This window comes from Paramylibacter kogurei, from assembly GCF_002742285.1.
Classification (GTDB): Bacteria; Pseudomonadota; Alphaproteobacteria; order Rhodobacterales; family Rhodobacteraceae; genus Amylibacter; species Amylibacter kogurei.
In genome coordinates this window covers 115,344-172,374 of record NZ_MDGM01000003.1, presented here as the reverse complement: position 1 = coordinate 172,374, position 57,031 = coordinate 115,344, and the positions used below count along the sequence as shown (strand labels likewise).

The 57,031-nt window shown below is 48.0% G+C and carries 58 protein-coding genes and 1 pseudogene (2 of these 59 only partly in view); 30 read left to right on the top strand and 29 right to left on the bottom strand.

Translation table 11 applies throughout. The annotated features are described in order from the left end of the window. From mnmE to hemJ, 3 genes are all read right to left on the bottom strand, one after another. A protein-coding gene (mnmE, locus tag BFP76_RS01480; protein ID WP_099591395.1) for a tRNA uridine-5-carboxymethylaminomethyl(34) synthesis GTPase MnmE crosses the window boundary here: on the bottom strand, window positions 1-258 show its beginning. The gene continues 1,038 nt to the left of window position 1, outside the view; the window shows 258 of its 1,296 coding nt (coding positions 1-258); its start codon is at window positions 256-258; its stop codon lies beyond the left edge, outside the window. A 28-nt stretch (window positions 259-286) separates the two neighbouring features. Continuing rightward, the gene (rho, locus tag BFP76_RS01475; protein WP_099591524.1) at window positions 287-1,558 is read right to left on the bottom strand and encodes a transcription termination factor Rho; all 1,272 of its coding nucleotides are present in this window, start codon (window positions 1,556-1,558) and stop codon (window positions 287-289) included. Between the two features lie 143 nt (window positions 1,559-1,701). Continuing rightward, a complete protein-coding gene (hemJ, locus tag BFP76_RS01470; RefSeq protein WP_099591394.1) occupies window positions 1,702-2,151 on the bottom strand; it encodes a protoporphyrinogen oxidase HemJ in 450 nt (149 codons plus the stop codon). A gap of 470 nt (window positions 2,152-2,621) precedes the next feature. On the opposite strand from hemJ, the gene BFP76_RS01465 reads away from it, so the two are divergent. Genes BFP76_RS01465 through dnaQ form a run of 4 tightly spaced genes read left to right on the top strand, consistent with a single transcriptional unit; the run spans window position 2,622 to window position 5,324 of the window. Beyond that, complete coding sequence (locus BFP76_RS01465) at window positions 2,622-3,221, top strand: Maf family protein (protein ID WP_099591393.1); 600 nt, start codon at window positions 2,622-2,624, stop codon at window positions 3,219-3,221. After that, the gene (locus BFP76_RS01460) at window positions 3,218-4,039 is read left to right on the top strand and encodes a shikimate dehydrogenase (RefSeq protein WP_099591392.1); all 822 of its coding nucleotides are present in this window, start codon (window positions 3,218-3,220) and stop codon (window positions 4,037-4,039) included. The genes BFP76_RS01465 and BFP76_RS01460 overlap by 4 nt, the downstream gene beginning before the upstream one ends. Continuing rightward, window positions 4,036-4,632 carry a dephospho-CoA kinase gene (gene coaE / locus BFP76_RS01455; RefSeq protein ID WP_099591391.1) on the top strand — a complete coding sequence of 199 codons (597 nt, stop codon included), beginning with the start codon at window positions 4,036-4,038 and terminating at the stop codon, window positions 4,630-4,632. Before BFP76_RS01460 ends, coaE begins: the two co-directional genes overlap by 4 nt. After that, window positions 4,632-5,324, top strand: coding sequence for a DNA polymerase III subunit epsilon (gene dnaQ / locus BFP76_RS01450; RefSeq protein WP_099591390.1), 693 nt, complete (start codon window positions 4,632-4,634; stop codon window positions 5,322-5,324). Before coaE ends, dnaQ begins: the two co-directional genes overlap by 1 nt. A 44-nt stretch (window positions 5,325-5,368) precedes the next feature. Here the strand turns inward: dnaQ and secB are convergent, their stop codons facing one another. Then, on the bottom strand, window positions 5,369-5,839 hold the full coding sequence (secB, locus tag BFP76_RS01445; protein ID WP_099591389.1) for a protein-export chaperone SecB: 471 nt from the start codon (window positions 5,837-5,839) through the stop codon (window positions 5,369-5,371). A 60-nt stretch (window positions 5,840-5,899) separates the two neighbouring features. Further along, window positions 5,900-6,382: an FxsA family protein gene (locus BFP76_RS01440; RefSeq protein ID WP_099591388.1), complete on the bottom strand. Its 483-nt coding sequence runs from the start codon at window positions 6,380-6,382 to the stop codon at window positions 5,900-5,902. Window positions 6,383-6,492: 110 nt separating this feature from the next. Between BFP76_RS01440 and BFP76_RS01435 the strand changes: the two genes are divergently transcribed. From BFP76_RS01435 to BFP76_RS01425, 3 genes are read left to right on the top strand one after another with little or no spacing between them, the layout of a single operon-like run. Beyond that, window positions 6,493-7,158 (top strand): Tim44/TimA family putative adaptor protein, encoded by a 666-nt coding sequence (locus BFP76_RS01435; RefSeq protein WP_099591523.1) that lies wholly within the window; start codon window positions 6,493-6,495, stop codon window positions 7,156-7,158. Next, window positions 7,155-8,213: a murein transglycosylase A gene (gene mltA / locus BFP76_RS01430; protein ID WP_099591387.1), complete on the top strand. Its 1,059-nt coding sequence runs from the start codon at window positions 7,155-7,157 to the stop codon at window positions 8,211-8,213. Before BFP76_RS01435 ends, mltA begins: the two co-directional genes overlap by 4 nt. Before the next feature lie 3 nt (window positions 8,214-8,216). Then, window positions 8,217-8,810, top strand: coding sequence for a Smr/MutS family protein (locus tag BFP76_RS01425; RefSeq protein WP_099591386.1), 594 nt, complete (start codon window positions 8,217-8,219; stop codon window positions 8,808-8,810). Here BFP76_RS01425 and BFP76_RS01420 read toward each other — a convergent pair. The 4 genes from BFP76_RS01420 to hslV form a co-directional block, all read right to left on the bottom strand. Next, entirely contained in the window at window positions 8,794-9,957 is a 1,164-nt protein-coding gene (locus tag BFP76_RS01420; protein ID WP_240513953.1) for an MFS transporter, read from the bottom strand. The two genes, BFP76_RS01425 and BFP76_RS01420, sit on opposite strands and share 17 nt — an antisense overlap. Before the next feature lie 51 nt (window positions 9,958-10,008). After that, on the bottom strand, window positions 10,009-10,881 hold the full coding sequence (gene mmsB, locus BFP76_RS01415; RefSeq protein ID WP_099591384.1) for a 3-hydroxyisobutyrate dehydrogenase: 873 nt from the start codon (window positions 10,879-10,881) through the stop codon (window positions 10,009-10,011). Between the two features lie 75 nt (window positions 10,882-10,956). Further along, window positions 10,957-12,264 carry an ATP-dependent protease ATPase subunit HslU gene (gene hslU, locus BFP76_RS01410; RefSeq protein ID WP_099591383.1) on the bottom strand — a complete coding sequence of 436 codons (1,308 nt, stop codon included), beginning with the start codon at window positions 12,262-12,264 and terminating at the stop codon, window positions 10,957-10,959. Then, window positions 12,261-12,821, bottom strand: coding sequence for an ATP-dependent protease subunit HslV (gene hslV / locus BFP76_RS01405; RefSeq protein WP_099591382.1), 561 nt, complete (start codon window positions 12,819-12,821; stop codon window positions 12,261-12,263). The genes hslU and hslV overlap by 4 nt, the downstream gene beginning before the upstream one ends. Window positions 12,822-12,899: 78 nt before the next feature. On the opposite strand from hslV, the gene BFP76_RS01400 reads away from it, so the two are divergent. Further along, window positions 12,900-13,724, top strand: coding sequence for a hypothetical protein (locus BFP76_RS01400; RefSeq protein ID WP_133117364.1), 825 nt, complete (start codon window positions 12,900-12,902; stop codon window positions 13,722-13,724). 9 nt (window positions 13,725-13,733) lie between these two features. Here BFP76_RS01400 and infB read toward each other — a convergent pair whose 3' ends face one another. The 4 genes from infB to rimP are packed head-to-tail and all read right to left on the bottom strand — an operon-like array spanning window position 13,734 to window position 19,054. Next, entirely contained in the window at window positions 13,734-16,211 is a 2,478-nt protein-coding gene (infB, locus tag BFP76_RS01395; protein ID WP_099591380.1) for a translation initiation factor IF-2, read from the bottom strand. Window positions 16,212-16,242: 31 nt separating this feature from the next. Continuing rightward, window positions 16,243-16,854 carry an RNA-binding protein gene (locus BFP76_RS01390; RefSeq protein WP_099591379.1) on the bottom strand — a complete coding sequence of 204 codons (612 nt, stop codon included), beginning with the start codon at window positions 16,852-16,854 and terminating at the stop codon, window positions 16,243-16,245. A gap of 24 nt (window positions 16,855-16,878) precedes the next feature. Further along, window positions 16,879-18,498: a transcription termination factor NusA gene (gene nusA, locus BFP76_RS01385; protein WP_099591378.1), complete on the bottom strand. Its 1,620-nt coding sequence runs from the start codon at window positions 18,496-18,498 to the stop codon at window positions 16,879-16,881. Window positions 18,499-18,502: 4 nt separating this feature from the next. Continuing rightward, on the bottom strand, window positions 18,503-19,054 hold the full coding sequence (gene rimP / locus BFP76_RS01380) for a ribosome maturation factor RimP (RefSeq protein ID WP_099591377.1): 552 nt from the start codon (window positions 19,052-19,054) through the stop codon (window positions 18,503-18,505). Between the two features lie 219 nt (window positions 19,055-19,273). Between rimP and BFP76_RS01375 the strand changes: the two genes are divergently transcribed. The 3 genes from BFP76_RS01375 to BFP76_RS01365 all read left to right on the top strand — a co-directional run bounded on the left by BFP76_RS01375 (window position 19,274) and on the right by BFP76_RS01365 (window position 22,642). After that, window positions 19,274-20,590: an alpha/beta hydrolase gene (locus BFP76_RS01375; protein WP_099591376.1), complete on the top strand. Its 1,317-nt coding sequence runs from the start codon at window positions 19,274-19,276 to the stop codon at window positions 20,588-20,590. 77 nt (window positions 20,591-20,667) lie between these two features. Next, window positions 20,668-21,576, top strand: coding sequence for a LysR family transcriptional regulator (locus BFP76_RS01370; RefSeq protein ID WP_099591375.1), 909 nt, complete (start codon window positions 20,668-20,670; stop codon window positions 21,574-21,576). Window positions 21,577-21,646: 70 nt separating this feature from the next. After that, window positions 21,647-22,642 (top strand): fatty acid desaturase, encoded by a 996-nt coding sequence (locus BFP76_RS01365; RefSeq protein WP_099591374.1) that lies wholly within the window; start codon window positions 21,647-21,649, stop codon window positions 22,640-22,642. On the opposite strand, the gene BFP76_RS01360 is transcribed toward BFP76_RS01365, so the two are convergent. Both BFP76_RS01360 and BFP76_RS01355 read right to left on the bottom strand, forming a co-directional pair. Continuing rightward, window positions 22,639-23,337: a GNAT family N-acetyltransferase gene (locus BFP76_RS01360; RefSeq protein ID WP_099591373.1), complete on the bottom strand. Its 699-nt coding sequence runs from the start codon at window positions 23,335-23,337 to the stop codon at window positions 22,639-22,641. The genes BFP76_RS01365 and BFP76_RS01360 overlap by 4 nt on opposite strands. After that, window positions 23,334-24,065: a competence/damage-inducible protein A gene (locus tag BFP76_RS01355; protein ID WP_099591372.1), complete on the bottom strand. Its 732-nt coding sequence runs from the start codon at window positions 24,063-24,065 to the stop codon at window positions 23,334-23,336. Before BFP76_RS01355 ends, BFP76_RS01360 begins: the two co-directional genes overlap by 4 nt. A gap of 41 nt (window positions 24,066-24,106) precedes the next feature. Here BFP76_RS01355 and sfsA point away from each other — a divergent pair, with 41 nt between their 5' ends. From sfsA to radC, 3 genes are read left to right on the top strand one after another with little or no spacing between them, the layout of a single operon-like run. Further along, a complete protein-coding gene (sfsA, locus tag BFP76_RS01350) occupies window positions 24,107-24,823 on the top strand; it encodes a DNA/RNA nuclease SfsA (protein ID WP_099591522.1) in 717 nt (238 codons plus the stop codon). 2 nt (window positions 24,824-24,825) lie between these two features. Further along, on the top strand, window positions 24,826-25,662 hold the full coding sequence (gene map, locus BFP76_RS01345; protein WP_099591371.1) for a type I methionyl aminopeptidase: 837 nt from the start codon (window positions 24,826-24,828) through the stop codon (window positions 25,660-25,662). Window positions 25,663-25,700: 38 nt separating this feature from the next. After that, the gene (gene radC, locus BFP76_RS01340; protein WP_099591370.1) at window positions 25,701-26,444 is read left to right on the top strand and encodes a RadC family protein; all 744 of its coding nucleotides are present in this window, start codon (window positions 25,701-25,703) and stop codon (window positions 26,442-26,444) included. On the opposite strand, the gene BFP76_RS01335 is transcribed toward radC, so the two are convergent. From BFP76_RS01335 to secA, 3 genes and pseudogenes are all read right to left on the bottom strand, one after another. Next, window positions 26,445-27,920 (bottom strand): substrate-binding domain-containing protein, encoded by a 1,476-nt coding sequence (locus BFP76_RS01335; protein ID WP_165775625.1) that lies wholly within the window; start codon window positions 27,918-27,920, stop codon window positions 26,445-26,447. A 156-nt stretch (window positions 27,921-28,076) separates the two neighbouring features. After that, window positions 28,077-28,217 carry an SEC-C metal-binding domain-containing protein gene (locus BFP76_RS14850; protein WP_476704002.1) on the bottom strand — a complete coding sequence of 47 codons (141 nt, stop codon included), beginning with the start codon at window positions 28,215-28,217 and terminating at the stop codon, window positions 28,077-28,079. 11 nt (window positions 28,218-28,228) lie between these two features. Next, window positions 28,229-30,857, bottom strand: a pseudogene (secA, locus tag BFP76_RS01330) (preprotein translocase subunit SecA); the annotation flags it as partial. A gap of 256 nt (window positions 30,858-31,113) precedes the next feature. Here secA and BFP76_RS01325 point away from each other — a divergent pair. From BFP76_RS01325 to BFP76_RS01315, 3 genes are read left to right on the top strand one after another with little or no spacing between them, the layout of a single operon-like run. Then, window positions 31,114-31,956: a peptidylprolyl isomerase gene (locus BFP76_RS01325; RefSeq protein WP_099591367.1), complete on the top strand. Its 843-nt coding sequence runs from the start codon at window positions 31,114-31,116 to the stop codon at window positions 31,954-31,956. Window positions 31,957-31,968: 12 nt separating this feature from the next. After that, window positions 31,969-33,303: a bifunctional glutamate N-acetyltransferase/amino-acid acetyltransferase ArgJ gene (gene argJ / locus BFP76_RS01320; RefSeq protein WP_099591366.1), complete on the top strand. Its 1,335-nt coding sequence runs from the start codon at window positions 31,969-31,971 to the stop codon at window positions 33,301-33,303. Then, window positions 33,300-33,698, top strand: a complete 399-nt coding sequence (locus BFP76_RS01315; RefSeq protein WP_099591365.1) for a (deoxy)nucleoside triphosphate pyrophosphohydrolase — start codon at window positions 33,300-33,302, stop codon at window positions 33,696-33,698. Before argJ ends, BFP76_RS01315 begins: the two co-directional genes overlap by 4 nt. A 1-nt stretch (window position 33,699) precedes the next feature. On the opposite strand, the gene hemH is transcribed toward BFP76_RS01315, so the two are convergent. After that, window positions 33,700-34,758: a ferrochelatase gene (gene hemH, locus BFP76_RS01310; protein WP_099591521.1), complete on the bottom strand. Its 1,059-nt coding sequence runs from the start codon at window positions 34,756-34,758 to the stop codon at window positions 33,700-33,702. A 43-nt stretch (window positions 34,759-34,801) separates the two neighbouring features. After that, window positions 34,802-35,635: a methyltransferase domain-containing protein gene (locus BFP76_RS01305; RefSeq protein WP_099591364.1), complete on the bottom strand. Its 834-nt coding sequence runs from the start codon at window positions 35,633-35,635 to the stop codon at window positions 34,802-34,804. 52 nt (window positions 35,636-35,687) lie between these two features. Between BFP76_RS01305 and BFP76_RS01300 the strand changes: the two genes are divergently transcribed. The 4 genes from BFP76_RS01300 to BFP76_RS01285 are packed head-to-tail and all read left to right on the top strand — an operon-like array spanning window position 35,688 to window position 37,983. Further along, a complete protein-coding gene (locus tag BFP76_RS01300; protein ID WP_099591363.1) occupies window positions 35,688-36,419 on the top strand; it encodes a ComF family protein in 732 nt (243 codons plus the stop codon). A 37-nt stretch (window positions 36,420-36,456) separates the two neighbouring features. Beyond that, window positions 36,457-36,714 (top strand): glutaredoxin 3, encoded by a 258-nt coding sequence (grxC, locus tag BFP76_RS01295; protein ID WP_099591362.1) that lies wholly within the window; start codon window positions 36,457-36,459, stop codon window positions 36,712-36,714. After that, window positions 36,714-37,550: a carbon-nitrogen hydrolase family protein gene (locus BFP76_RS01290; RefSeq protein WP_099591361.1), complete on the top strand. Its 837-nt coding sequence runs from the start codon at window positions 36,714-36,716 to the stop codon at window positions 37,548-37,550. Before grxC ends, BFP76_RS01290 begins: the two co-directional genes overlap by 1 nt. Continuing rightward, complete coding sequence (locus tag BFP76_RS01285; RefSeq protein ID WP_099591360.1) at window positions 37,543-37,983, top strand: MarR family winged helix-turn-helix transcriptional regulator; 441 nt, start codon at window positions 37,543-37,545, stop codon at window positions 37,981-37,983. The genes BFP76_RS01290 and BFP76_RS01285 overlap by 8 nt, the downstream gene beginning before the upstream one ends. Here the strand turns inward: BFP76_RS01285 and ubiG are convergent. Further along, window positions 37,980-38,723, bottom strand: coding sequence for a bifunctional 2-polyprenyl-6-hydroxyphenol methylase/3-demethylubiquinol 3-O-methyltransferase UbiG (gene ubiG / locus BFP76_RS01280; protein ID WP_099591359.1), 744 nt, complete (start codon window positions 38,721-38,723; stop codon window positions 37,980-37,982). The two genes, BFP76_RS01285 and ubiG, sit on opposite strands and share 4 nt — an antisense overlap. Window positions 38,724-38,780: 57 nt before the next feature. On the opposite strand from ubiG, the gene pip reads away from it, so the two are divergent. Continuing rightward, window positions 38,781-39,746, top strand: coding sequence for a prolyl aminopeptidase (pip, locus tag BFP76_RS01275; RefSeq protein ID WP_099591358.1), 966 nt, complete (start codon window positions 38,781-38,783; stop codon window positions 39,744-39,746). Here pip and BFP76_RS01270 read toward each other — a convergent pair. The 3 genes from BFP76_RS01270 to BFP76_RS01260 all read right to left on the bottom strand — a co-directional run bounded on the left by BFP76_RS01270 (window position 39,743) and on the right by BFP76_RS01260 (window position 43,312). Then, window positions 39,743-41,776, bottom strand: a complete 2,034-nt coding sequence (locus tag BFP76_RS01270) for an NADPH-dependent 2,4-dienoyl-CoA reductase (protein ID WP_099591357.1) — start codon at window positions 41,774-41,776, stop codon at window positions 39,743-39,745. The two genes, pip and BFP76_RS01270, sit on opposite strands and share 4 nt — an antisense overlap. A gap of 64 nt (window positions 41,777-41,840) precedes the next feature. Next, window positions 41,841-42,614 (bottom strand): DUF6478 family protein, encoded by a 774-nt coding sequence (locus tag BFP76_RS01265; RefSeq protein WP_099591356.1) that lies wholly within the window; start codon window positions 42,612-42,614, stop codon window positions 41,841-41,843. Window positions 42,615-42,727: 113 nt separating this feature from the next. Further along, a complete protein-coding gene (locus BFP76_RS01260) occupies window positions 42,728-43,312 on the bottom strand; it encodes a hypothetical protein (RefSeq protein WP_133117363.1) in 585 nt (194 codons plus the stop codon). Window positions 43,313-43,448: 136 nt separating this feature from the next. Between BFP76_RS01260 and BFP76_RS01255 the strand changes: the two genes are divergently transcribed. The 4 genes from BFP76_RS01255 (at window position 43,449) to BFP76_RS01240 (ending at window position 47,044) form a co-directional block, all read left to right on the top strand. Further along, on the top strand, window positions 43,449-44,366 hold the full coding sequence (locus BFP76_RS01255) for a CPBP family intramembrane glutamic endopeptidase (protein ID WP_099591354.1): 918 nt from the start codon (window positions 43,449-43,451) through the stop codon (window positions 44,364-44,366). A 64-nt stretch (window positions 44,367-44,430) separates the two neighbouring features. Then, window positions 44,431-45,357: an acetyl-CoA carboxylase, carboxyltransferase subunit beta gene (gene accD, locus BFP76_RS01250; RefSeq protein WP_099591353.1), complete on the top strand. Its 927-nt coding sequence runs from the start codon at window positions 44,431-44,433 to the stop codon at window positions 45,355-45,357. A gap of 35 nt (window positions 45,358-45,392) precedes the next feature. After that, window positions 45,393-46,628 (top strand): bifunctional folylpolyglutamate synthase/dihydrofolate synthase, encoded by a 1,236-nt coding sequence (locus BFP76_RS01245; protein ID WP_099591520.1) that lies wholly within the window; start codon window positions 45,393-45,395, stop codon window positions 46,626-46,628. 5 nt (window positions 46,629-46,633) lie between these two features. Continuing rightward, window positions 46,634-47,044, top strand: coding sequence for a hypothetical protein (locus BFP76_RS01240; RefSeq protein WP_099591352.1), 411 nt, complete (start codon window positions 46,634-46,636; stop codon window positions 47,042-47,044). 82 nt (window positions 47,045-47,126) lie between these two features. Here BFP76_RS01240 and BFP76_RS01235 read toward each other — a convergent pair whose 3' ends face one another. After that, window positions 47,127-47,342 carry an SMc00767 family acetate metabolism repressor gene (locus BFP76_RS01235; protein WP_099591519.1) on the bottom strand — a complete coding sequence of 72 codons (216 nt, stop codon included), beginning with the start codon at window positions 47,340-47,342 and terminating at the stop codon, window positions 47,127-47,129. Between the two features lie 145 nt (window positions 47,343-47,487). On the opposite strand from BFP76_RS01235, the gene BFP76_RS01230 reads away from it, so the two are divergent. Continuing rightward, on the top strand, window positions 47,488-48,891 hold the full coding sequence (locus tag BFP76_RS01230; RefSeq protein WP_099591351.1) for a helix-turn-helix domain-containing protein: 1,404 nt from the start codon (window positions 47,488-47,490) through the stop codon (window positions 48,889-48,891). Between the two features lie 3 nt (window positions 48,892-48,894). On the opposite strand, the gene BFP76_RS01225 is transcribed toward BFP76_RS01230, so the two are convergent. From BFP76_RS01225 to BFP76_RS01215, 3 genes are all read right to left on the bottom strand, one after another. Beyond that, entirely contained in the window at window positions 48,895-49,374 is a 480-nt protein-coding gene (locus BFP76_RS01225; protein ID WP_099591350.1) for a lytic transglycosylase domain-containing protein, read from the bottom strand. 143 nt (window positions 49,375-49,517) lie between these two features. After that, a complete protein-coding gene (locus BFP76_RS01220) occupies window positions 49,518-51,101 on the bottom strand; it encodes an isocitrate lyase (protein ID WP_099591349.1) in 1,584 nt (527 codons plus the stop codon). Window positions 51,102-51,257: 156 nt separating this feature from the next. Next, window positions 51,258-52,157, bottom strand: coding sequence for a LysR family transcriptional regulator (locus BFP76_RS01215; protein WP_099591518.1), 900 nt, complete (start codon window positions 52,155-52,157; stop codon window positions 51,258-51,260). A 104-nt stretch (window positions 52,158-52,261) separates the two neighbouring features. Here BFP76_RS01215 and BFP76_RS01210 point away from each other — a divergent pair, with 104 nt between their 5' ends. Continuing rightward, window positions 52,262-53,761, top strand: coding sequence for a CoA-acylating methylmalonate-semialdehyde dehydrogenase (locus tag BFP76_RS01210; protein ID WP_099591517.1), 1,500 nt, complete (start codon window positions 52,262-52,264; stop codon window positions 53,759-53,761). 50 nt (window positions 53,762-53,811) lie between these two features. On the opposite strand, the gene galE is transcribed toward BFP76_RS01210, so the two are convergent. After that, on the bottom strand, window positions 53,812-54,828 hold the full coding sequence (gene galE / locus BFP76_RS01205; protein ID WP_099591348.1) for a UDP-glucose 4-epimerase GalE: 1,017 nt from the start codon (window positions 54,826-54,828) through the stop codon (window positions 53,812-53,814). A 197-nt stretch (window positions 54,829-55,025) separates the two neighbouring features. Here galE and nadA point away from each other — a divergent pair, with 197 nt between their 5' ends. Then, window positions 55,026-56,066 carry a quinolinate synthase NadA gene (gene nadA, locus BFP76_RS01200; RefSeq protein WP_099591347.1) on the top strand — a complete coding sequence of 347 codons (1,041 nt, stop codon included), beginning with the start codon at window positions 55,026-55,028 and terminating at the stop codon, window positions 56,064-56,066. Between the two features lie 3 nt (window positions 56,067-56,069). Beyond that, on the top strand, window positions 56,070-57,031 hold the 5' portion of the coding sequence (locus tag BFP76_RS01195; protein ID WP_099591346.1) for an L-aspartate oxidase. The gene runs 589 nt beyond the window's last position; only the first 962 of its 1,551 coding nucleotides appear in the window; its start codon is at window positions 56,070-56,072; its stop codon lies beyond the right edge, outside the window.

Here is a 57,031-nt window from a genome sequence, read left to right as displayed (position 1 = left end):
CACCGCAGTTGATCCATGACAATGGATTTCAACAACCTCTTCACCGGTAAAGCTCGCACCTTTGGCAAAAGTTAAAATCAAAACCTCGTCAATAAGTTCACCACCAGATTTAAATTTGCGCAATGATCGATCGGGGGTTGTCAGCCCTGTGCCAACATATTCTTCGATCAATGCAACGGCGCCACGGCCAGATAGCCGCAGCACGGCCACACCAGCGCGACCCTTGGCGCTGGCGAGTGCAAAAATGACATCTGACATAAGATTAAACCGTTGTTTTAAAACGAAATTATGTATTCATAGAGTCGAAAAATTCGCTGTTGGATTTTGTTTGTTTCAACTTACCAAGCAAGAATTCAATCGCATCTGTTGTGCCCATTGGGTTCAGAATACGACGGAGAACGAAGGTTTTGGCCAGATCGGCAGGATCAACCAACAGGTCCTCTTTCCGTGTACCAGATTTCAGAATATCAATCGCTGGGAACACGCGCTTATCTGCAATCTTACGATCCAGAACGATTTCAGAGTTACCAGTCCCTTTGAATTCCTCAAAGATAACTTCGTCCATGCGCGAACCTGTGTCGATCAATGCGGTGGCGATGATTGTGAGCGAACCGCCTTCTTCGATGTTACGTGCCGCACCAAAGAAACGTTTTGGGCGTTGCAATGCATTGGCGTCCACACCACCGGTCAAAACCTTGCCCGATGATGGCACCACAGTATTAAACGCACGGCCCAAACGGGTGATGGAATCAAGCAAGATCACAACATCGCGTTTATGTTCGACCAAACGCTTTGCCTTTTCGATCACCATTTCGGAAACGGCCACGTGGCGCGTTGCTGGTTCATCAAATGTGGATGATACAACCTCGCCCTTCACAGAACGCTGCATGTCGGTCACTTCTTCTGGCCGCTCGTCGATCAGCAAAACAATCAGATAGCATTCAGGGTGGTTCTTTTCGATGCTTGCGGCGATATTTTGCAAGATAACCGTTTTACCAGTGCGCGGTGGTGCAACAATCAGCGAACGCTGACCTTTACCAATTGGTGATACCAGATCAATCACGCGTGCTGATTTATCCTTGATCGTGGGATCTTCGATTTCCATTTTCAGGCGTTCATCAGGATAAAGCGGTGTCAGGTTGTCAAAGTGAACTTTGTGTTTCACTTCTTCTGGATCGGAGAAATTGATCGACGTTACCTTTGTCATCGCAAAGTAACGTTCGGCATCTTTGGGTGAACTGATCCAACCTTCAACAGTGTCACCTGTACGCAATGAATGGCTACGGATCATTTCAGGGGATACATAAATATCCTCTGGTCCTGCGAGATAGTTCGCCTGTGGTGAACGCAAAAAACCAAACCCGTCTTGCATCACTTCTAAAACACCGTCGCCTGAAACCTCTGCGCCTTCTTCTGACATTTCTTTCAGAATGGCGAACATCATTTCGCCTTTGCGCATCGTGCTTGCGTTTTCAATTTCCAGCTCTTCTGCTTGTTTTAACAGATTTGCCGCAGACAACGCCTTAAGCTCTGACAAATTAATTTTTTCGTTTTCCATAGATTGTATTCCAAACAGATCATCACATGCCATTTCAGCACATGGAAAAATTTCGTTTTTGAGGAACGGTTTATATTTGCGGTGGGAGACACCAAACCGTGTTTCCCAATCCATACGTGAATTCACATGGAAGAGTCAAACCATTAGAATGGGCGCGCGATGACCATAATCACAATTATGATCATGAATACGGTCGGCACCTCGTTTAACATCCGATAGGCTTTGCCAGAATAGGGGCGTTCACCTGCCGCCAACAGTTTTCTTTGTTTGCTCAGAAAACCGTGAAAACCAGACATCAAAATTACCGAAATCAGTTTAACCCAAATCCACCCCTGTCCCCAATCTATGATTCCAGGGGTGACAAGCATCAATATCCCACAAATCCACGTGACCGCCATGGCGGGATTTATAATACGTTTCATCAATAAATATTCCCAGCGCACCAGCGTTTCATCAAAATTGATATGCTTTGGATCTGTTTCAACGTGATAAACAAATAGGCGTGGTAAGTAGAGCATCCCAGCCATCCAGGAAATCACTGCAATGACATGCAATGATTTTATCCAAGGATAAAGTGATGAAAGAATATCCATATTGGGGTTCCAGATTAAAAGGATCGTTTCTTCCTATCTATAATAAATAAGAAAGAAAGAAAGATTGTTGTTTATGTAGATACCTATGAATATCGTGGATCAAACTTTATTCACAGAATTGCTCACATATTTTTTAAACGGCTATAATGTGACTAAATCTTAGTCTCCATTTTGTATAAATATCCAAAAGACCAAATTTTCAACGGTCAAACCACTTAACAATTCTGTGGATAACTTTTGGATAAACTTTCAAAATTTCTTTGCTCACACAAAACATATTCAATCAGTTCAACGTTATTCACTGTGTGTAGAATTATGAATTTTGGGTAACAGTTCGTGAACAGTTTTGAATCAAGCCATTCTATTCCCGTTGTTCAAATTAAACTCTAAATTAATACACGTTTTATCCACAGCGATCTGAGGATAAAACGCCACTTCATCTTGGTGCGTTGCCTGTCTATAACAGCGCCATGAAACATAACGTTATTCTGGCATCTGGCTCTAAAACACGTGCTGATCTTTTGCGATCTGCTGGCGTTGTGTGCGATGTCATTCCTGCAAAAATTGACGAAGCCGCAATAAAGGCATCTTTGTTGGCCGAGGGTGCAAAACCAAATGATATTGTCGATGCGCTCGCAGAGTACAAAGCATTACGTGTGGTTGGAAAAAATCCATCTGGTTTGGTGATTGGATCTGATCAGATATTGGTCTGTGAAAAACAGATTTATGATAAGGCTAACACCATGGATGGCGCACGAGATAAGCTGTTGGCTCTTCGTGGTAAGCCACATCAATTATTATCCGCAGCAGTCATTTTTGAAAATGGGAAACCAGTGTGGCGCACCATTGGTCGTGCACAACTTTTTATGCGCGATTTTTCGGATGAATTTTTGGATGGCTATCTTGAACGCGGTGGAACGGATTTGTTGCAATCGGTGGGATGCTATTTTCTTGAATCAGAGGGGGTACAGCTTTTCTCACGCATTCAAGGGGACTATTTCACCGTGCTTGGTTTCCCATTGTTAGAGGTTGTCGATTTTCTGCGCACGAGAGGAGTGATTGAAACATGATCAAAGCGGGCGTTATTGGTTGGCCGATTTCACAGAGCAAATCGCCAATCATTCATGGGTATTGGTTAAACAAATACGGCATCAAAGGAAGCTATGAAAAAATCGCATTTTCTGTTGATGAATTTGACGATGGCGTGAAAAAATTGCGCGATGATGGGTATGCGGGTGTGAATGTCACCGCCCCACACAAAGAGGCGGCCTTGTCACTGGCGGATCATAGTTCGGATCGTGCGAAAATGATTGGTGCGGCAAATACCTTGGTTTTCAAAGATGGCGAAATTCATGCCGATAACACCGATGGCGAAGGGTTTTTAAATAATGTTATCCAACGTGCACCAGATTGGAATGTGGGTGCCGGGCCAGCATTGGTATTGGGTGCGGGGGGTGCTGCACGCGCTGTTATATCGGCGCTGATTGATGCAGGTGTTCCTGAATTAATTTTGGTGAATCGCACACGTGCACGGGCCGAAAACTTGGCCACACATTTTGGTCGGCGTGTTGTTGTTGCCAATTGGGTGGATGCGGTGCCTGCATCAGGTGCGGTTTCAACAATTGTGAATACCACATCACTTGGCATGTTGGGTTGTGATCCATTGGAATTTTCATGTGAAAACTTAAACCCGTCAATTCTGGTCACCGATATCGTTTATAACCCGCTTGAAACGGATCTATTGAAAAACGCAGCGCAAAAGGGTTGCGCAACGGTTGATGGTTTGGGAATGCTTTTGCACCAAGCCGTTCCCGGTTTTGAGCAATGGTTTGGAACGCGCCCCGTTGTCGATGAAATTTTGCGCGAACGTGTATTGGAAGCATTATGAGCAAACTTTATGTTTTGGGTTTGACAGGTTCCATTGGGATGGGAAAAACCACCACGGCGAATATGTTTCGTGATGCACAAATCGCCGTTTGGGATGCCGATGCCGCGGTACATGAATTATATACTACGCACACCGATACGATTGAAAAAATTGCTGAACTTGCACCCATTGCTGTTGATGGTGATGGGGTAAACCGCGACCGTCTTCGCAATGTGTTACAGGCGGATAAATCGTTATTCGCAAAACTTGAACAAATTGTGCACCCTGCAATTCGCATGCATCGCGATGCGTTTTTGACCAAGTGTCGCGAATTGAGTTTGTCGCTCGCTGTGGTGGACATTCCATTGCTCTTTGAAACCGGTGCGGATGAATGGGTGGATGGCGTATTGGTCGTGTCAACAAGTGCTGACAACCAGCGAGCGCGCGTTCTGAAACGTGGCATGGATGAAAAATCATTTGAAATGATCTTGTTTCGTCAAACGCCAGATGCGGAAAAACGTGCACGTGCGGATTTTGTCATCGAAACGAATTCACTGGAACATGTGCGCACAGAGGTGCATAAATTGATCGAACAACTGACCAAGGAACATTGATGCGCGAAATCGTTTGGGATACGGAAACAACTGGTTTTGATCCGGCCTCTGGCGATCGCTTGGTCGAAATTGGCGCGGTTGAATTGGATAAACATTTGCCCACGGGGCGGGTGTATCACCAATATATCAACCCAGAACGCGATATGCCCGACGGCGCGTTTCAGGTGCACGGGCTTTCAATTGATTTTCTCAAGGATTACCCAACATTCAAAGAAATCGGTCAGGGTTTTTTGGATTTCGTTGGCGATGGAATTTTGATTGCGCATAACGCGACATTTGACATGAAATTCATCAATGCGGAATTGGGCTGGGCAAATTTGCCAACGATCCCAATGTCGCAATCGTTGGATAGCTTGGAATTAGCGCGTAAAAAATATCCAGGTGCCCAAAATTCATTGGATGCATTGTGTCGCCGATTTGGCGTGGATAATTCAGCACGTGAAAAACACGGCGCGTTGCTCGATTCCGAAATTCTGGCAGAAGTGTATCTAGAGCTGATCGGCGGGCGCCAGCCTGATTTTTCGCTGAATGTTGTTGCGGGTACAGATACACAAGTTACCCAATCGGATTGGGTTGCAAGCCCGCGCCAAACACCATTGCCCAGCAAATTAACCGATGCCGAAAATGCGGCACATTCGGAATTCATTGCCAAATTGGGCGACGAAGCAATCTGGAACAAATTTTCCAAATAAAAAGAGCGGCCAAATTGACCGCTCTTAACATCAAGATTTGATGATTAGTTTTTTGGTGCTTCTTCTGCCGCGCGGCGTTGAAGTTCAGCGCGGTAAAGTGCAAGATAATCGATATTGTCAACATTCAACGGAGGGTATCCGCCATCCGCTGTGACATCGCGAACGATGCGGCGCATGAATGGGAACAACATGCGTGGGCATTCGATCATCAAAAACGGATGGAGCTGATCTTCGGGAACGTTTTGGATCACAAACAGGCCCGCATAATCCAATTCCATCAAGAATACGGTTTCTTCATCTGTTTTTGCAGAAACGGTTAGTTTTTGAATAACTTCATATTGATCATCGCCACCTTTGCGCGCATCAAGATTCACCTGAACGCTGATTTCAGGTTGAACAGATTTACCAATGTTTTTCTGTGCTGCGATATTTTCAAAAGACATATCGCGAATGTATTGGTTAACGCATTGCATGGACGGGGCTTGTGGCGCCGCCGCTTCTTCTTTTTTAGCCATCAGATAAGCTCCGTTTTAAAAATTCAGCCTGTGTCTAACAACTATTCAATCAATGGACAATCAGTGTTTCGTCCAACCTGAATTTCCTGGGTCTTTGTCTTCGTCGATCACACTAAAATCACCCTCAACCGTATCATTGGGTTGATTTCGCGGCCGTTGTTCGGGTTGGTTTGAATAGACGTGCACATTGGCCGAGTTTAACATTTTGGCACCACCCCATTTAATGATCGCGGCGCGAACAGGCGGGATCAACAACAAGATGCCAACCGCATCGGTGAAAAACCCAGGTGTTAGCAACACAACGCCCGCCACCAATATTAGCGCACCATTGACCATGGGGTTCACAGGGCTTTCGCCGCGCGCCATGCTGTTTTGTAATTGACCCATCACAGCAAAACCTTGGCTGCGCAATAATACCGTGCCTGCAAATGCCGTTAAAATGACAATCGCAAGGGTCGGCCACAGCCCCAATATCCCACCAACCTGAATAAACAGGGCGATTTCAATGATTGGAACCAGCACAAGAATTAAAAATAGCCACATGGGACACCTCAATTTTACGTCAGTTTAGTGGACTAAGCCCGCCATGTGACTTAGATAGGAGCAAAGGGCGCGATGCAACAGGGTGATTGCGCAAATGTGAAGAGGTTAAAATGGGCTCTGCAAGTACACAACTGATTGTATTGGCGATTATCGCAGTGTTTCTTATTCTGAAACTGCGCAGTGTTTTGGGCACGCGTGATGGGTTTGAACCCAAAAACGATCCAACTGCAAAATCCGCCGCAAGCAATCGCAAAGGGCCAGATTTAACCGTTTTGGATGGTGGAGTTGATGCCGATATCGCTGATCACGTTGATGTAAAATCCATGGCGGGCAAGGCATTGGCCGCAATGAAACGCGCAGAGCCATCGTTTACAGTGGATGAATTTTTAGCAGGTTCGCGCCAAGCCTATGAAATGATCCTGATGGCATTTGAAGGCGACGATTTGGAAACATTGCAAATGTTCTTGTCCGAAGATGCATATGACAGCTTTAAATCCGTGATCGACGCGCGCCAAGAACAAGGTCTGAAGGTTGACGCACAATTCGTTGGTATTCGCCAAATGGAGCTTAAAGACGCAAGCTTTGATGGCGCCACGAAAACGGGTGAAATCACGGTATTCTTTGAATGTGAATTGACATCCGTTGTGAAAAACGAAGCCGATGAAATTATCGAAGGCGATAAAACCGCAATCAAACGCCAGCGCGACGAATGGACATTTGCACGCACCATGGGCAGCGATGATCCCAACTGGGAATTGGTTGAAACGGGCGGATGATTGTTGCACGCCTGATCCTTGGCTTGGCGCTGATTATTGCGCCAGCAAATGTTCACGCGGAAACGCCCGCCAACGGGGCGTCATTGCGAAAGGTTCCGTTTTCTGCGCTGAAAGGGTGGGAAACGGATGATCATGCAGCGGCGCTAAGGGCATTTCAAAAAACCTGTTCCAAGGCACGCACAGCACATTTTTTTGATGCTGATGTTTGGAAACCGATTTGCCATATCGCAAAATCCAACCCTGATGCGAAACAGTTTTTCGAAACCTTGTTTCACCCCGTTCTTGTTGGCGAAGAAACCAGCGCAAAATTCACTGGTTATTACGAACCTGAAATTGCCGGGTCACGAATGCGCGGGGGAAAATACCAATATCCAATCTATCGTATGCCACCTGAAATAAAACAGGGCGAGGTATGGAAAACACGCGCGGAAATACAAACGGGAATATTGGATGGGCGCGGATTGGAAATTGCGTATCTTGATGATCCAGTCGAAGCATTCTTTTTACAAATTCAGGGATCGGGCCGGATCAAGTTTCCAAACGGAACAGGTATTCGTGTTGGATACGCAGGGTTTAACGGACATAAATATAAATCGATTGGCAAAGAATTGGTGCGGCGCGGTACGATGAATCTGCATCAAGTATCCGCACAAAAAATAAAAAACTGGGTGCGGAAAAATCCAGCTGCAGGCAACGAGTTATTGGCGCATAATCCAGGGTTTGTGTTTTTTCGTGAAATCAAATCGCTAAACAAAAATGATGGTCCGATTGGTGCGATGCAGGTGTCAATCACACCGGAACGATCCATCGCCGTTGACCCGATTTATACCCCGCTTGGTGCACCCGTTTGGATTGACAAACGAGGGCGCGATCCGATGCGCCGTTTGATGATTGCCCAAGATGTTGGTTCCGCGATCAAGGGATTGCAACGCGCCGATATATATTACGGCACTGGTAAATCCGCGGGTAAAATTGCGGGGCGCACACGATCATCAGGGCGTATGTTTGTTTTATTACCGCTCGAGGCGGTGCGCCGCATTTTTCCAGAAGGTTGAAAAATGGTGCGGAAAAAAAACAAAGGGCTCAGTAGCGATGACATCGCAATTTGGAAACAGGTTGCAGATGGTGTGAAACCCCTATCACCACGCAAGATTATTCCAAAACCGATAAAAACGACCAAGAATTTGCGCGCAACAACACCAATCACACAGCCGCCAATTCAGCCATTTCATATTGGTGAAAAAGTTGTTGAATCTATCAAAGGGTCGGGCCCAGATTTTCGTGAAGCCCCAGCAAAAACATCCCCGAATATGGATAAACGCAATTTCCAACGCCTGATGAAAGGCAAAATGGAAATCGAGGCAACGCTTGATCTGCATGGTATGACATATGATCAGGCGCAAAAACGTATCACAATGTTCATTCGCCAAAGCCACGTTGCGGGCCTGAGAATGATTTTGGTGATTACGGGTAAGGGGCGCACGCATGGCGTTGATGAATTTAATCGCCCCAAGGGCGGCGTATTGCGCCAAAGCCTGCCAGATTGGTTGCGCAGCCCAGCGCTCAACCATCTTGTGTTACAGGTAACGCCCGCGCAACAACGCCACGGTGGCACAGGTGCTTGGTATGTTTATCTTAGACGGATTCGTTAAATGCGCGTTTGCTGGCTAGATGTGCCAATGCACATGCACCAATTATCATGACCGCATAAAATGGCATTTGTTGGGGCATAGAATATCCGGCATCAATAAAATACCCCGTTACAAACGGCCCAATGGCAGATCCAAAAACGGTGAAGGCCGCGGCGAGCGCTTTGATTGATCCAAGATGACGTGTGCCATAATATTCCGCCCAGACAGCCGCCAAAATTGTGGATTGCCCCCCTTGCATCAAGGCCATCAACAACAATCCGATCAGTGCGAAAATATACCCGTCAAAGTAGCCAAACACAAAAAAAGCCGCCGCCATGGGGAGTTGGTATAATGGTAATAATTTAGCAGCACCCCAGCGATCAACCGCCCAGCCATATACCAACATCACACAAATTGTGCTGATGGTGTAAATCGGGAAAAGTGCTACAAAATTTACATGACCCCAGCCTTTTACCTCTGCCAAATGAACCTGTTGAAAAAATAGCGCTGTGCCAAATGTGGGCGGGGCCATTGCGCTGGGCAGAATCATCCAAAACAACCAGTGTTTCAAAACCTGTGGTCGCGTCCATTGGCGTGCACGCAATCCAACGCTGGATTCATTCGTTTGCGCATCCGATTGTGGTGTGCGTTCTTGTGCCAACAACACCAATAATACGGGGATGAATAGTAATGCAAAAAAACTGGCCAATATCCATAGGTTTTGCCAAGCGGTGATCGCCAACAAAGCCACAAATAAAATGGGTAATGTTGCCTCTGCTGCGGAAAATCCAAGTGTTGCGATGGATAATGCCTTGCCACGGTTTTGGGTGAACCAACGTGACATGGCGACCGCGCTGATGTGGGATAACATGCCTTGTCCACAAAAGCGCAGAGCGAAAATGATGACAGGCAATAACCACACCGCATTGTTAAAGGCCATCGCCAAACAGCTTGCTGAAATTGCGACCAGAAAAAAGACGGCCAATGTTCGCGCCCGGAAAAAGTCGGTTAAACCACCAACCCAGATCATCAAAAATCCACTGGCCATCGTTCCCATTGCATAAATCCCACCCCATTCGCCATTGCTCAGGGTGTAATGCGCCATGATATCTTTGGCGAAGATAGAGATGAAAAAAGTTTGCCCAAAGCAAGAGGCAAAGGTTAACAACGCGCCGGCGGATAACCAGCGCGCGTTAGACTTTATGAACGGTAGAATAATCTAGCCTCGGCCAAGTTTTGAAAACCGTGGCAACATGGCGGAAAAATCCATGCCAAGCCCATCTTCGTTTTCAACAAATTGCGCATATAAATCGGTTGCTGCTTGGCCCAGTGGCGTTGCGGCATCCGCGCTTTCTGCCGCCTGTTGTGACAGACGCAAATCTTTTAACATCAACTCGGCAGCAAACCCTGGTTTGTAATCATTGTCAGCGGGGCTATCTGGGCCAACACCTGGTGCGGGGCAGTAGGCATTCATTGACCATGAATAGCCAGATGATGTGGAAACAACATCAAACATTTTTTGACGATCAAGCCCAAGTTTATCCGCCAAGGCAAATGCTTCGCAGGTTCCGATCATGGTGATGCCAAGGATCATATTGTTGCAAATCTTTGCTGCTTGTCCGGCGCCGCTTTCGCCGCAATGCACGGATTTCTGCCCCATGATTTCCAACAAGGGCGCGGCTGTGGCGAATGCATCCGCGCCACCACCAGCCATAAATGTAAGGGTGCCATTTGTTGCACCACCAATGCCACCTGACACGGGAGCGTCAATCGCACCAAGCCCTGCGGCATTTGCCTGTTCTGCAACGGCACGTGCGGAATCAACATCCACTGTGGAACAATCGACAAATACAGCACCTGTTTTCATTTCAGGAATGATTTGATCCGCAACCGCACGCAAAATTGCACCGTTGGGTAACATCGTGATCACCACATCCGCACCCACCACCGCCGCTTGCGCAGTATCAACAGATGTTACACCGTCAATTTTAACGCCTGCAGTGTCAAAGCCAGATACATCATGCCCAGCCACCGCCAGATTATGCGCCATAGGCCCGCCCATATTGCCAAGCCCGATAAACCCGATTTTCATGTTAACCTCTCCCAATGAATTTTGGGGAAGCTTACGCAATGAATTCAGATTGGCAAGAACGCGTTTGACGCAGCGTTACAAAACATATCGTGAAACATCGGTGGCCTTGGCCAGTTCGCCCAAATGATCTTCGACATATGCCTTATCAACGGTGACGGTTTCGCCTGAACGATCAGGTGCAGAGAAACCCAATTCTTCGAACACGCGTTCGATGATGGTATACAAACGACGCGCACCGATATTTTCAACGGATTGGTTCACATCGGCGGCAATTTTGGCGATCGCGGCAATACCGCTGTCGTCGAATTTCACATCAACGCCTTCGGTTTTCATCAAGGCTTCGTATTGACGTGTAAGCGCGTTGTCGGTTTCGGTTAAGATGCGCACGAAATCTTGTTCGGTTAATGCGCGCAGTTCCACACGAATGGGCAAACGCCCCTGTAGCTCTGGTAACAGATCAGATGGTTTTGCAATGTGAAACGCACCCGATGCGATGAACAGAATATGGTCGGTTTTCACGGGGCCATGTTTGGTGGAAACGGTTGTGCCCTCGATCAAGGGGAGCAGATCGCGCTGCACGCCTTCGCGTGAAACATCCGCACCACGCGCATCTGCACGTGCACAGACCTTGTCGATTTCATCCAAGAATACGATACCGTTTTGTTCAACGGCATCTACTGCCTCTTTGGTGACGGTTTCTTGATCGACCAATTTATCGGCCTCTTCTGTGATCAAGAGCTTGTATGATTCAGCGACAGTCATTTTGCGCCGCTGTGTGCGCCCGCCACCAATTTTACCAAGCATATCACCAAGATTCATCATGCCCATATTGGCGCCCGGTTGCCCTGGAATTTCAAACATCGACATGGGGTTGCTATTATCCGCAAGGTCCAGTTCGATTTCTTTGTCATCCAACATGCCATCGCGCAATTTTTTGCGAAACATATCGCGGGTTTTATCGCCAGAATCTTCGCCACAAATCGCATCCAATACACGTTCTTCGGCATTGCTATGGGCGTTGGCTTTTACCGTTTCACGTTTGTCTTCGCGGATCATGATGATGGCGGCATCAACCAGATCGCGCACGATTTGTTCCACGTCGCGGCCAACATATCCAACTTCTGTAAATTTGGTCGCTTCGACTTTCAGAAATGGTGCCTTGGCCAGTTTTGCCAAACGGCGGCTGATTTCGGTTTTACCAACGCCTGTTGGCCCGATCATCAGGATGTTTTTTGGGTAAACCTCGTCGCGCAGATCGTCATCCAACAATTTGCGGCGCCAGCGGTTGCGCAGTGCCACGGCAACGGCGCGTTTGGCATCGTTTTGTCCGATGATAAAACGGTCAAGTTCAGATACGATTTCACGTGGTGTTAGGTCGGTCATTTGCTTATTTTTTCCACTGTCATATTGCCGTTGGTGTAAACACAGATTTCTGCTGCGATTTCGAGCGCACGACGGGCGATTGTTTCGGCGTCTTTGTCGCTGTCCATTTGGGCGCGTGCGGCGGCCAATGCAAAATTGCCACCAGATCCGATTGCTGCGATATCATTTTCGGGTTCCAACACATCGCCCGCACCGGTGATCACGAATAAATCGGAACCGTCGGTCACGATGAGCATGGCCTCTAAATTGCGCAGATATTTATCCATGCGCCAATCTTTGGCCAATTCAACGGATGCCTTTGCCAATTGACCGGGCGATGTCTCTAGTTTTGCCTCTAGGCGTTCCAACAGGGTGAATGCATCGGCTGTTGAACCAGCAAAACCACAAACCACATCAAACCCACCGGGTGAAATGCGACGCACCTTGCGGGCGGAGCCTTTGATCACGGTTGGTCCAAGGCTGACCTGACCATCGCCTGCCAACACGACCTCGTTTCCCTTTTTCACACCAACAATTGTGGTGCCGTGCCATCCGGGAAATTTTGTTTCTTCGCTCATAAGATTGCCTTTCGTTTGGCCAAGTTATACGAATCCTTACAAGCGAAAACAACGCTTGTTGCAAAGGGTCATCATCACGTGGATCAGGTAAACCTTTTATTGCCACCTAACACAGATATGGATGCCGTGCCATTTCTCAAGTCCTGTGGGGATGTGTTGCGCGATGCGGGGCTTCACGTTTTGGTGTCTGATGGGGTTGTTGATGATGGGCTTAACCTAAAAATTGGTCACGCTTTTGGTGGGTTTTGGTTGATTGATCGTTGTTTACCCCATGGCGAAACCACATTGTCAAACACCGCATTTGATCATCATTCGGTTGATTTTGAAACGGCGTCAAAGTTTTATGAAATGCAATGCGCAGAAGCGATCAAACCATTCAATCACCCATTTGGATTTGATGATTTTGTGTTGGTGGTTTTGGGTGAAAATCTGGGTCTGATTGACAGCGGTGCCGCCGTTGATACCACGCGCATTATTTCGGATGTTTTGGAAATGGAACCTGAACGCCAAGTGGTCATTCACGGAGCAACGGGTAGTGATTTGCATCACGAAAAATACGCAACCATTCGCCCGTTTGATTTGAATGATCGGGTGAGCTTTTCCAACGCTGCGATTGATCGGCTTTTGGATTCTTGTCGGTATGTGGTTACACAAAACCAAACGGTGAATTTACAGGCGATGTTTCATGGAAAACATACGGTGCAATATGCGCGTTCGGCGTTTCACCACATTAGCCGCAAAGTGTACGAAGACGAACGATTACGCAAAACGTATAATCGTGCACGGCGTGATCGCCCCGAATTTCAAAAATATATTTATTGGCTGTGTCATGAACATCTGACAAATGAAAATGACCCACAGATTCTGCGGGCCATTTTGGATCGTTGTCGTACGCTTGGTTGATGCCCAGCGTTACAGTGAACGTTCGATTTCTTCGGTTTCGAAAATCTCGATCACGTCGCCTTCGCGAATGTCTTCGTAGTTTTCAAATGCCATACCACATTCTTGGCCGCCTTGAACCTCTTTCACTTCGTCTTTGAAACGTTTCAGAGTTTTCAGCTTGCCTTCGTGGATCACCACGTTGTCGCGCAACAGGCGAACACCTGCGGAACGGCGTGCAACGCCTTCGGTAACTTCACAGCCACCGATTTTGCCAACACCTGTGATTTTGAATACTTCTTTGATTGTCGCATAACCAATGAATGTTTCTTTGATTTCCGCTGACAACAGACCAGATGCCGCCGCTTTGATATCATCAACAAGGTTATAGATGATGGAATAATAACGGATTTCCACACCTTTTTGGTTTGCAGCATTTCGCGCAGGTGCGTTTGCACGTACGTTAAATCCGATGATTGGTGCGCCAGATGCCTCTGCCAATGTGACATCGGACTCTGTGATTGCGCCAACACCAGAATGCAATACGCGTACGCGGACTTCGTCGTTGCCGACTTTTTCCATCGCTTGAACGATTGCTTCGGTTGAACCTTGAACATCTGCCTTGATAACGATTGGCAATTCGGAAACGTTTTCGTCTTCTTTTGCCTTGGCCATCAATTGATCAAGTGTTGTACCTGCACCAACCGCAGCGCGGTTGTCTTTGGCAACACCAATACGGTAATCGGCGATTTCGCGTGCTTTGGCTTCTGATTCAACGACGTTCAAAACATCGCCAGCTTCTGGTGTGCCGTTTAGGCCTAAAACCTCTACTGGTACAGATGGGCCAGCTTCGTCAACAATATCACCTTGATCATTGATCAATGCGCGAACGCGTCCGAATTGTTCACCAACAACGAAAATGTCACCTTTGCGTAATGTACCCGCTTGTACCAATACGGTTGCAACGGGGCCGCGGCCTGTGTCCAGTTTCGCCTCGATCACGGCACCTTGTGCGTCGCGATCTGGGTTGGCTTTCAATTCCAGAATTTCCGCTTGAAGCGCGATTGCCTCAAGCAGTTTATCCAGACCAGTGCCGTTCAATGCGGAAATTTCCACATCTTGAACTTCACCTGACATGCCTTCTACGATCACTTCGTGTTGCAACAATTCTGTGCGCACACGGTTTGGATCGGCGCCGACCACGTCCATTTTGTTGATCGCAACGATCATTGGAACGCCAGCGGCCTTGGAGTGCGCAATCGCTTCGATTGTTTGGGGCATAACACCATCGTTTGCGGCAACAACCAGAACAACAATGTCTGTCACTTGTGCACCACGCGCACGCATAGATGTAAATGCCGCGTGACCAGGTGTATCAAGGAATGACAACAACGTCCCATCATCAGTGGTAATTTGATACGCACCGATGTGTTGGGTAATGCCGCCTGCTTCGCCTGAAACAACGTTGGTTTTACGCAAAGCATCCAATACAGATGTTTTACCGTGGTCAACGTGACCCATGATCGTGATCACAGGTGCGCGTGGTTGCAATGTTTCAGGCGCATCTTCAATTGCTTGAATCGCATCTTCAACATCGGCGTCTGAAACGCGCACAACTTTGTGGCCGAATTCTTCGACGATCAATTCCGCGGTATCCGCATCAATCGTTTCGTTTTGTGTTGCCATGATACCGTTGGTCATCAAAGCCTTGACCACAGCATTGGTTTTTTCCGCCATGCGGTTTGCCAATTCTTGGACGGTAATCGCTGGTGGCAATTGCACGTCGCGAACAACCTTTTCGCGCTCTTGCTGACCGCCTGCCATTTCACGGCGTTGGCGTTCTTGTTTGCGTTTGATCGATGCCAATGAACGTTGACGCCCACCGTCACCACCGCGCAATGCTTGGTTAATTGTCAGTTTGCCTGAACGACGACGATCTTCGCCACCTTTGGACGGGCGTTGTTGTTTTTTATCGTCACGGGGTGTTTCGCGTTTTGCTGCGGGACCGCGTGCTGGGCCGCGTGCCTCTGCCGCTTGTGCGGCTGCGGGATCGGCGGCAACGGGTTCATCCTTTTTCGCAACAGCCTTTTTCGCAGCAGGTTTTTCTTCTGCTTTGGGTTCTGGTTTTGGTGCGTTATTCTCTTCTTCGCGTTCGCGTAATTTGCGTGCGATTTCTTCTTCTTCGCGCGCTTTTTCATCGCGTTCACGGCGACGGGCGGCGCGTTCTTCTTCGCGTTCTTTGGTTTCGGCTGCCTCTTTGGCGGCGCGTTCTGCCTCTTGGGCTTGCGCGGCTTCTAGTGCCTTGCGACGACGTTCCATTTCGCCATCAGAAATGCCCGCGGCTTTCTGTGCTTGTGCACCCGCAGGGCCACCTTTGCCAGGTACGATTACGCGTTTACGTTTTTTCTCGACAACCACAGATTTGCTGCGGCCGTGGGAAAAGCTTTGCTTTACGCGGCCCGAAGACGGGCGTCCACCGCCAAGGCCCAATGGTTTTTTATCGTCGCTCATTCGTACTTTAACCTTTCAATGCTGAAAAAATTCAGCTTTCACCTGATTTATCGCTAGCGCGGATACCTGCGAGGCGAACTGCATCGGCGACAACCCGTTTACTGAGTCCTCTGCCTGTTAGCGCCGCGTGTATCGCATAGTCTCGTCCAAATGCCAAACCCAATTCGGGAGAAGTCAGACAAGAGATGTAAGTATATCGCCCTTCTGGCGGGCGTAATTTCTGTTTCTGGCCGACAGAGCCGTCAAATGCTTGGATTAAAACCCGCGCTTTGCCCGATACCAACGCACCTTTGACGGTTTCAAAACCCATCATTGCATCACCGCTGCGCCGTGCCAAAGATATAAGATCGGCAATACGCTTTGCCAACAGTTGATCCACCAATGATAGCAGATTTTCCGGAACTGTTGCTTGTGCTTTTGCGCCGCGCGAGAACAATTTTTTGTCAATTGCTTTTTGCAGTGCGTCGCGTGTTGCCGATACCCAAATGCCACGCCCAGGCAGACGTTCCGCCAGATCAGGCGTGACCACGCCATCGGGAGAAAGCACAAATCGGATCATTTCCGATTTTGGCAAATCAGCCGCGGTGCTGATACAGCGCCGCGTCTGTTCGACTGTTTTTTGTGTCCGAGCACCACGTCCCATAGGGCGTTACCGAAGCCTGAAAAATCAGGCTTCAGTCTCCTGTGATGTTTCGCCTTCGCCGTCTTCTTCGGTGGCGGCATCTTCGGCCAGTTGTTCCTCTGTAACCCAACCAAGCTGCAAACGCGCGGCCATGATCAATTCTTGGGCTTCTTCCAAGTTTACATCCAACTGTTCCAAGATACCGTCATCTTTGTGACGTTCGCCGTTTACAGTTGTGTAACCACCGGCCAACTCCCAGTCAGCACAGGTTGCGAAATCTTCGATTGTTTTCACATCGTCTTTGCCAAGCGCGACCAACATTTGTGGTGACAGACCTTCGAAATCGATCAAGGATTGTTCCACACCCATTTCACGGGCTTCGGCAATTGCCTTGGCGTTAAGTTCATCAAGGCTTTCGCGTGCACGTGCTTGCAATTCTTCTGCGGTGTCTTGGTCGAACCCTTCGATCACCAACAATTCGTCGATTTCAACATATGCAACTTCTTCAAGTGATGCGAAGCCTTCGGATACCAACAATTGTGCGACGACTTCGTCGACATTCATTGTGTCCATGAACAATTTGGAACGTACTTCGAATTCTTTTTGACGGCGCTCTGATTCATCCGCTTCGGTCAGGATGTCGATATCCAAACCTGTCAGCTGTGAAGCTAGGCGCACGTTTTGACCGCGACGACCAATTGCCAATGACAATTGTTCATCAGGAACCACAACTTCGATACGTTCTGCGTCATCGTCCAGAACAACTTTGGTTACTTCGGCAGGTTGCAATGCGTTGACCAAGAATGTTGGCGCATCTTCATTCCACGGAATGATGTCGATTTTTTCGCCCTGCAATTCGTTTACAACGGCTTGTACGCGAGAGCCGCGCATACCCACGCAGGCACCCACAGGATCGATGGAATTGTCATATGAAATAACACCGATTTTGGCGCGCGAACCTGGATCGCGGGCAACCGCCTTGATTTCGATGATACCGTCGTAAATTTCAGGCACTTCCATTTTGAACAGCTCGGCCATGAATTCAGGCGCTGTACGTGAAAGGAAGATTTGTGGCCCGCGTGTTTCTGAACGTACCTCTTTGATATAGGCACGGATACGGTCGCCATTGCGGAACATTTCGCGGTTGATCAATTGATCGCGGCGGCACACTGCCTCTCCGCGGCCAACGTCAACGATGACATTGCCGTATTCAACACGCTTGACCAAACCATTGATGATTTCGCCCTGGCGGTCTTTGAATTCTTCGTATTGGCGATCGCGTTCTGCTTCGCGTACTTTTTGCAAGATAACTTGTTTTGCAGATTGCGCCGCGATACGACCGAAATCCATTGGTGGCAATTCGTCGATGATCAGGCTGCCCACTTCTGGGTTGTCGATATGGGCTTTGGCCTCTTCGACGGTCATTTGTGTTGAATAATCTTCGACTTCTTGCACAACTTCGCGCACGCGTGTCATTTGAAGCTCGCCAGATTTGCGATCAATATTGGCACGAATATCAAGATCGGCACCGTATTTTGATTTTGCAGCCTTGGCATAAGATTCTTCCATTGCTTGCAAAACAAGATCAGGGTCGATCATTTTTTCGCGGGCAACTGAATCTGCGATTTGCAGCAGCTCCAAACGGTTTGCACTGGTGATAGCCATGGGATTAATCCTCTTCTGTCTCAATCGTATCGAAATCGCTTTCGACAATGTCTTTGCGCCCCTTCAGGGTTTGCGCAACCAATTCATCTGTCAGAACCAATTTGGCATCTGACAGCCATTCAAAATCTAAACCAATTGTACCCTGTTGGATTTCAATCAGTACTTCGTTGCCCTCAATACCGCGCAGGATACCCTTGAAACGACGTTGTCCGTCGATCAATTCTGTTGTTTCGATTTTGGCCTCGTGGCCTTGCCACATTTCAAAATCTTTAAGCCGTGTAAGCGGGCGATCAATGCCTGGGCTTGAAACTTCGAGCGCGTAATCGGCTTCGATCGGGTCTTCGACATCCAAAATCGCGCCGAGTTCGGTGCTGATCTTGGCGCAATCGTCAACTTCGATCCCGCCATCTGGGCGTTCGGCCATCACTTGCAACGTTGTTGATTTACCCGACATCAAGCGGATGCGCACCAATTCGTAACCCATGTCCTCGACAACGGGTTGCACGATGGATGCCATGCGTTTGTCTATCGCTGCTTTTGCAATCAAATCTGACATTATTCTACCATTCCCAAATTCTGGGCACAAAAAAACGGGCGCGCGGCCCGTCGGATATTTTCGATGGAAGCTTGGGGTTGGAAGCCAAACTTGCCGCTGTTGATGTGCATATAGGGCGATTGTTCATAAACTGCAAGCGGATTCGAAAACCGTTGAGTTCTAGACAGATTTAAGATGTTGGGGTTAGGGTAAGGTATTTCAAACAAACAAGCTGGGCATATGATGAACAGATTGAAGTTGATTTTAGTAATTCCAATCCTTGCGGTGATTTTCGCTGGTGTGTGGATGATTGTGTCAGAGCTAAGTGCGCCGGAACTTTCGGAAAACATATCGTCGGAACCAAACACTGGTGGTATGTCACCGCCACCGCCACCTCCGCCCCCAGCGCCTGCACCTGTGCCAAAGAATGATTTCCCAATGAGCGCACCATCAGAACCGATGTCTGATCCAGTTGTGACGCTAGAGCCACCCATTGTTGTCATGCCCGAAGTCGTTGTGGAACCAAGTGTCGAAGCAAATCTTGATCCCGAAGAAACCAGTTCAATTGTTCAGCTATATTACGCAACAAATCGGAATTTGGTGCCAGAGGATCAACGTGACGAAGACGATCAAACAAGCCAATACGGAAATTTTGACGGTGAATTACGCTATGGCGTGGCAGAGGTATCAATCCCACGCGATCACGAAATGGGCGAACTGGAATCGCCGAATTGGTTTATCGAAAAAATATTTGGCTTTGACGAAGAAAAGCATGTTGTTCTGCAATGGATTGCCGAGGATGGCAAAGAGGCAGTTATGGCAGGCGTGCGTGATGATCTGAGCCAATTGGATGATCGAGCCATTTTAGCATTTGTGCATGGATTCAACACCAGCTTTGACAAAGCAGCGCGGCGCACTGGACAGCTAAAATATGATTTGGGATTTGAAGGGCCCACTTTTTTCTTTAGCTGGCCATCCAAAGCATTGGGGAGCGCCTATACCCACGACAGCCAAGTCGCGGAAATCACCTACACCGATATGACCGCGTTTTTACGCGAACTGACAGCACAAGATGCAGAGCGTGTGATCGTGATCGCGCATTCGATGGGGACACGGATTTTATCCCAAGGGCTGGCCGATTTAATCGCCGAAGACCCCGACGCGGCCGCGAAAATCACAACGGTGGTTTTGGCAGCACCCGACATTGATGCTAAGGTTTTCAAAGAACGGTTAGCGCCAAAGTTTCGCACGCTTTCGCGCCCGGTCACACTTTATGCGTCTGACAACGATACAGCGTTGCGTATGTCCGAAACGGTGAATGGGTTGATCCGCATTGGTGATGCATCAAACGGGCTTAATCCTGTGGAGGGTATTGATTTGATTGATGCGTCCAATGTGAAATCAGATTTTTTCGGGCACACGTATTTTGGTGATAACAAATCCATCCTTTCAGATATGAAAAACCTATTTGAATTGAACGAACCGGTGGACATACGCAAAGGGTTAGAGCGCGTCGAAACACCTCTTGGCCCCTATTGGCGTATTACGGGAAATTAAGCCAAAGAATTGGTTGTGTCCGATGTGCGAAAAATTTAGCGTTGCAACCTGTGTGATTACCAACAGAAAGATCGAATGTGGACCATCTGAGCGAAATGCAAGCCTTTACCAGCATTGTTGAAAACGGCGGCTTTACAGAGGCGGCGCGAAAGCTAAAAATTTCAAAATCTGCGATTTCCAAACATATTTCCGCACTTGAATCCCGATTGGGTGTAACGCTGTTAAACCGCACGACACGACGTGTAAGCCCTACGGAAATCGGACAGTCGTATTACGACAAAGTATCGAAAATTTTGGAAGACGTGCGTTTTGCAGATGAACAAGTACAATCGATGCAAGCCGCGCCAAAGGGTACGTTAAAAATCTCTGCCAGTACGGATTTTGGCGGTAATCAAATTTCCCGCGCGATGGGTGCATTTTTGGCGCAATATCCGGAAATTCGGGTGAATATGGAGCTGACAAATCGGTTTGTTGACCTAACCCAAGACAACATCGATTTGGCCATTCGCATCGGAAAGTTGGTTGATAGTTCGCTAAAGGCGCGCAAATTGGCAACGGCACGTTTTTATATTGTTGCTTCGCCTGAATATATTAAAAAATTCGGCGAGCCGCGCACAATTGATGATTTAACCGAGCATCGCTTGATGCATTATTCGCAAGGTTCGGTAAATCAGGTTTGGAATCTTACCGCGACAAGTGGAGAAGAACGCCAAATTCGCACACCGGGGAATTTTACCGTTAATGATGGCTTGTCATTGATGACAGCCGCCAAAGAAGGCATAGGTTTAACGATATTACCTAACTTTTTGGTATCCCCTGCGCTCAAGGATGGATCATTGGTTCAGGTGTTAAAACAACTTCCTGTACTGGAAGCGGGAATTTACGCTGTATACCAACCTGCAACATATACACAGCCAAAATTACGTGCATGTATTGATTTTCTCGCCACGTATTTTAAAGATAGCGATGCGACAGATTGGGCGTAAGTTATTTATTACATTAATTATTATTTTGATTTCATGTGGGGGTTATTGAAGATACACATTTGAGGTACGGATGAAGATCAAAGATTTCACCAAGAAATACGCGCAAGCCAACAACGGGTTAGCGGCGCGGGATTTAACGTTGACCATCGCATTTTACCTTGGATCATTTTCGCTCGCCTATATTTTCTATGATCATTGGTTGTTAAGCAGCATCTTTGTGCTTCTTACAGGTATCGGCATTATCCGGCTTTATATGTTGCAACATGATTGCGGACATTATTCATTTTTTTGCACATCGCGCATGAATAATATGGTTGGTACATTGTTGTCAGGGATCACATGGACCCCATTTCGATCACTGCGGTATAATCATGGGTTGCATCATGCGCATATTGGAAATCTCGATGAACGGGATGCATCCGAAATATATACCATGACCGTGGCGGAATATGATGCCACGACACCTGCACGTCGTTTGGGATATCGAATTTATCGAAGCGCATTCACGTTGTTTTTTGTCGGCCCCATAATAATATTTTTCTTTCGCTACCGTTGGCCAAAAAATATCAAGCGCACAGGTGTTCTGGATGCAATGACAACAAATCTGTTGTTGTTGGTTTTTTGGATCGGCGTTTACGCATTGATGGGATTTGAGGGGATCTATATCCTGTTGTGGGCGTCGATATTTGGCGCAACCGCGGGATCAATCATTCCATATGTGCAGCACAATTTCGAAAATACATATTGGGAGCGCCATCCAAATTTGGATTTTGAAACCGCGGCACTAACAGGAACGACAATTTTGGATTTTGGACGGCTATTTGATTTGGCGACCGCGAATATTGCCTATCATGATTTACACCATTTGAATGCGCGCATCCCGTCATATCGGTTAAAGGAATGTCAGGATGAAATTGCGCATATGTTGAACCCAGTCAAAGTTGGCTGGGTTGAGGGATTATCCTGTATCCGCTGGAAATTGTGGGATGAAGAATTGGGAAAAATGGTTGGTTTTCCCATAGCAAGTTTAGCTACCAATGACATAAGTGAAAAACCGTTGGTTTAACGCTTGATGCGATAATGGTATTTGCCAACTTCAACCAATCCCATTTTTTCATACATGGTTTTAGCGCCATGATTTGCAGCGACAACAAGGATACAAACCGTATGGGCTTTGTTTTGCGCGGCCCATTCGGCCACTGCTTGCATGATTTGTTTTCCTAAACCTTGGCGGCGCATTGATTCAATTACCTCCACGCAATGCACCATGCAAATACCCTGGTGTATGGCCGCAAATGCTGCGGCTTTGTTTTGGATTGATATGCACGTCTTTGGAACACGAACGCGGCGCATCACATCAAGCCTTTCTTGACCGATCCCGCCAGCGCCCCAAATTTCAGCCTGTGTTTTAGATGGATCTTGTGAAACATCAACAGGATGCTTTGCGGCAATTTTGGATGTTTCACATGCCATGATCAATGTCGCATCCATAATTGAATATTGACGCCGTGCCAGTTGAATTTCCAATGTCGGAAATCCGGCGCGGATCATGAAAATATGCTGTTGCCCCAATGCGGTCATGGCGCTTTCAGCTTCTTCGATAATGGCATTGGATTCGGTTTGCGTCGCGGCGCTTACACGTTTTCCACCACCACGACCTTCTCGAATTTGCCAACCGTTTAGTGTTTGAATTTCAAACGGTGCCCATGTTGCATCAATGGTATCATAAAGCGTTTCAATATCGGGTTTGATCCAGCTCATGCGATGCGTCCTGAAAATGCGGATTTGATACGATCCATTGCCTGTGCAACCAGTGACGCATCAGTGCCGCGCACAACCAGATTTGCGCCATGTTTACCGTCTTCGAAAAACGGATATGAACCAACGGATAATTCACGAAATGCATCCGCGATTTCACCCAAAGGCCCAGCGATCACGCTTTCAGGAAGGTCGACGCGGTAACTATCTGAAACAACCGCAGCGCCATGTTGTAGCTGTGGCAATAACCAAGCAACCATCGCGGTGAAAACGCTTGGCACACCGGCCATGACATGGACATTTTCAATGCTAAATCCCGGTGCGCGAGACACGGAATTTTCAATCAAGGTTGCGCCATCTGGAATACGCGCCATGCGCAACCGCGCAGGGTTTAAATCCGCCTCGCCATTTTCGTAATTCATCGCCAATACGGCGCGCGCATCGGCACGGACATCAATGCCCACCCCAAATGCCGCGGCAATGCAATCGGCCGTGATGTCATCATGTGTTGGCCCAATGCCACCGCTGGTGAAAACATATGTAACCCGTGCACGTAATTCATTTACGGCACGCACGATATCATCTGCCTCGTCGGCAACAACGCGTACCTCTGTCAGGGTAATCCCAATCTTGGTCAGCTCACCCGCCAAGTGGTGCATATTCGCATCGCGCGTGCGCCCCGACAGTATTTCATCGCCGATCACCAGCATCGCCGCGGTTGGGTTTTTCATTGGTATTGTCCTTTATTCAACATATTCGTAAATCTGCTAGCATGAAATTTACCAGACCCCTAGTTCCCGCAATATTAGAGCGAAGATATAAGCGATTTTTGGCAGACATAATATTGCAAGATGGCAGCGCTGTCACAGCGCATGTTGCCAATCCTGGTTCCATGCTAGGGATGAATGCGCGCGGACTCAAGGTTTGGGTCGAGCCAAATGATGATCCAAAACGAAAGTTGAATTATTCTTGGAAATTAGCCGAGCTTGAAAATGGGACATTAATTGGCGTTGATACAGCCATGCCAAATAAAATTATAAAAGAAGCCTTGGCGAACAAGGCGATACCAGAACTTGTTTTTGATCACGTCAAAGCAGAGGTAAAATACGGCGAAAATTCACGTGTGGATTTACTGCTAACAACGGATGGTGAACCGGATCATTATTTAGAGGTCAAAAGCGTCACTCTTTCGCGCAAATCAGGTATCGCAGAATTCCCAGATAGCGTGACCGCACGTGGGGCAAAACACATGGGCGAGCTTGCGAATATGGTGGCCAACGGGCATCGTGCAACGATCTTATATCTGGTGCAACGTGATGATGCGGCATCGTTTCGCGTGGCGGGTGATATTGACCCAACTTATTTTGCCGCCTATGAACAAGCGCTATCGGCGGGGGTGGACTTGCTGGTTTACGATACCGTTCTGTCCCCTAACGAAGTATTTATTGGCAAAAGACTACCCTTGGCATCGGGCCGCTTTTCGGTCTAAGGATGCAATCAGTATTAAAACAGGCATATCACGTGATCAGCAAACCCAGAATTAATGCCGATGGCATTACCATTCATTCCCCCGAAGAATTCGAAGGCATGCGCCGCGCTGGGCGTTTGGCTGCCGAAATTTTGGACAACATCGCCCCGATGATCGAGGTTGGTGTCACCACCGCCGCGCTTGATAAGGCTGTTGAAAAAATGGTGAATGACGCGGGTGCAAAATCCGCAACAATTGGGTATCGCGGATATCAACATGCCACCTGTATTTCCATAAACCACGTTGTGTGCCATGGCATTCCGTCCGATAAAAAACTGCGCGATGGTGATATTCTAAATATCGATGTGACTGTTATTTTGGACGGATGGTTTGGCGATAATTCCCGCATGTATGTGGCAGGCAAGCGGAGCCGCAAAGCAGAGCGCTTGATTGATGTAACACATACCGCGTTGATGCTGGGTATTGATCAGGTGAAACCTGGCAATACATTTGGTGACATTGGCGCCGCAATCCAAACCTATGCAGAGGCACAGCGTTGTTCGGTTGTGCGCGATTTTTGCGGGCATGGTTTGGGGCGCGTGTTTCATTCCGCGCCAAATGTTTTGCATTATGGCCGTTGGGGTTCTGGCCCTGTATTGGAAGAAGGCATGTTTTTCACCATTGAACCAATGTTGAACCTTGGCCGCCCAGAAACCAAAATCTTGGCCGATGATTGGACAGCGGTAACGCGTGATAAATCGCTATCCGCACAATTTGAACATTCTGTTGGTGTAACATCCGATGGTGTTGAAATTTTCACTCTGTCACCTGCCGGAAAATTTCACCCGACTTGGGATTGATTTAACATTCGTTAACCAAGTCGCGCCACTGTCAACATATGGACAGTAAACGTAGTAGCTTTCAAGAATCGCCTCTCCCCGATCTTTTCACGGGCAAACCTGTGGTTGTGGAAGATTTTCGCAAAAACCATCGCGCGCGCCTGCGAGATCGATTTTTTAAGGGCGGTGCTGCGGCAATGCCCGATTATGAAATCTTGGAATTGATCCTGTTTCGCGCCATTCCACGGCGTGATGTGAAACCATTAGCGCATAAATTGATCAAGGAATTTGGTGATTTTAATCGCGTGCTGGCTGCACCGATTGGGCGGCTTGCTGAAATCAAAGGGATCGGCCCCGCTGTTGCGCAAGAATTAAAAATCATCGAGGCCGCGGGCCATCGCATGGCACAGGCGCGGGTATTGGGACAGGATGTTTTATCATCATGGGATGCCTTAATGGTATATTGTAAAACGGTCATGGCGCATCGTGATACCGAACAATTTCGGATTTTGTTTTTGGATCGCAAAAACACGTTGATTGCGGATGAGGAACAACAACGTGGCACTGTTGATCATGTCCCCGTTTATCCGCGAGAGGTTGCCAAACGCGCATTGGAATTAAACGCAAGCGCAATCATTTTGGTGCACAACCATCCATCGGGCGATCCATCACCAAGCCAGGCAGACATTGATATGACACGGCGTATTGAAAATGCATTGCTGGCGCTGAATATTACGCTTCACGATCATATCGTGATTGGCAAAGAAACCGATGCAAGCTTTCATTCGTTAGGATTGCTTTGATCATTCAGGCTGATCGCGCACCCATAATTCCACACGGCGATTTAATGCCTGTCCATAGGCGACATCATTGCATGCAACGGGGGCAATTTCACCAAATGCTTTTTCGATAACGCGTTTTGGATCAAGGTCATCAATCAATGTATCTTTGAAAACTTGGCGAAGTACTTGGTTGGCGCGTGCGAGTGATAACTTTTGGTTGCTGGCATGATCGCCCCGATTATCGGCAAAGCCAGCAAATATCAGTTGTTGGTCATCATAAACACCTGATTCAATTGCATGTCGTAAGACGCGTGCTTGGGCGGCGGATGCCAGATCCAGTCTTTGCCCCGTTGAATCAAAGCGAAATGTGATGGACATGCGGCGAGCATTTGAAAGTGTGCCAACCATGTCTTGCAAATATTCCAAACCTTCTTGGGTAGAAATATTTTGCAACGCATAGGCCAGCCGATCCCCTTGATAAGAAAAGGATCGCGTATCAGGCCAAAGGCTTAGATACCCTTGTTTTTCCAATATGCTTTGACTTATCGGGGAATAAATTTCGGCCAAAAATGCGCGGGCAGAGCGTGGCAAACGTTTCGTTGGGCGAAACATATGGTATTGATACGCGAGCGGATATTCCCCTGATTTTATGGTGAAAAAATCGGCATGAAACATCAAATTACATGGTGTTGTTACCGGTATGGCGGTGGCATTTTTCACCGCTGAAAATGGAATAAACCCAATGGCGTCAGGGTTGCGATCGACCAAATCTTCGACCTGTTTAGTATTATTGCTTATCAAAATATGGGCATTTGATTTATCAGGCCACGCATTTGCCAAACGTTTTGGCCAATCCGTTTTGGATTGCAGAATCTGTTTGGGAAGATGCAAAGAAATTGGACGATCTTCACCCCCCAATTGTTTCCAATTGACCACATCACCACGCAAAATTTTACGGATCATGGTGACGCTAATTGATTGGATGGTGTTTGAGGGATTGACGATCGGAACCAGACCATCAAATGCAATGACGGAACGGCGATGTTGATCCATCGCATTTGGTGTTTGCCCGATAAATAATGTTGGTTGGCGAACAGTTGTTTGTTGCTCTGGTGTCAGGGTGCGATTGGTCAGGCTGATTTCAAGCGTTGGCGAATGTGCCTGATGTGGTGACGGATCGTTGGACGTGGTAACGTGAATATTCCCATCACCAAATGATGTGGAACGGTTTGCAAGTTCTGGGATAAAATTGGATATCAAACCACCAGGTCCAGCAAAGCCGATACGCGCAAGGCGCTGTTCTGGTTTTGGGCAATTGTGTCCATCACATGAAAGCCCATCCGCATGTAATGTGATCGGCCCTTGCGGAGTTTGCAGGCGAATATATTCATCGTTGAAAAACAGAATTTGGCCTGTGATCGACAGTGCCTTATCTTTGGTGGAAATTGTCACGTCCTGTGCACTCGCAACCACAGCACCGAAAAAAATCGTGGCCATAAAAACGCTGAAAACGCGCAGAAATTTGAATATCAAACAAACCATGGGTGCAGGTATTTACAAGGTTTTTTGTTTGATCAACAAAAACCTGTACCAATCCTGTATTTTACAAAGTGATGTTGTTTAAAAATTAAAAGGCACCCGAAGGTGCCTTTGTTACAGTTTGCCGTGGCAATGTTTATATTTTTTGCCTGACCCACATGGGCACGCGTCGTTTCGCGCAACCGCGGGCCATTCCGATTGATCCACGTCATCGGATGTGTCCGCTCCGTTTGGAACAACACCAGCAGCGGCCATTTGTTCCATGATCATTTGCTGTTGCTCTTCTTCGGTGGGTTTGCGGATCATGGCCAAGGTGCGGGTCACGTCGCTTCGCAATGAATCAAGCATGGATTCAAATAGGGCGAATGCCTCGGTTTTGTATTCGCTTAGTGGATCACGTTGGGCATATCCGCGCATGCCAACCACGGAACGCAAATGTTCCAACGTGACCAAATGTTCGCGCCATTTGCCATCAATGATTTGCAACAAGAAATGCTTTTCCGCTTGGCGCATTTGATCGCCGCCAATGTCACGCGTTTTGGCGGCCATCGCTTCGTCAGCTTTTTCAGACAAACGTTCGCGGATATCTTCGTCATCAATGCCTTCTTCGGCGGCCCATTTGACAACGGGTAAATCAAGACCAAGAATTTCCAAAACCTTGCCATATAATCCTTCAACATTCCATTGATCGGCATATGTTTTGGCGGGGATATGTTCGTCAACCAGATCGTCGATGACCTCGTCGCGCATGTCTTTGACGATTTCGGACAGATCTTCGGCCTTCATGATTTCAAGGCGTTGTTCAAAAATCGCCTTACGTTGATCATTCATGACGTCGTCGAATTTTAACAATTGTTTACGAATGTCAAAGTTGTGGCCTTCGACCTTGGCTTGTGCTTTTTCTAGCGATTTGTTGACCCACGGGTGAATGATGGCTTCGCCCTCTGCCATGCCAAGTTTGCCCAGTACAGAATCAAGCCGTTCTGATCCAAAGATACGCATCAAATCATCTTCTAGGGACAGGTAAAACGCCGAACGCCCCGGATCACCTTGGCGCCCAGAACGGCCGCGGAGCTGATTGTCGATGCGACGGCTTTCGTGACGTTCTGTTGCCAGAACGAACAAGCCACCAGCAGTAAGCGCGGCTTCTTTGTCTTTGGCGATTTCGGCTTGCACGTCTTTGCGCAATTGCACGGGGTCGGCATCATCACCAAGTTCGGTCAATTTGGCATTCACGACCATATCGACATTGCCACCCAACTGAATATCTGTACCACGACCCGCCATATTGGTGGCAATTGTCACCGCACCTGGTTTACCCGCATCGGCGACGATCTGTGCCTCTTGTTCGTGGAAACGTGCGTTCAATACGTTGTGGGGAATGCCGTCTTTGTTTTTGGCAAATTTTTCTAGCGCTTCGGCACCGTTCAAAAAAGATTCCTTTTCTGAATCCTTTTTGAAGTTATTAGCGGTTTGGCGAAGTCGCGATGCGATTTCAGTTAGTGTTTTTGGGTTTGACAACATTTCCGACAAATATTCGGACTTTTCGATTGATGTTGTACCAACCAATGTTGGCTGACCTTTGGCATGCGCAATGGCGATTTCTGATACAATCGCGCGGTATTTTTCAATTGCTGTGCGATAAATTGCATCGTGTTCGTCAATACGCGCGATGGGGCGGTTTGTTGGAACTTCGACCACACCCAGTCCATAAATTTGCGCAAATTCTTCGGCCTCTGTTTGTGCCGTACCTGTCATGCCCGCCAATTTGTCATACAGGCGGAAATAGTTTTGGAACGTCACCGACGCCAATGTCACGTTTTCAGGTTCGATTTTGACGCCTTCTTTGGCTTCGATCGCTTGATGCAATCCTTCGGACAGGCGACGGCCCGCCATCATGCGGCCGGTGAATTCGTCGATCAACACAACCTTGTTGTCGCGCACAATGTAATCTTTGTCTTTCTTAAACAAAACATGTGCACGCAGGGCGTTGTTGATGTGGTGAACAACTGTTGTGCTTTCGGGGTCATACAATGTTTGCCCCTCTGGCAAAATACCCATACCCAACAAGCGCTGTTCGACAAAATCATTACCTTCATCTGTCAGGTTGGATGCGCGGGATTTTTCATCAATGGTGTAATGTTCCTCGGTCAATTCGGGAACCAATTTATCCATTTGAACGTAAAGCTCTGAATTATCTTCAGATGGGCCAGAAATGATAAGCGGTGTTCGCGCCTCGTCGATCAGGATACTGTCCACCTCATCAACAATCGCGAAATAGTGATCGCGTTGTGCCATTTGAGACAGATCAGATTTCATATTGTCGCGCAGATAATCAAAGCCAAGTTCGTTATTTGTGGCGTAGGTGACATCGGCAGCATAGGCCGCGATTTTGTCTGCTTCGACCATGTTTGGAACCACAACACCTGTTGTCATGCCAAGTGCAGAATAAACCTTGCCCATCCATTCCGCATCACGCGTGGCCAGATAATCGTTTACGGTCACAACGTGAACACCACGACCCGTCAATGCGTTCAGGTAAACGGGGAACACACCCACAAGGGTTTTACCCTCGCCTGTTTTCATTTCGGCGATATTACCTTGGTGCAGAAAGATACCGCCCATAAGTTGGGTATCATAGGCACGCAGACCAAGCGCGCGTTTTGCGGCCTCTCTTGCGTTTGCAAATGCCTCTGGCAACAGCGCATCAAGTTTTTCACCACCTGCAAGGCGGGTTTTGAATTCTTCGGTTTTGGCAGCAATGCCAGCATCGGTTAGCTTCGCAAAATCATCCTCTAGGGCGTTGATTTTGTCCACCAATGGGCGAACCGATTTAATCGTGCGATCATTATGTGTGCCAAAAATCTTTTTCGACAATGTGCTAATGCCAAGCATATCTGCTCCGTTTTTCGTCAAGTGCTGGTTTTCCAGCCTGAAAATTTAACGCAAGCGTGAAGGGATATTGATTGCTATCACTTGCCCGTCGTGACCATTGGTCATAAGAAGATGCAAAAGCATTTGATCCATACGCGAATACGCCGATTAAGGCATGTAAGCAGGGAAATCGGTGCTGTCAACTTCGCCCCATCTGGTGCGCAACATATTTGGTTAACAGTTGCGTGACAGAAATACGCATAATTGGAGATTACGCATGAACTTTATTCAAAAGACAGCCGCCACATTTGGTGTGATCGCGGGCATGGCCGCGCCATCATTCGCCGAGGACATCAACGGTGATACCGTGTTGGCAACCGTGAATGGCACCAAAATCACAGCTGCACATGTGGTGACGTTGGTTGATCGTTTGCCCCCAAATTACGCTGCATTGGATGATAAGGTTCTGTTTGACGGAATTTTGGATCAATTGATTCAGCAAACGCTTTTGGCTGATACTGCCAACACAGATAGCAAACGCGTAAAATTAGCACGCGAAAACGAAGAACGTGCATTGTTGGCAACGGTGGCATTGGACGCATTGGGTGACACAGCCATCACAGAAGAAGCGCTTGCAAAAGAATACGAAGCCGAATTTGGCGATCTGCCAGAAGAGCCTGAATTCAAGGCCGCGCATATCTTGGTTGAAACCGAAGAAACAGCAAAAGAATTAATCGCCGCTCTTGAGGGTGGTGCCGAATTTGGTGAATTGGCCAAGGAAAAATCAACAGGTCCAAGTGGCCCAAATGGTGGCGATCTGGGCTGGTTCGGTCAGGGTCAAATGGTTCCTGAATTTGAAGAAGCCGTGGCCGCAATGGAAGTGGGCGGCGTATCAGCACCTGTTAAAACGCAATTTGGCTGGCACGTGATTAAGTTGAATGAAAAACGCAACAAACCCGCCCCAACAATGGAAGAAGTGAAAGAATCACTCGAAGATTCATTGCGCGGCAAAGCGGTTGAAGCGGAAATCACCCGATTGGAAGCCGAAGGCGAAATTGATAAATTGGAAGTGTCGGACGATTATTCCTTTATTCGCAACACCACCTTTTTGGATGATTAAGGTTTAACGCAAATGGCATCACAAAAAGCAAAAAACAAAGCTGCCAAGCTGAAAAAGAAAATCAAGAAATTGAAAAAAGAGGTCGCGGCACAAAAGGGTTCCGCACCTTTGGTTTCACCCCTTGCCCCTGTTGGTGGATTTCCTGATTTGCCCGTTATCGCAGGTGTGCGTTTCAGCGCCGCCGCCGCGGGTGTGAAATATCAAAACCGCGATGATGTGATGCTTGCAGAAATCACAGCGGGCAGCGCAATCGCAGGGGTGTTCACACGATCATCCACGCGCTCTGCCCCTGTTTTGGATTGTCAGGAAAAATTGGCGAAACCGTTGCCTGCGGACAAACCGATTGCGATTTTGGTGAATTCTGGCAATTCAAATGCGTTTACGGGTGGCGCTGGGCGCAATTCCGTGAATGCGATAACAACGGCAACTGCGGAAATTTTGGATACGGTTCCTGAATGTGTGTTTACCGCATCAACGGGCGTAATCGGGCAACCATTGCCACATGATCGTATCATTTCGAAAATCGAAACGCTTCGCGATACCTTGTCCAAGGATAGCGCCAAGGCCGCGGCCAAGGCGATTATGACAACAGACACATTTGCCAAAGGTGCCAGCGCAGAAATCACGCTGGGTGATAAGCCTGTTCACATCGCTGGCTTTGCCAAAGGTTCGGGAATGATTGCACCGGACATGGCGACGATGTTGGTGTATATTTTTACCGATGCAAATATCGACCAAGCGGTATTGCAAGCAATGGTTTCGGGCATCAACGACAAATCGTTTAACGCCATTACGGTTGATAGCGACACATCAACATCTGATAGCTTGATGATTGCCGCAACCGGCCAAAGCGGAGCGCCGCGTATCACAGATTTAACCAGTGAAGATGCCAAAACTTTTTCAGCGGCGTTGAATGATGTGATGCTGGAACTGGCGCATTTGGTGGTCAAAGACGGCGAAGGTGCGACCAAGTTCGTGACCGTAAATGTGACAGGTGCAGACAGTGATGCATCGGCCAAAAAGATTGGTCTTGCGATTGCAAATTCACCATTGGTCAAAACTGCGATTGCAGGACAGGATCCAAACTGGGGTCGTGTTGTGATGGCGGTTGGTAAATCGGGTGAACCTGCGGATCGCGATAAACTGGCGATTTGGTTTGGCGATATTCTGGTTGCCGAAAAAGGCTGGGTTGCGCAAAGTTACACTGAACAAGCAGGTTCTGATTACATGAAAAACCCCGAGCTTTCGATCACCGCTGATATCGGTGTTGGTGATGGCCGCGCCACCGTTTGGACATGTGATTTGACGCATCAATATATTTCAATCAACGCTGATTATCGTTCATGAAAACGGTTCTGGTTGTTGCGGTTGCATTGATTGACACCGACGGGCGCGTTCTGTTGGCACAGCGCCCCGAGGGCAAATCAATGGCGGGTTTGTGGGAATTTCCAGGGGGCAAGGTTGAACCCGGTGAAAAGCCAGAGGATGCACTGATCCGCGAATTAAAAGAAGAACTGGGTATTGATACATGGGCGTCGTGTTTGGCGCCGCTTACTTTTGCCAGCCATTCATACGATGATTTTCACTTGCTGATGCCCGTGTTTGCCTGTCGCAAATGGGATGGAATTGTAACCCCGCAAGAGGGTCAGAAATTGGCATGGGTGAAACCAAACGCGCTAAAGGATTATCCAATGCCAGCGGCGGATATTCCATTGATTGCCGTGATGCGCGATTGGCTTTGATTTAAATCCAGCCTGACAATTCGTTTTGGATAATATCGGTCATCATGTCCAAATGATCGGCATTGTCATTAAGGCATGGAATATAGGTGAATGTTTCACCACCTGCCTCTTTGAATGCATCTTGAATTTCTTCTTGAATTTCCTCGAGCGTCTCGATGCAATCGGCGGAAAATGCAGGTGATATCACCGCGATGTTTTTCTTACCTTGGCGCGCCAATTCGGCCACATGTTCCACCGTATATGGGCGAAGCCATTCTTCGCGTCCGAACACAGATTGGAATGTTGTGGTGATGTCATCATCGCTCCAGTCCAGCGCCTCTTTCAACAGACGCGTGGTTTTCTGACATTGGCAATGATACGGATCGCCTTCCATCAAGTAACGTTTTGGCATGCCGTGATATGATGCGACCAATAAATCGGGCTTCACCGCAAGGGTTTCATATGCCATCTGCACCGAATTTTTTAACGCATTGATATATTTTGGATGATCATAATATGCAGGCACCGTGCGAACGGCTGGTTGCCAGTTTAGCTTCATCAATGCGCGAAACGCTTCGTCATTTGCCGTGGCGGTGGTGGGGGCCGCATATTGTGGATACAGCGGGAAAAATACGATTTTTTCAACACCTTGATCGCGCATCTTGTTGATCACCGATTCAACCGATGGATTGCCATATCGCATGGCGAAATCAACGATGACATCTTCGCCATAAATTTTGGCCATCTGCGCGGCAACGGCATCACATTGATCCCGCGTGATGGTTAACAGCGGGCTTTCATCGCGATCAGTGTTCCAGATGCTTTGATATGCTTTGCCAGCGCTGAACGGACGCTTGGACAAAATGATCAGCTGCAAAATAGGTTGCCATTTCCAGTTTGGTATATCGACAACACGCTTGTCGGACAAAAACTGACCCAGATATCGGCGCATGGACCAATAATCGGTGGCATCGGGCGTGCCGAGATTGGCCAGCACCACACCAATTTTGGCGGGTTTAATGGCGGGGTGATCTTTGCCTGCAAATGCAAGCCTGTCTTTGTTTTTGTCGATTGGCATCATGTTTTCGCTGATCGTTTGTGTTTCATTGACCAAATAGAAATTATCACTCGGATTCAAGGTCGCGTTCTGCCACACCCAAGGCCTGTGCCAAACGTGATTGTGCAGAACCGGGGCGAAGCGGTTTTTGTTGCGTGTCCGATGGCGCCCAACCAGTTAAGAACACAAACTCCATTGTCGCATTAACACGCCCATCGGGTGTGGCAAATGTGGATTGATATTCATCGATCATTGCAGACAAAACATCCCGACGCATCGGGCTTTTTTGGCGTTGCATCAGGGCGTTCGTTTCACCCATACCGCGCAATTCGCGCATCAAATGCATAGGTGTTTGATAGCTAAGATTCACATCTATCGCATCGGCCACGGGCAATGCGTATCCTGCGCGTTGCAATAATCCACCCAGATCACGAATTTCCCCCATCGGGGCGATATGGGGGCTTATCCCACCCAAAACGCGGCTTTCAGCCTGAGCAAAGGCAATGCGCAATTCTTGTAATGTTTGCCCACCAAACATCACCGCGATCATCAAACCATCGGGGCGCAATGCGCGGTTCATTTGCACCAATTGTCCAACGGGATCGTTTGACCAATGCAGCGATAGTGCGTGTATGATCAAATCACAACTGTTTGGCATCAGATCGAGCGTATCTGTATCTGGAATAACAGTCGCAGAAAGACCCAGCTTTTTGTTCCACTGCGCACCCTGCCAGCCGATAATTGTTGGATCAGTAAAGGTTCTGTTAACCTCCTGCAGTCTTTCTTGAACCACATCGATGGCGTAGTCATGCAAAAACCAATCACCTTGATCGCCACACGTGGCGCGTTGGCGGTGCATGGCCAGCGCTTCGGTATCAAAAATTTTCGGTGGTGATTGCATGAACGACTCCCTTAGCAACGATTTAACGCCCCTCGCCCCAAAGGAAAAGAGCATGTTGGCAAACATGTTCAACGGGCTGGTCCGCGCCGCATACCCACCGCTTTGCGTTTCATGTGGTGTGGAAACGGAGGCCGAAAATGGCCTGTGTTCAGATTGTTGGGGCGATACATATTTCATCGACGGCGCCATATGCGATTCCTGTGGCACACCGCTAATTGGCGAAGATATGGGTGATGAATTGATTTGTGATTCATGTACGCATGCACCACCTGCGTGGATACAGGGACGCGCTAGTGTGGTTTATGATGGCGGCGGGCGGCGAATTATTTTGGCCTTGAAACATGGTGATCGGTTGGACGTGGTTATTCCACTGGCGGAATGGATGATTAAATCAGGTGCGGATCTGTTACGAAAAACAGATGTTATTATCCCCGTGCCATTGCATCGCTCACGGCTATTCACCCGAAAATATAACCAAGCAGCGGCATTGGGAAATCAGATTGCAAAGCGTACCAACATTCAAACGGTTCCAGATTTGTTAATCAGAACAAAAAGGACAAAAATGCAAAAGGGCATGTCGCGAAATGAGCGATTGGAAAATCAAAGCGATGCAATACAAGTGAACCCACGCTTTGTGCAAATGATCGTCGATAAAAATGTTTTGCTAATTGATGATGTCATGACGACAGGTGCAACCATGTCGACATGTGCAAATGAATGTATTTCAGCGGGTGCCGCAACTGTGAATACGCTTGTTTTTGCACGCGTTGCACGTGACGAATAAAAGATTATATTCGTGATGAAACATTGGAGTAGTCTTTATGAAAAACGTTGTAATTTATACGGGTAATCTGTGCGGATTTTGCACCGCTGCGAAAAACTTGTTATCCAACAAGGGTGTGAATTTCACAGAAATTAATGTGCATTCAAACCCTGAAAAACGTGCGGAAATGATGCAACGTTCCAACGGTGGACGTACAGTACCACAAATATTTATTGATGATTTGCATGTGGGCGGATCGGATGATTTACACATGCTGGAACGCGCAGGAAAGCTTGACGCGTTGTTGTCCGCATAATGCGTATCGGGGTTGTTCAACTAAACAGTTCGGATAACCCCAAAGCAAATTTGCAAACTACCCAAGATTTGATCGAAAAGGCGGCGTTGGACGGCGCAGAATTTATTGTCACACCAGAGGTGACAAATATTGTTTCGGGCGATCGCGCCCATCAATCCATCACGTTGCAAACCCAAGAGAACGATATCACGCTTCGCGCAATTTGTGCACAGGCAAAGAATTTAGAGGTCTGGGTATTAATTGGGTCTTTGGCGCTTTTGGGTGGTTCGAATGGACGATTTTTAAACCGTAGTTTTCTGATCAACCCAACGGGGGAGATCGCCGCAACCTATGATAAAATTCATATGTTTGATGCGATGATTTCCGACACTGAATCCTATGCCGAAAGCAGTGGATATCAGCCAGGTGATCGCGCAGTTGTTACACAAACTGATTTTGGCACTGTGGGGTTGTCAATTTGTTACGATATCCGTTTCCCCCAATTGTATCGCGATTTGGCACAGGCGGGAGCACAGATTATTTTTGTGCCATCCGCATTTACGCAACAAACTGGCGCGGATCATTTACAAGTTTTGTTGCGTGCGCGTGCAATTGAAACAGGCTGTTTCATTGTTGCACCCTGTCAAACGGGAACGCATCCAACACAAACCGCAAAAGTGCGAAATACCTATGGTCATTCGATGGTGATTGATCCTTGGGGGCAAGTTTTGTTGGATGCGGGTGTATCACAAGGGATTAGTGTTTTGGATTTAGACCTGACTTTGGTAGAAAAGGCGCGTCAACGCATCCCCGCATTGCAACATGATCGCGAGTATAAGAAACCAAAAAATGTCTGATCCATCCGAAGCCGACCCCATTGCCATCGCGCTATTTTCTGAAATTTTGATGGCTGAACAAATGATGCGCGCGCGATTGTCCAAAGCGCTGCCCAAGGGGATGGAGCTGTCGCATTTTACGGTATTGAATTTTTTGGCCAATCAATCGAGCGAAAAATCACCTGCGCAATTGGCGCGGGTTTTACATTTGACCAAAGGCGCGATGACAAACACGCTGACCAAATTGGAAAATTACGGGCATATCCACGTGCGCCCTGATTGGGATGATGCGCGGCGCAAACGTGTTGCGATATCCGATGCGGGGTTGCTTGCACGACTTGATGCAATACGCGCTGTGCGCCCTGTGTTTGATAAGGTGATGAACGAGGTTGGGCACGAAAAAGTGCGTGCAGCACTACCATTTTTGCGTGATCTGCGCAGCGCGCTGGATTAACCCGCCTTAACGCTCGCGGTGACGTAGTTCACCGATAAATCACGATCAGAAATCGACCAACCCCATGTCAGCGGATTGAATACAAACCCCTTGCGATCAACGTTTTGCAAACCCGCATTGGTAATCAGCGATACCAATTCATCTGGTGTAATGAACTTGTCATATTCATGCGTGCCCTTTGGCAGCCAGCGCATGATGTATTCTGCACCAATGATCGTCATCAAAAACGATTTTGGATTGCGGTTGATGGTTGAACAAATCATCAACCCATTTGATTTCAACAATTGCTGACAGGCCGTCAGATATGCCAGTGGATCGGCCACGTGTTCAACGACCTCCATATTCAAAACGATATCAAATTTTTCGCCATCAGCGGCGAGCGATTCAGCCGTGCAATTGCGATAATCAATTTTGAGCCCTGATTGTTCTGCGTGAATTTGAGCCACGGGAATATTACCCGCCGCTGCATCTGCGCCAACCACCGTGGCGCCAAGGCGTGCCATGGGTTCGGATAACAGTCCACCGCCACAACCGATATCCAGCAATCGCAAACCATCAAACGGTTTTGGCTGTGTTGGATCGCGATCAAATTCGGCACAGATTTGATCGACGATGTAATCCAGCCGCGTTGGATTCAACATGTGCAACGGTTTAAATTTCCCCTCGGTGTCCCACCATTCGGCGGCCATTGCTTCGAATTTCGCAACTTCATCAGGGTCGATTGTTGTGTTTACAGCCATTGCATTGCCTTTTGAAATGCCCCACGATGGGCGTTGCGATACATATATAGGTTCTACATGCGAAATGCCGAAGGTCAAATTGGCGCAGCCCGCCGACCATACCCCGTAATACAGCCCTATCATTACGAAATGATAGACGTGGGCGATGGCCACACCATCTATATGGAAGAATGCGGCAATCCTGATGGTATTCCTGTGGTGGTGTTGCATGGCGGTCCAGGTGGCGGATGTTCCCCTGGAATGCGGCGGTTTTTTCATCCTGACCAATATCGCATAATTTTGTTTGATCAACGCGGGTGTGGCCGTTCGCGCCCAACCGCATCGGTTGAAGCGAATACAACATGGCATTTGGTGCGTGACATTGAATTGATCCGTGAAAAATTGAACATTGATCAATGGATTGTTTTTGGCGGGTCGTGGGGCGCGACACTATCATTGGTTTATGCACAAACACATCCAGATCGGGTGCGTCACTTGGTATTGCGCGGCGTATTTTTGATGACGCAGACAGAGCTTGATTGGTTTTACGCAGGCGGTGCAGCGCGATTTTTTCCAGAGGAATGGAAACAATTTTTAACACCACTGCCTGAATCAGAGCATGGCAATATCATGCAAGGATTCCATGATCGATTGTTTGGGGATGATGAATCCGAACAAATCAAATTTGCCCGTGCATGGACAGAATGGGAAACGGCGTTGGCCTGTTTAAACCCGCGAACAATTTCGGGCACGACCCCAGCGGCATATGCAAAAACATTTGCACGCATTGAAAACCATTATTTCATCAACAAAGGTTTTTTGGATGCGGATGATAAAATCATGCGCGACATGGACCGCATTGCACATATTCCCGGAACGATTGTGCAGGGGCGATATGATATGATTTGCCCGCCTGTTTCGGCGGTAAACCTATCGGATTCTTGGCCAGCGTCGCGTTTGGTTATGGTTCCAACAGCGGGTCATTCGCTGTCAGAACCAGGTATTACATCGGCGCTTGTGTCGATAATGGATGAACTGGCCTAGATCGCGGCGGCCAGTTCAGCACCTTGTTTAATGGCACGTTTTGCGTCCAGCTCGGCGGCAACATCCGCACCACCAATAACATGGCAATTGATACCCTGTTCAATCAGTTGATCGGCCAATGTGCGATTTGGAACCTGCCCAGCACAAAGAACGATTGTATCCACATCCAAAATTTTAGGATCGGTTTTTTCTTCGCCAAAACTGATGTGCAAACCTTTGTCTGAAATCGCGTCATAGTTCACACCAGACAACATTTCGACCTGTTTCATGCGCAATGCGGAACGGTGAATCCAACCTGTAGTTGGCCCCAGATTTTTACCCAGTTTTTGCGCCTTACGTTGCAACAAATAAATCGTGCGTGGGGAAGGTTCGGGTTGTGCACCCTCTGATGCCAGACCACCGCGATCATCTTCTGGATCGCCAACGCCCCATTCACGTTTCCATGCTTCCAAATCTTCGGTTGGGCTGACACCTTGGTGTGACAAATATTCGGCAACATCAAACCCAATGCCACCCGCACCAATCAATGCCACACGTTTTCCAACCTCTGCCTTGCCACGCAATACATCGATATAGCTAAGAACTTTGGGGTTGTCTTGGCCGTCGATTTGAGGGTCGCGCGGGGTTACGCCCGTTGCAACGATGACCTCATCAAAACCAGACAGGTTATCGACATTGGCCTCTGTGTTCAGATTTACTTTGATCTGGTGCAGTTCAAGTTGGTGTTTGTAATATTCAACCAAACCTTTGAATTCTTCTTTTCCAGGGATGGTTTTTGCCATGTTCAACTGGCCGCCAATTTCCGGTGATTTATCGAAAATGGTTACCTTGTGCCCACGTTCGGTTGCAACCAACGCAGTTGATAGCCCAGCAGGGCCCGCACCAATAATCGCGATGGATTTTGGGGTGTCGGTTGGTGTGTACACCAATTCTGTTTCGGCACATGCACGTGGGTTTACCAAACAAGATGTCAGTTTCATTTTAAATGTGTGATCAAGACAGGCTTGGTTACATGCAATGCAAGGTGTGATTTGTTTGGAAATGCCTTTATCGGCCTTTGCCACAAAATCCGCATCTGCCAAAAATGGGCGCGCCATTGAAACCATGTTTGCACAACCATCTGCCAAAACGTTTTCGGCAACTTCTGGTGTGTTGATACGATTGGAGGTGATGATTGGAATATTCACCTCGCCCATCAATTTTTTGGTTACCCAAGTAAATGCACGTCGCGGTACGGATGTTGCAATTGTTGGGATGCGTGCCTCGTGCCAACCAATACCGGTGTTCAGGATGGTGGCGCCTGCGTCTTCAATGGCCTTGGCCAATTGAACAACCTCTTCCCATGTGGATCCTTCGGGAACCAAATCGATCATGGACAGGCGATAGATGACGATGAAATTCGGGCCAACCGCTTCGCGCACGCGGCGCACGACTTCGATTGGTAAACGCATACGGTTTTCGTATGAGCCGCCCCATTCATCTGTGCGCTTGTTGGTGCGTGTCACCAAGAATTGGTTTAGGAAATAACCCTCTGAACCCATGACTTCGACACCATCGTATCCTGCTTTTTGGGCTTGGGTTGCGGCGGTGACCATGTCTGCAATTTGCTTTTCGACACCATCACTGTCCAGCTCGGCCGGAGGGAAAGGCGAAATGGGTGATTTAATGGCAGATGGTGCCACGCATTTTGGGGAATAGGCATAACGCCCAGCATGCAGGATTTGCATCGCGATGCGACCGCCCGCGTCGTGTACCGCATCTGTCATGATTTTGTGATTGGCAATGTCTGTGTCATTATACAGACCCGCCGCACCTGGCAAAACCGCACCCTCCTCATTCGGGGCCATACCACCTGTAACGATCAGAGCAGCACCGCCTGCGGCGCGATCAGCATAATATTTCGCAGCGCGATTCCAATCGCCGGTTTCTTCTAGGCCTGTGTGCATTGACCCCATCAAAACGCGATTGGGCAATGTGACAAAGCCAAGATCAAGGGGTTCAAACAAATGTGGGTAATGTGCGTGTGCCATGTTTCCTCCAAAACTTTGCTGAACTTGTAGTGCAAAGCTAAGGCATGTCACTTAAAACGCAACGTCAAATTGCAGCGCGTCGCCGGCGAAAACATGTTAGATCATGCAAAATAATGGATTGGTTTTCAGGATTATCAAAGCTGACATCAATCCATGATTTGTCGATAATACGATCCCGCGTGACATGGCCCTGCAAATCAAAATTCACCACACGGCTAATATCCGTTGGCTCAAAAGTGCGGATAATTTGTTGCGTTCCTGATTTGGATTTCAGATTTAAACGCGCGTAAATATCCATTGATGGCTCACAATCAACCAACAGGTTCGACTGCAATATGTGATTGTGAGACAAATCAATAATCGCATCATTTGGCAATGTTACAACCAACGATAAATATGACCCCTCGAATTTGCCCACTTTAATCGACAGATCAAAATTCGCGGTGGTATCTTGATGAGATGATTTTGTTTGTTCAATTTGGATATTGCCCAACGGACAGTCGTGAAACAAAATGACAGAGCTGCAAATTTTTTGCGGTGAACCCGACGCGCTTGCAGGAAGGGTTGATTGTGTAACCGACCAAGCTTTTGGGCGCTTGCACCAATCGGTTTTGTTGGGTGCATTTAGTGAAATTTGATCGGCCAATGTTGTTGAAATTTGTTCAACCGCATCCGCATTCATTTTGGATCGCTCAAACGCGATGCGGCGTAACCTGCGTTGGATATCCTGAATGTCGTTTGTTTTGAACCTGGTCGCATAGCGCAGCTTGCGGCGCCAAATGAATTGGCTGATCCGCAATTGCAATTGGCGAAACATGGTATTCAGGTTGGAAAACATATTGCTCTGATATTCACGAAAGGACGATTGAAAAGGATATATATACTGATTTGGCATATACCAGCTTTTGGTCCAAACAATTTAAGATTGTATCAACGCTTGGCAAAATGATATCAGTGCGCGTTTTTCAATTTGACCGCATAACGTTGCAATGCGCTGAAACTTTGCTCAGAGCTAATTTTTTGATCGGCGAGCGGATGAAAGGTGATTGAAAACAAACGCCCGTCTTTGGTGAAAAATCCACGCCAAGTTTTGGGGGCAGTCAACGGAATTTCTGGTGATCCAGCATTCAACACCTCAACATAAAAAATCCCGTTTCGGGTCTTGGTTCCTGTAATTTTTGCAACATTTGTGTTCGCAGGAATGCCCAAGCTTTGGCGACCTTGGGGTGTTTGAAAATATTGCTGGAACTCTTTGGGATAAATTTCTGATTCTGTTTTTAACGCGGATACAGAATAAAACCCCATCTTTGCTTTGGCGTTACAGCTATGGAGCAGCACAACTGTGGTATCGGATGTGCGCACGCTGTGTTTTGTGCTGAAGCAATATCCATCTGGGATGGCAAGATCAAAATCGCCCTCTGGTTGATTGCCGCCGTGGGATGCATATTGATTTGCATCCACGTCCGAAGGGATGGACGTTGAACAGGCGCTTATACCAAAAAGTATCGCCACCAGAATAGACATATATATGCGCAATTTCGTCCCCTACCAGCAATAAAATTGCCGTTGTCTTTCTGCCACAATTAAGGCCAAGGTGTTAGTGAACTTGTTCCATACTAGCAAGCCCCGACACCCTTTGTTATGTTGAAACACCGTATCAATAGGCGAAAATATGCACATTTCCGAGCAATCCCCGGCCAGCCGTAACAAAGCATCCTTTTTATCCCCTGCAAAACAGCGAAACGAAATATGGCGCATTGTTGCGGTTTTGGTGTTGGGATTTGTTGTGTTGCAATTGATCACTGCGGTCATTTTTGTTGTGGCGGGACAATTCATGAGCTCCGATGAATTTTTGAAAATGACGACAGAATTAAAATTCACCACACCCAAGATGGTAATCACTGTTTTAACCACCTTTGGTGGTTGGATTGTCGCAATTATTATCATGTTATTTTTGTTTCATCGGCGCAGTGTTTTCACATTACTTGGTGGAAATGCGAAATCGTTTTTGCGCAATTTTGTGTTGGGCATACTCGCGGTAATAGTATTTTTTGTGGGTTCAGGATTGCTGGAACCAAGCGATTTATTGCCAGAAGCGAACCTGAGCTATGATATTTGGTTGTCGTGGCTGCCCATCGCGATTCCATTAATCTTGATGCAAGTCAGCGCAGAAGAGTTGGTTTTTCGCGGTTATATCCAGCAACAGCTTGCTGTTCGCTTTGATCATTTTGCCGTTTGGATGATTTTACCATCACTCGTATTCGCACTTGGCCATTATCAACCCGCCACTTTTGGTTCGAACGCATGGCTGGTTGTTGTGCAAACGTTTTTAATTGGTGTATTGGCGGCGGATATGACCATGCGCACGGGGAATCTAGGTGCCGCAATTGGTGTGCACTTTGCTAATAATTTCATGGGCATGTGTATTGTTGCCACCAAAGGATACATGAGCGGTCTTTCTCTTTATGTTTCACCCATTGATTTGGGGAATGTCGAACAAATGCGCCCATTGTTGATGTCACAGGTGGGGTTCACTGCGTTTATTGTCTTGATCTATTTTTTGGCTGCACAACGCTGGTATCGCTATTGATTGCAATCCATCGCGGGCAAAGTTAAAAGCAAAGAAACATTAATACAGGCGACAGAGCGTAAATATGAACTGGATTTCCAACTACGTCAGACCCAAAATTAACTCTTTGTTTTCGCGCCGCGAAACACCGGATAATTTATGGACGAAATGCGACGAATGTTCCACGATGCTATTTCACAGAGAATTGGCAGACAATTTGAACGTATGTGTGAATTGTGGGCACCACATGAACATTACGCCGCGCGAACGATTTGCCAGCTTGTTTGATGGTGGAACATTTGCCGAATTTGAAGCCAAAGCGCCAATTGCCGACCCGCTGAAATTTCGCGATCAGAAAAAATATCCAGATCGCTTGAAAGCCGCCCAGAAAAAAACTGGGGAAAAAGATGCGATGTTGCTGGGTTACGGTGATTTGGGCCGAACCAAGGTTGTTATGGCGGCGCAGGATTTTGGATTTATGGGCGGCTCCATGGGCATGGCCGTGGGCAATGCGATTATTGCGGCCTGTGAACATGCGGTGAATATGAAATGCCCGCTGATCCTGTTTTCCGCGGCTGGTGGTGCGCGTATGCAAGAGGGGATTTTATCCCTGATGCAAATGCCGCGCACAACCGTTGCGTTGCAAATGTTGAAAGAGAAAAACCTGCCATTCATCGTTGTGCTCACGCATCCAACCACGGGTGGTGTGACCGCATCATACGCGATGTTGGGCGATGTACATATTGCCGAGCCAAACGCATTGATCGGTTTTGCGGGGGCGCGTGTGATCGAACAAACCATTCGTGAAAAATTGCCCGAAGGTTTTCAGCGTGCCGAATATCTTTTGGATCACGGGATGCTTGATCGTGTGACCAAACGCCAAGATATGCGCGATGAATTGATTTCGATTGTGCGGATGTTGATGAAACTGCCCCCAGCGATTGCCGCCGATTTGGAACCACCGGCAAAGATCGAAGATAAAACCAAAAAATCCGAGGTTGCCAAAAAGTGACCACCGACAAAAGCGATGTCATCCTTGAACGGTTGATGTCGCTGCATCCCAAAATCATTGATCTGACACTTGATCGGATGCATCGATTGCTTGATGCGCTGGGCAATCCTGAAAATGATATCCCACCCGTTATTCATATCGCAGGAACAAATGGCAAGGGTTCAACCCAAGCAATGTTACGCGCGGGGTTAGAGGGCGCGGGACATTCTGTTCATGCATATACCTCGCCACATCTTGCGCGATTTCATGAGCGTATTCGTCTTGCGGGTGAATTGATTTCGGAAACTGCCCTGTCGGAAATGTTGGCCGAATGTGAATTGAAAAATGGCGGTGTGCCAATCACCTATTTCGAAATCACAACCTGTGCTGCGTTTTTGGCATTTTCCCGCACGCCAGCGGATTACACGTTGCTAGAGGTTGGATTGGGCGGGCGTCTTGATGCGACCAACGTGATTGATACACCTGAAATGGCGATCATCACGCCGGTGTCCATGGATCATGAGCAATATCTAGGGAACACGCTGGCCGCGATTGCGGGCGAAAAGGCTGGTATCCTGAAACGCAATTGTTTTGGCGTGGTTGGCCCCCAACCCGACGAAGCGCTCGAGGTGATCGAAGCCACGGCGGCCAAGGTTGGCGCGACCCTGAAAATTCACGGCCAACATTGGCATGTATGGGAAGAAAACGGTCGTCTGATTTTTCAAGATGAATATGGATTGCTCGATCTTCCCATGCCCGCATTAATCGGTGCGCATCAGGTGATGAACGCAGGGATTGCGATTGCTGCATTACGATTGCTTGGAAAAGACGGCGATGCTTGCGAGGCGGCGATGATAAATGCCGTATGGCCCGCGCGGATGCAAAAACTGCGCACAGGTCCGTTGGTTGATGCGGCGGCGGATGCGGATTTATGGCTGGATGGCGGACATAACGCAGCGGCGGGATTGGCGCTGGCAGAAGCATTGGGTCGATTGCCCAAACGCCCATTGCACCTAATTGTTGGCATGTTGAACACCAAAGATATCGCAGGATACCTACGCCCCTTGGCGGAAATATCTGAAAGCTTGCACGGCGTTTCAATCCCAGGCGAAGCAGCAACGCTCAGCGCCGAAGAAACAGTTAAGGCCGCCAAGGATGCGGAATTTGACGCAGTCGTTGCAGACGATGTTTTATCAGCCGTGAAAGATATCACCGCCAAAGACCCAGCCGCACGTATATTGATCTGTGGCTCGCTATATCTTGCGGGTGGCGTGTTGCGTGAAAACGGGTGAGCTCAGTGAGCGTAACACCAATACAAGAAAAATTGTTGACCATACCGCTGATTGATAATGAACAGGTGGTGCACGCGGTTGATGGGCGAATTTTTCCCACTCTGTCCGATATAATAATGATTTTGATATTTGCACCAGCTTTGGTCATTGCACCAATGCTGATAATTCACAATCTTTTTCGACCGATCATATATGTGATTACCACCAAGCGGGTCTTAATCCATGAACCAAGCGGTTTGGTTGATGCGATTGATTTGACCAAAATTAAGCATTTTAGGGGTGGGAGAAAATCTCTGCTAATCTATGCTGATGGTAAACGTCTTTGGCTTTCGCGTATTCCTGATGCGTGGCATTTTGAAGGGGTTATTCGCAACGTGATCAACAAGGTTGAAATGATGTGTAAGGCAAACATCTGATCACAACCAATAAAAGACCCCAGCGTTTCCACTGGGGTCAATTGCTTCGAACAACAGTTTCCGATTCCGGTCCGAAGTATTCTTATTCTTTGCGGGTAATCACTGGGATCAACAGATCGCCCCAGTTCCCATCGCCATTGTGGTGGCGTGATGAACGGATCAATTCCACGGACACGCCAGCCTCAACCGCGCGCACAACCGATTGGTTCAATCGGTGGAGATCATTTGCAAGCATACGGATGGCTTGATCTGTTTGGTCGGTGTTTTCCGCTGGTGTTTCTTTCACTTCTGCAGACATGGCTTCGTCCTTTCTGGTTTCTGTGACAAGATTTACACGAATCACAACTTCTCGCGACTAAAACAATGTTTTATATGGCCTTTTTCGTGTAATATTGTAAAAGATTGTAAAAATCATTTTTGTAAATCTGTAAAAGGATTCTGTTATGGCCGAACAAAAGGTCTTTGCTGGCCCCCGTATTCGCCGCTTGCGTAATTCATTGGGGCTGAGCCAAACGGCAATGGCCAAGGAAATTGGGATTTCACCCAGCTATTTGAACCTGATCGAACGTAACCAGCGCCCTTTGACGGTGCAATTGTTGCTGAAACTCAGCGGCCAATATGATCTGAATCTTGAAGAATTGAAAACCGATGCGGGCGGCGCAGTCCCCGAATTAAAAGAAGTTTTCGCAGATGCATTGCTGGCAGGTGAACTCCCTGGAACCGAAGAATTGTTTGAGGTTGCAGAGGCTGCGCCAAATGCCGCCAATGGTGTGATAAAGCTTTACCGTGCATATCGTGAATCCCAAGAACGGCTAACCGACCTTAAGGATCTGTTGGCGCAAGAGGGTAAATTAACCAGCCTTGATCAGGCGCGCCTGCCATCAGATGAATTTCACGAGGCTGTGGAAACACGTGCAAACTATTATCCCTTCACCGACGAAGCGGCGGAAATTTTTGCCAAAGAATTGGGTCACGGCCCCTTGTTGCTCGCAAACTTGGTGAACTGGTTCAAACGCGAACATGGGATCGCCGTGCAATTTGTCCCATCCGAAGTGATGCCAAATCTGCTCCGCCGTTTTGACAAACACACCATGCGATTGTTCATCGCCGATCGGCTCAGCAGTTTTGATCAGGTTGAACAGGTCGCCATGGAAGCGGCGATGATTGTCCTGCGCGATGCAATTGACGAAGATATGAAACGCCTAAACCTCAAAAGTGCCGAGGCACAGCGTTTGGCGCGATTCCATTTGGCGCGTTACGGGGCGCAAGCGATCATGATGCCTTATCAAGCGTTTTGGCGCGTAGCACTGCGCGGGAAATATGAAATTGATCAACTCGCTAGCCGCTTTGCTGTTTCATTTTCACAAGCTGCACATCGCGCCACGACATTGCAGCGCAAAGACATGGAAGGTTTGCCATTCTTTTTCATGGAAACCGATCATGCGGGCAACGTGTTGCGCCGCGGCGGTGCGATGGGATATCCCCATACGGAATTTGGTGGCGCCTGTCCGAAACTGGGCGTTTACGCAGCATTCGCACAAACGCGCATGACCATCAAAGACAATGTTGAAATGCCAAACGGCCAGCAATACATCACTCTGAGCAAGGCGATCAAAGGCCCCAAATTGGGGTTAAGCGAGCGACCAAGGTTCACTGCATTCTTGCTTGGGCTTGATGCGGAATTTCAGGATCAAACCGTGTTTGGTTCGGGGAATAAGGTGCTGGTCGGCCCCGCGTGTCGTTTATGTGAACGCAGCGCATGTTTATCGCGCGCCGAACCACCAATCACCCGTCCATTGGGATTGGATGAAATGGTGACGGGGTTAAGCGTGTTTGATTTTCAATAATGATTATTGCGAACGCAAACCTGTTTCCACCAACATGCCACGGCGCTTTGCCTCGTAATAATATCCGCGTGAATACCATTTAACGGCGGTATCAAAACTTCCGTCTGATAATAACCATGCGCCGCGCAAATATTTCACGGAATATTTCAGGTTGGTTTCTGCATCCAGCAATCCTTGCGGGGAACCCGAATATCCCATGGATTTCGCGGTGGCTGGCAGGATTTGCATCAATCCATAATACGGGCGATTGATCGCGGCGGGGTTATGGGTGCTTTCACGTTTGACAACACGGTGCACCAACGCAACGGGCACATCATAAATTTCGGCGTATTTGTTAATCAAGCGGCGTAGCTCTGGCGTTTCGTTTGGGTAAAGTGGAATGTTATCCACCACGGGTGGCCGGGCCTTGGGTTTGGAACCCCCACAACTAGCAAGTGCCGCAAGGCAAAGCGCAAGTGTTGTGCGGCGTGAAAAGGACTGCATTGAATTTCCTTTGGTTGTTTTTACAAAACACTAACCAAAGCGCAGTGCGCCGCAAGGGAGGGCGATTTTAAGCGGCGACAATTCGCCAAGAAAAAGGCTCGCAGGTTTCCCCGCGAGCCCATGTCAATCAGCCAATGTTAGGATTAGCCAAATTGGTTCATTGTGTTGTCTTTACCAGCAGCTTTCAGCGCCGCTTCACCAGCAAAGTATTCTTTGTGATCGTCACCCATATCTGAACCAGACATATTTTGGTGTTTCACACATGCGATACCTTGGCGGATTTCTTTACGCTGAACACCTGCAACATAACCAAGCATGCCTGCTTCACCAAAGTATTCTTTGGCCAAGTTATCCGTGGACAATGCCGCGGTGTGGTACGTTGGCAATGTGATCAAGTGGTGGAAAATACCCGCTTCGCGTGATGAATCCGCTTGGAATGTTTGAATGCGTTTGTCCGCTTCTACCGACAATTCAGATTCGTCATATGCAGATGACATCAGGTTCGCACGATCATATGCAGAAACATCGCGGCCCTCTTCTGTCCATGCGTCAAATACTTGCTGACGGAAGTTCAGAGTCCAGTTGAATGATGGTGAGTTATTGTAAACCAATTTTGCATTTGGAACGGTTTTGCGAATTTCGCTCACCATGCCACCGATTTGCGCGATATGTGGTTTTTCGGTTTCGATCCAGATCATGTCCGCACCATTTTGCAATGATGTGATTGAATCCAGAACACAACGTGCTTCGCCTGTGCCCGCTTTGAATTGGAACAGGTTTGAAGGCAAACGCTTTGGACGCATCAATTTGCCGTCGCGTTTGATAACAACGTCGTTGTCGCCCATTGTGTCTACGGTCACTTCTTCACAATCAAGGAAGCTGTTGTATTGATCGCCCAAATCACCCGCTTCTTTGGAATAAGCGATTTGTTTGGTCAGGCCGGCGCCCAGGCTGTCTGTACGTGCAACGATGATACCATTGTCGATGCCAAGCTCCAAAAACGCGTGACGACATGCGCGGATTTTTTGCAAGAAATCTTCGTGTGGAACGGTTACTTTGCCGTCTTGGTGGCCACATTGTTTTTCATCGGAAACTTGGTTTTCGATTTGCAATGCACATGCGCCTGCTTCGATCATTTTCTTGGCCAACAAATATGTTGCTTCGGCGTTACCAAAACCAGCGTCGATGTCGGCGATGATTGGCACAACATGTGTTTGGAAATTGTCGATTTTTGATTGTACTTCTGCGCGTGCAGCGGCATCTGGTGCAGCGTCTAATTCACGGAACAAACCACCCAATTCACGTGCATCCGCTTGGCGCAAGAATGTGTACAATTCTTCGATCAAGGCAGGAACAGATGTTTTTTCGTGCATGGATTGATCTGGCAATGGGCCAAATTCAGAACGCAACGCGGCGATCATCCAGCCAGACAGGTACAGATATTTACGCTTGGTCGTGCCAAAATGTTTTTTGATCGCGATCATTTTTTGCTGACCGATGAAACCATGCCAGCAACCCAGTGATTGTGTGTACTGAGATGAATCAGCGTCATATGCATCCATATCAGCGCGCATAACGTCGGCCGTGTATTGGGCAATGTCCAAACCGGTTTTGAATCGGTTTTGCAAACGCATGCGTGCAACGTTGCTTGGATCGATTGCATTCCAAGAACCACCTGCAGTGTCGCGCAGGCCAGTGATTGATTCGATGTCTTTGTCAAAGGGCATGTCAGCCTCCATTTGGTTAAAATGACTGACCTTTAGTTAGCATACAACGGTATACATTCACGCCATTTCGCCAATTTCGCGTGTGATATCGTGTTACGCTGTGGAGAGTTTGTAAAAGGATACCTGTAAATTTGTAAAAACTATGACAAGTGATTTTTACAAGATTGACGATTCTAATCTTTCCACTTCTGAACGGATCCCATCCATTAACAATGTGGCAATACGGTTTAGGCGATCATTGCTTTGATCATCGCGCAAACGCACCATATAAAACGATCGTGTTAACGATATTTGATCGACAAGAAAGCGTTCGAAATCTTGGAAAAACGGCAGCACAAAATCATGAATAACGCTGATCCCACCGCCTTGGCGCACCAATTGCATTTGTACCGCAACGCTGTTTGATGACAGGTTCGGCGCGCGTTCGGGGAAAATTTCGCTGTGATAATCAACACTTGAGTCAAAAACCAGATCGGGAATATATCCAACCGTGTGGTGATTTTTCAATTCTTTCACATCTGTGATTGCGCCGTGGGTTTGTAAATAATCGCGATGCGCCGCCAGATGCAGATGATAATCAGTAATCTTTTCCGACAAGAGCCGCCCCATTTTGGGGGGTGTCACCATGATTGCCATATCGGCCTCGCGCTTGGTCAGGTTAAACACAGGCGGCAGTGTCAAAATTTGGATGTTCAACGCGGGATAGGTTTTGGTGATTACTGTGCAAACCTGTGGTAACACAAAATTTGACAAACCATCGGTGGCACCAATACGGACCGTTCCTGTTAGCGTTTCATCCGTGTCTTGCACAACGCCACGCGCGATGCGTTCATGGCTTTCGATTTGTTCAATATGTTTTTGCAAATCCTGCCCAGCAGAGGTCAAAACATACCCACGCGGCATTTTGGTGAACAATCCAACACCCAAACTATGTTCCAGACGCTGCACACGCCGCCCCACCGTGGCGGGGTCCATTTTTAAGATAACCGATGCGGCGCTCAGGCTCCCCGTGCGGGCAACCTCTAAAAAAACACGGTAATCATCCCAATTGCGCATGGCACCTCTTTGCATTTTTGCAAGATGAATTTGCTATCTTTCGTGTTTATCTTGAATTTTTGCAGTTTAAAAGGGTGTCATATCTTTTACGGGAGGATTCCATCATGGAACAACTGACACATTTTATTAACGGTAAACGCGTTGCAGGCACATCTGGCCGGTTTAGCGATGTCTATAACCCAGCAACGGGCGAAGTTCAGGCGCAAACGCCATTGGCCAATGCGGCTGAATTAGAGGCCGCCGTTGCCGGCGCCGCCGCCGCGCAACCTGCATGGGCAGCCACAAACCCACAACGCCGCGCACGCGTGTTGATGAAATTCGTTGCATTGATGAATCGTGACATGGACAAATTGGCCGAAGCGTTGAGCCGTGAACACGGCAAAACCTTGCCAGACGCCGCGGGTGATGTTCAGCGTGGCTTGGAAGTGGTCGAATACTGTATCGGCGCGCCGCAATTGCTTAAGGGTGATTTCACCGATAGCGCGGGCCCTGGCATTGATATGTATTCTATGCGCCAAGCTTTGGGCGTTACGGCGGGTATCACGCCGTTTAACTTCCCTGCGATGATCCCGATGTGGATGTTCGCCCCCGCCATCGCATGTGGCAACGCGTTTATCCTTAAACCATCCGAACGCGATCCATCTGTGCCAATCATGTTGGCCGAGCTGTTACAAGAAGCAGGTCTTCCCGATGGCATTTTGCAAGTTGTGAATGGTGATAAAGAGGCGGTCGATGCTATCCTTGATCACGACGTGATTCAATCCATCGGATTTGTGGGTTCAACACCGATTGCGGAATATATCTATGCACGCGGTTGTGCGAATGGCAAACGCGTTCAATGTTTTGGTGGCGCGAAAAACCACATGATCATCATGCCCGATGCGGATATGGATCAAGCAGCAGACGCATTGGTTGGCGCCGGTTATGGTGCGGCGGGCGAACGTTGTATGGCGATTTCGGTTGCCGTTCCCGTGGGCGAAGACACAGCCGATCGCTTGGTTGAAAAACTTGCACCACGTGTCGAGGCATTGAAAGTTGGCCCATACACATCTGGCAACGATGTTGATTTTGGCCCTGTTGTCACGGGTGCTGCCAAAGAAAACATTCTGAAGCTGGTTGAATCAGGTGTCGAGGCGGGTGCGAAACTTGTGGTTGATGGCCGTGATTTCAATTTGCAAGGCTACGAAGACGGTTTCTTTGTTGGTGCGCATTTGTTTGACCATGTGACATCGGATATGGAAATCTATCAAAAAGAAATCTTTGGCCCCGTATTGTCAGTGGTGCGTGCGCAATCCTACGAAGACGCATTGGGTTTGGCGATGGATCATGAATATGGCAATGGTACCGCGATTTACACCCGCGATGGTGACACCGCGCGTGATTTTGCAAACCGTGTAAATGTGGGCATGGTTGGTATCAACGTGCCGATCCCTGTGCCATTGGCATATCACACATTTGGCGGCTGGAAAAAATCCGTGTTTGGTGATTTGAATCAACACGGGCCAGATGCGTTCAAATTCTACACACGCACAAAAACAGTGACCGCCCGTTGGCCATCAGGCATCAAAGAGGGCGGCGAATTTTCAATCCCTGTGATGGAATAATCGCCGAAATATCATTGAACTTGCGCCAAGCCCGAAACGGCTTGGCGTTTTTATTTGGAATTCATGCGTTGGGCATTTTGCACCCATCGCCAACTGGTTTCACACATATTCGCCAAATCACGTTCGGCGCGAAAACCCAAAATCTGTTTTGCCAAATCTGCACGCGCGGTTAATTCACGCACATCGCCGGCACGGCGATCAGCTAACTTATGTGGCAATTCGCGCCCAACAACAGTGCCATATGCCGCCAACATATCCATCACTGTTTGTCCCGCACCCGTGCCGATATTCACCGTATGGCCAGCCTGATCTGCGATCAGTTTTTGCAATGATTTCACATGCGCCAATGCCAAATCGCAAACATGGATATAATCGCGAATGCCTGTGCCATCCTTGGTGTCATAATCATTGCCAAACACATTCAGATGTTCCATTTCACCCAATGCCACCTTGGCGATATAGGGCATTAGATTATCGGGAATACCCGTGGGATCTTCACCGATTAACCCGCTGTCATGCGCACCTGCGGGGTTGAAATAGCGCAAAATGCCAAATTTCCAATTCGCATCGGCATCCGCCATTTGTTCCAAAATCTGTTCGCCGATCAATTTTGTAAACGCATAGGGGCTGGTGTATCCGCGGGTTGCTGTTTCTGGTATAGGCTGCACAGCCTGATCGCCATAAATTGTGGCAGATGATGAAAAAACCAAATGGCGCGCATTATGATTTTCCATTGCACGCAGAAGGTTCAAAAACCCTTTGATGTTATTTTCAAAATACATCAGCGGATTTTCAACACTTTCGCCCACGGCCTTGAACGCGGCGAAATGGACAACGGCATCGGGCTTGTGTTTGTCAAACACCGCATCCAATTGGGATATTTCACGCAAATCTGCGGTTTCGAAAATTACATCTTGCTTGGTAATCATTCCAAGGCGATCAATCACGCTGGTATTGGCATTGACGAAATTATCAACGATCACCACATCAAATCCCGCCTCAACCAGCGCAACATATGTATGTGACCCAATAAAACCCGCGCCACCTGTTAATAATACCTTGGTCAATCTGCACCTTTTCGCGATCTTTGTGTGTTATTTAGGATGGCTTGCACCAAAACTCAATTCATGAAACCTATGTGCCAACATAAACACAGTATAACTTGCCCCTTTTGCTGGATATACTTTTAGAATAGTTTAATCTTCTAATTCGGGCGTTTGGGCTTACATATACCTTTGAACGCAGCTTGAAAAAGGAACGCGCTATGATACTGCCTGGCAGCACTGAAATGAAATCGCAACTGGCATCCCATTTTGATCTGGAGCCCTCCGCGGCGATTTTCAAAGAAACGCAAAAAATCTATGATCGTGCGGATCGTGTTATCCCAGAGGCAGACTGGCTACGCTATGCGCCATATGTCAAAGCGATCAATGAATTGAAAAAAGAAAAAGACGCGGTAATTCTGGCGCATAACTATATGACGCCACAAATTTTCCACGGTGTTGCGGATTTCGTTGGCGACAGTTTGCAATTGGCGATCGAGGCAACCAAAGTCAAAGAACAAGTCATCGTGCAATGCGGTGTGCATTTCATGGCGGAAACGTCCAAAATCCTCTCGCCTGAAAAAACGGTTCTCATCCCAGATAGTAAGGCTGGCTGTTCGCTGGCCGAAAGCATCACCGCCAAAGATATCGAAGGGATGCGTGCAAAATACCCAGGCGCACCCGTTGTGTCATATGTGAACACAACAGCAGAGGTGAAGGCCGCATCGGACATTTGCTGTACATCATCAAATGCCGTGGACATCGTAAATTCCATGGACAGCGATTTGGTGATCATGACCCCTGATGGGCATTTGGCACAAAACGTTGCCAAAGAAACCAAAAAGAAAATCGTCTATTGGGAAGGCGAATGCATGGTGCATATCGAATTCAAGGCGGATGAATTGCGCGAATATCGCAAATACGAACCAGACGCCGTGATTATCGCGCATCCTGAATGCCCAGTTGATGTTGTGGCAGAGGCCGACTTTAGCGGATCGACCGCTGGCATGATCAATTATGTCAAAGAGAACAAACCAGAAAAGGTATTGTTGGTAACCGAATGTTCCATGGGGTCCAACATCGCGGACGAAGTACCAGAGGTGCACTTCCTCGGCCCATGTAATCTTTGCCCACATATGCAAAAAATCACCTTGGAAAAAATCCTTTGGTCGCTGCATACAATGACAGAAGAGGTCATCGTTGACCCTGACATGGCTGTTAAGGCACGCCTTGCTGTTCAGCGCATGATTGATCGGAAATAATACGTGTCCGATGACCAACACAATATCTTGATTATCGGGGCAGGTTTGGCTGGTCTATACGCCGCACTTACGCTTGCCCCGCAAAAGGTCACAGTTTTATCGCCAGAGCCATTGGGCTTTGGCGCGTCATCCGCATGGGCTCAGGGTGGCGTTGCCGCCGCGATGGATGAAAACGATACGCCAGAAGCACACGCATTGGATACGGTAAATGCGGGCGATGGGATTGTTGATGCAGATATCGCCAAATTCGTCACCGCCGCTGCCAAAGAACACGTTTTGGAATTGGCAGAGGTTGGAACACCATTTGATCGCACACCCCAAGGCGGGTTTGTGATGTCAAAAGAGGCTGCACATGGTTTCGCCCGCGTCGTGCGCGTCAAGGGCGATCAGGCCGGTGCTGCGATCATGAAAACCCTGGTGGAAGAGGTTCAACGCACCAAATCCATTACCGTTCTTGAAGGTTACACCGCACTTGATCTTTTGTGTGAAAACAATGAGATGCAAGGCGTTGTTGTATCAAAGAATGGCAAAGAGCCTGAAATTATTCAGGCCAAATCATATCTGCTTGCTGCAGGTGGCGCAGGGAGCTTGTATCTTAAAACAACCAATCCCCCATCGGTGCGCGGTCTTGCGCTTGGCATGGCGGCGCGTGCGGGTGCAAAAATTGCAGATGCTGAATTTGTGCAATTCCATCCAACGGCGATTGACCTGAACCTTGATCCGGCACCATTGGCAACAGAAGCATTGCGCGGTGAAGGCGCGATATTGATTAACAAACATGGTGAACGTTACATGTTGGCCGTGCACGAAGATGCTGAATTGGCGCCACGTGATATCGTTGCGCGCGCAAATTTTCACCAACACCAAATTGGCAACGTGCCCATGTTGGATACGCGGGCGGCCATTGGTGATCATATCATTGACGAATTCCCATCCGTTTCGGGCGCATGTTTGAAAGCGGGAAT

What these genes read in the sequence shown, in the direction of transcription:
- rho (WP_099591524.1), bottom strand. Translation starts at nt 1,558, where the DNA reads ATGGAAAACGAAAAAATTAATTTGTCAGAGCTTAAGGCGTTGTCTGCG.
- hemJ (WP_099591394.1), bottom strand. Translation starts at nt 2,151, where the DNA reads ATGGATATTCTTTCATCACTTTATCCTTGGATAAAATCATTGCATGTC.
- BFP76_RS01465 (WP_099591393.1), top strand. Translation starts at nt 2,622, where the DNA reads ATGAAACATAACGTTATTCTGGCATCTGGCTCTAAAACACGTGCTGAT.
- BFP76_RS01460 (WP_099591392.1), top strand. Translation starts at nt 3,218, where the DNA reads ATGATCAAAGCGGGCGTTATTGGTTGGCCGATTTCACAGAGCAAATCG.
- coaE (WP_099591391.1), top strand. Translation starts at nt 4,036, where the DNA reads ATGAGCAAACTTTATGTTTTGGGTTTGACAGGTTCCATTGGGATGGGA.
- dnaQ (WP_099591390.1), top strand. Translation starts at nt 4,632, where the DNA reads ATGCGCGAAATCGTTTGGGATACGGAAACAACTGGTTTTGATCCGGCC.
- secB (WP_099591389.1), bottom strand. Translation starts at nt 5,839, where the DNA reads ATGGCTAAAAAAGAAGAAGCGGCGGCGCCACAAGCCCCGTCCATGCAA.
- BFP76_RS01440 (WP_099591388.1), bottom strand. Translation starts at nt 6,382, where the DNA reads ATGTGGCTATTTTTAATTCTTGTGCTGGTTCCAATCATTGAAATCGCC.
- BFP76_RS01435 (WP_099591523.1), top strand. Translation starts at nt 6,493, where the DNA reads ATGGGCTCTGCAAGTACACAACTGATTGTATTGGCGATTATCGCAGTG.
- mltA (WP_099591387.1), top strand. Translation starts at nt 7,155, where the DNA reads ATGATTGTTGCACGCCTGATCCTTGGCTTGGCGCTGATTATTGCGCCA.
- BFP76_RS01425 (WP_099591386.1), top strand. Translation starts at nt 8,217, where the DNA reads ATGGTGCGGAAAAAAAACAAAGGGCTCAGTAGCGATGACATCGCAATT.
- mmsB (WP_099591384.1), bottom strand. Translation starts at nt 10,881, where the DNA reads ATGAAAATCGGGTTTATCGGGCTTGGCAATATGGGCGGGCCTATGGCG.
- hslU (WP_099591383.1), bottom strand. Translation starts at nt 12,264, where the DNA reads ATGACCGACCTAACACCACGTGAAATCGTATCTGAACTTGACCGTTTT.
- hslV (WP_099591382.1), bottom strand. Translation starts at nt 12,821, where the DNA reads ATGAGCGAAGAAACAAAATTTCCCGGATGGCACGGCACCACAATTGTT.
- infB (WP_099591380.1), bottom strand. Translation starts at nt 16,211, where the DNA reads ATGAGCGACGATAAAAAACCATTGGGCCTTGGCGGTGGACGCCCGTCT.
- BFP76_RS01390 (WP_099591379.1), bottom strand. Translation starts at nt 16,854, where the DNA reads ATGGGACGTGGTGCTCGGACACAAAAAACAGTCGAACAGACGCGGCGC.
- nusA (WP_099591378.1), bottom strand. Translation starts at nt 18,498, where the DNA reads ATGGCTATCACCAGTGCAAACCGTTTGGAGCTGCTGCAAATCGCAGAT.
- rimP (WP_099591377.1), bottom strand. Translation starts at nt 19,054, where the DNA reads ATGTCAGATTTGATTGCAAAAGCAGCGATAGACAAACGCATGGCATCC.
- BFP76_RS01375 (WP_099591376.1), top strand. Translation starts at nt 19,274, where the DNA reads ATGATGAACAGATTGAAGTTGATTTTAGTAATTCCAATCCTTGCGGTG.
- BFP76_RS01365 (WP_099591374.1), top strand. Translation starts at nt 21,647, where the DNA reads ATGAAGATCAAAGATTTCACCAAGAAATACGCGCAAGCCAACAACGGG.
- BFP76_RS01360 (WP_099591373.1), bottom strand. Translation starts at nt 23,337, where the DNA reads ATGAGCTGGATCAAACCCGATATTGAAACGCTTTATGATACCATTGAT.
- BFP76_RS01355 (WP_099591372.1), bottom strand. Translation starts at nt 24,065, where the DNA reads ATGAAAAACCCAACCGCGGCGATGCTGGTGATCGGCGATGAAATACTG.
- sfsA (WP_099591522.1), top strand. Translation starts at nt 24,107, where the DNA reads ATGAAATTTACCAGACCCCTAGTTCCCGCAATATTAGAGCGAAGATAT.
- map (WP_099591371.1), top strand. Translation starts at nt 24,826, where the DNA reads ATGCAATCAGTATTAAAACAGGCATATCACGTGATCAGCAAACCCAGA.
- radC (WP_099591370.1), top strand. Translation starts at nt 25,701, where the DNA reads ATGGACAGTAAACGTAGTAGCTTTCAAGAATCGCCTCTCCCCGATCTT.
- BFP76_RS01335 (WP_165775625.1), bottom strand. Translation starts at nt 27,920, where the DNA reads ATGGCCACGATTTTTTTCGGTGCTGTGGTTGCGAGTGCACAGGACGTG.
- BFP76_RS14850 (WP_476704002.1), bottom strand. Translation starts at nt 28,217, where the DNA reads ATGGCCGCTGCTGGTGTTGTTCCAAACGGAGCGGACACATCCGATGAC.
- BFP76_RS01325 (WP_099591367.1), top strand. Translation starts at nt 31,114, where the DNA reads ATGAACTTTATTCAAAAGACAGCCGCCACATTTGGTGTGATCGCGGGC.
- argJ (WP_099591366.1), top strand. Translation starts at nt 31,969, where the DNA reads ATGGCATCACAAAAAGCAAAAAACAAAGCTGCCAAGCTGAAAAAGAAA.
- BFP76_RS01315 (WP_099591365.1), top strand. Translation starts at nt 33,300, where the DNA reads ATGAAAACGGTTCTGGTTGTTGCGGTTGCATTGATTGACACCGACGGG.
- hemH (WP_099591521.1), bottom strand. Translation starts at nt 34,758, where the DNA reads ATGATGCCAATCGACAAAAACAAAGACAGGCTTGCATTTGCAGGCAAA.
- BFP76_RS01305 (WP_099591364.1), bottom strand. Translation starts at nt 35,635, where the DNA reads ATGCAATCACCACCGAAAATTTTTGATACCGAAGCGCTGGCCATGCAC.
- BFP76_RS01300 (WP_099591363.1), top strand. Translation starts at nt 35,688, where the DNA reads ATGTTGGCAAACATGTTCAACGGGCTGGTCCGCGCCGCATACCCACCG.
- grxC (WP_099591362.1), top strand. Translation starts at nt 36,457, where the DNA reads ATGAAAAACGTTGTAATTTATACGGGTAATCTGTGCGGATTTTGCACC.
- BFP76_RS01290 (WP_099591361.1), top strand. Translation starts at nt 36,714, where the DNA reads ATGCGTATCGGGGTTGTTCAACTAAACAGTTCGGATAACCCCAAAGCA.
- BFP76_RS01285 (WP_099591360.1), top strand. Translation starts at nt 37,543, where the DNA reads ATGTCTGATCCATCCGAAGCCGACCCCATTGCCATCGCGCTATTTTCT.
- ubiG (WP_099591359.1), bottom strand. Translation starts at nt 38,723, where the DNA reads ATGGCTGTAAACACAACAATCGACCCTGATGAAGTTGCGAAATTCGAA.
- pip (WP_099591358.1), top strand. Translation starts at nt 38,781, where the DNA reads ATGCGAAATGCCGAAGGTCAAATTGGCGCAGCCCGCCGACCATACCCC.
- BFP76_RS01270 (WP_099591357.1), bottom strand. Translation starts at nt 41,776, where the DNA reads ATGGCACACGCACATTACCCACATTTGTTTGAACCCCTTGATCTTGGC.
- BFP76_RS01265 (WP_099591356.1), bottom strand. Translation starts at nt 42,614, where the DNA reads ATGTTTTCCAACCTGAATACCATGTTTCGCCAATTGCAATTGCGGATC.
- BFP76_RS01255 (WP_099591354.1), top strand. Translation starts at nt 43,449, where the DNA reads ATGCACATTTCCGAGCAATCCCCGGCCAGCCGTAACAAAGCATCCTTT.
- accD (WP_099591353.1), top strand. Translation starts at nt 44,431, where the DNA reads ATGAACTGGATTTCCAACTACGTCAGACCCAAAATTAACTCTTTGTTT.
- BFP76_RS01245 (WP_099591520.1), top strand. Translation starts at nt 45,393, where the DNA reads ATGTCGCTGCATCCCAAAATCATTGATCTGACACTTGATCGGATGCAT.
- BFP76_RS01235 (WP_099591519.1), bottom strand. Translation starts at nt 47,342, where the DNA reads ATGTCTGCAGAAGTGAAAGAAACACCAGCGGAAAACACCGACCAAACA.
- BFP76_RS01230 (WP_099591351.1), top strand. Translation starts at nt 47,488, where the DNA reads ATGGCCGAACAAAAGGTCTTTGCTGGCCCCCGTATTCGCCGCTTGCGT.
- BFP76_RS01225 (WP_099591350.1), bottom strand. Translation starts at nt 49,374, where the DNA reads ATGCAGTCCTTTTCACGCCGCACAACACTTGCGCTTTGCCTTGCGGCA.
- BFP76_RS01220 (WP_099591349.1), bottom strand. Translation starts at nt 51,101, where the DNA reads ATGCCCTTTGACAAAGACATCGAATCAATCACTGGCCTGCGCGACACT.
- BFP76_RS01215 (WP_099591518.1), bottom strand. Translation starts at nt 52,157, where the DNA reads ATGCGCAATTGGGATGATTACCGTGTTTTTTTAGAGGTTGCCCGCACG.
- BFP76_RS01210 (WP_099591517.1), top strand. Translation starts at nt 52,262, where the DNA reads ATGGAACAACTGACACATTTTATTAACGGTAAACGCGTTGCAGGCACA.
- nadA (WP_099591347.1), top strand. Translation starts at nt 55,026, where the DNA reads ATGATACTGCCTGGCAGCACTGAAATGAAATCGCAACTGGCATCCCAT.